The following is a 56,365-nucleotide window of genomic DNA, read 5'->3' as shown; positions in this document are numbered from 1 at the left end:
CACGATGGTCGCGCTGGGCACCGACGCCGGGGTGCGCACGGTCGCGCTGCTGACGGACATGTCCGTGCCGCTGGGCCGCACGGCGGGCAACGCCCTGGAGGTCCGCGAGTCCGTCGAGGTGCTCGCCGGCGGCGGCCCGGCCGACGTCGTCGACCTCACCGTGGCGCTGGCCGTGGAGATGCTGGACGCCGCGGGTCGGCCCACCGGCGAGGACGAGGTCCGCGCAGCGCTCGGCGACGGCCGGGCGATGGACGCCTGGCGGCGGATGATCAGCGCCCAGGGCGGCGACCCGGACGCGGAGCTGCCGGTGGCCGAGCACACCGAGACGGTGCGCGCCGACCGCGACGGCGTGCTGGCCGAGCTCGACGCCTACGCCGTGGGCGTGGCGGCGTGGCGTCTCGGCGCGGGGCGCTCGCGCAAGGAGGACCCCGTGCAGGCGGGCGCCGGCGTGGAGATCCACGTCCGTCCCGGCGAGCAGGTCGCCGCCGGCCAGGCCGTCATGACGCTGCACACCGACACACCGGAACGGTTCGACCGGGCCCGGGCGGCGCTCGAGGACGGTTGGCGGGTCGCGCCGTCGGGCACGTCGGTGCCGCGCCGACCGGTCGTCCTCGACCGGATCCACTGACACGGCGCACACCGTGCGGGCGCGGCACGACGCGCAGCGGCTGACCGACCTGCTGGAGGCCGTGGGGCTGTTCTGCGGCCCCGTGCCGCGGCTGCCCGCGGGCGCGCGCACCGCGCCGCACGTCCCGTACCCCGTGGAGTCCGCGCTGCGGGGCATCGACCCGGTGGTCCGCGCGCGCGTGCTCGACCCGCTGGGACGGGCCCAGGAGGCCCCGCGCCCCGGCCGGCCGGTGCCGGTGCTCCTGCCCGAGCTGGTCGGTGCCACCCGGCCGGGCGCGCGGCCCACGCTGCTCGCCCCCGAGGCGCGCCAGGTCGACGAGACCACGTGCGGGGCGGCGGTGCTCGCGATGCTCCGCCTGGCGGGCGACCCGGCGGCGGCGCTCGCCCTCGCCCGGGACCCCCGTGGTGCACGGCACGCGTTCGCCGCGCTGCAGCGTGCCACCCAGGCCCGCACCCGGCGCGTCTGGCCACGGAGGCTGGGTACCCCGCCGTGGGGGGCGGCCCGCGCCGCGCGGTACGGACCGGTGCGCCACACGCACCGGGTGGTCGGGAGCGGCGAACCGTCCGTGGGGCCGCGGGCCGTGCTGGCCGCGGCCGTCGCCGCGGCGTCGGCGGGGATCCCGGTGCCGTTGTACACGGGCGGGGACCTCGGGCACGGCGCGACGACGGCGGTCCCCCGGCACGTGGTCCTCCTCACGGCGGTGCGGACCGGCCCGACCGGCTCGACGGCGACGCTGTACGAGCCGTCGTCGGGCGCGCTGCACGCCGTGCCGGTCGACGCGCTGCGGAGCGTCGACGGGGCCCCGAGGCAGCCGAGCCGCCGACGGGCGCTCGGTGGCTGGCCGCACGTCGTGTGGGCGGTCCTGCCTCGCGAGGAGCGGTGATCGGCGTCAGCATGGACGCATGAGCACGACACCGTCCGACGCCTGGCGTGACGCCGGCCTGGAAGCGCCCGACGAGACCACCAGCCTCGTGGAGGAGCCGAGGGCGGCCGACCCCGTCCCCGAGCACGAGGCCGAGACCGACGAGTACCGGCCCGACACGCCGCGCCCCGACCTGGACGGGGAGGCCGCGGAGGCCGACGTCGCCGAGCAGGCGAGCGTCGTCCCCACCCCCGAGGAGGACCCGGACACGGCCTGAACCGGTAGGTTGGGGCCCATGACGCAAGCGCTCCTCGACGCGATCCCCGACCTTCCCAAGGTCCTCCTCCACGACCACCTCGACGGCGGGCTGCGCCCGCAGACGGTGCTCGAGCTGGCCGCCGAGGTGGGCCACGAGCTGCCGGCCGACGACGCGGAGTCGCTGGGCACCTGGTTCCGCGACGCCGCGGACTCCGGGTCGCTGCCGCGCTACCTCGAGACCTTCGACCACACCCTCGCCGTGATGCAGACCCCCGAGGCCCTGGCCCGGGTCGCGAAGGAGGCCGTGCTGGACCTGGCCGCCGACGGCGTCGTGTACGCCGAGCAGCGGTGGGCGCCCGAGCAGCACCTAGGGCGGGGGATGAGCCTGCCGGAGACGGTCGAGGCCGTGCAGGCGGGGATCGACGAGGGGGTGCGCGAGGCGGCAGCCGCGGGCCGGACCATCCGCGTCGGCCAGCTCGTCACCGCCATGCGGCACACGGACCGGTGGATCGAGATCGCCGAGCTGGCGGTGGCCTACCGTGGTGCCGGGGCCGTCGGCTTCGACATCGCCGGGCCGGAGGACGGGTTCCCGCCGGACCGCCACGCCGAGGTCTGGCGCTTCCTGGCCGACCACCATTTCCCGACGACGATCCATGCGGGCGAGGCCGCCGGGCTGGAGTCGATCGCCCAGGCCGTGCACCTGGGGCAGGCCGACCGCATCGGTCACGGTGTGCGCATCGCCGACGACATCACGGTGGACCACGAGTCCGGCACCGCCGAGCTCGGTGAGCTGGCCCACTGGGTCCGCGACCACCAGATCGCCCTCGAGGTCTGCCCGGTGTCGAACCTGCAGACGGGCGCCGCGACGTCGATCGCCGAGCACCCCATCACCCGGCTCAAGGAGCTGGAGTTCGCGGTGACCCTCAACACCGACAACCGGTTGATGTCCCGCACCTCGATGTCGCACGAGATGCGGCGGCTCGTCTCGGAGGCGGGCTGGACCATCGACGACCTCGCGGACGTGACCCTCACGGCGGCGTGGAGCGCGTTCATGCACCACGACGAGCGCCGTGACCTCGTCGACGAGCTGATCCTGCCGGGCTACCAGAAGATCGAGGGGGCCGTCCGATGAACGCCGGGACGTACACCGGGTCGAACACCGGAAACCCGACGCCGACGACGAAGGCCGACCTGGCCCGCTACGTCGACCACACCCTGCTCAAGCCCGAGGCCACGTCGGCCGACGTGACGGCGCTCGTCGAGGAAGGTGCCGAGCTCGGCGTCTTCTCCGTCTGCGTCTCGCCGACGTTCGTGGCGCACGCCGCCGAGGCGGCGGCCGGGCGCCTCGCCGTCGCGACCGTGTGCGGGTTCCCGTCGGGCAAGCACGCGAGCGACGTCAAGGCGGCCGAGGCCGCCCGCGCCGTGCTCGACGGCGCCGACGAGGTCGACATGGTCATCGACGTCGGGGTCGCGAAGGCCGGCGGGTTCGACCTGGTGCAGGCCGACGTCGCGGCCGTGCGGGCCGCGGTGCCCGCCGACAAGGTCCTCAAGGTGATCATCGAGTCCGCCGCGCTGGACGACGAGGAGATCGTCGCGGTGTGCCGGGCCGCGGAGGCCGCGGGCGCGGACTTCGTCAAGACCTCCACGGGGTTCCACCCGGCCGGGGGCGCCACCGTGCACGCCGTGGAGCTGATGGCACGGACGGTGGGCGGCCGGCTCGGGATCAAGGCGTCCGGCGGTGTGCGCACGCTCGACAGCGCCCTGGAGATGATCGCGGCGGGTGCCACGCGGCTCGGGCTGTCCGGCACGGCGGCCGTCCTGGCGGGCTTCGACGACGACGGTGGCGCGGTGCGCGACGCGGCGCCCCGGGGCGACGGCGGGTACTGACCGGCTGCTAGCGTCGGCGCCATGACCAGCGCCGACCCGGAGGACCTGCTCGTCGACGTGCACGAGGCCACGCGCACGCACGGCAGCGTGCAGGTCCTCGACCCGACGTCCCTGACCCTCCACGCGGGCGAGGCCGCCGCCGTCGTGGGTGCGAACGGCAGCGGCAAGTCCACGCTCCTGCGGCTCGTGGCGGGCACCGACGAGCCGACGTCGGGCCGGGTGCGCACGCTGGGCCTGCCGGCCGCGCGTGCCCGGCTGCGCCGCCGCGAGGACATCACGCTCCTGCTCGGCGGGCTGCCGACCTACCGCGACCTGACCGTGGCGGAGCACCTGCGCCTCGTCGGCTCGGCCTGGGCCGGCCGGCACACGCTGCCCGACGTGGACGACGTCCTCGCCGAGGCGGAGCTGGACCGCGTGCGCGACCAGTTCCCCTCCGAGCTGTCCTCGGGGGAGGGGCAGCTGTTCGCACTGGCGACCACGCTGTACCGGCCTGCCCGGCTCGTCCTGCTCGACGAGCCCGAGCAACGCCTCGACGCCCGGTGGCGCGCCGTCGCCCGCCGCCTGGTGGGGCGGGCCCTCGACGAGGGACGCACCCTGCTCGTCGCCACCCACGACGGCGACCTGCGCGACGACGTCGCGGCCCGCGGCGCGGTGGTCGAGCTGTCGCCACCGGGTCGGCGATGAGCGGCGTCTCCGGCGCCGAGGCCGACGGCGCGCAGGCCGGCGACGGCGAGGCGGCGGGAGGGCTGCGGGTGGCCTACCCGCCGTGGCGGCGGTGGATGACCCGGGTGCGCCGGAATTCCGCGCTCGCCCGCGCGACGGCCGATGGCGGCGACGCCGGGGAGCGGGTCTACCTCGTCTACGGCGTCGTCCTGCTCGCTCTGGTCTACGGGCCGATCCTGTGGTCGGCGCTGGCCCGGACGGGACTGCCCCTGGGGCAGCGCGAGACCGTGGCGGCGGTCGGACGGTGGAGCTCGGGCGCCTTCGACGCCCTCGTGGTGGTGGGGCTGTGCCTCGGCGGCCTGGTGTGCCTGCTGGCGGTCGCGGCGGCCCGGGCCGGCGGGCCGCTGTGGACGAGCCCGCCCGAGGCGGCGTTCGTGCTCGCCGGCCAGTTCCCGCCGGTCGTGGTGCTCCGGCGGCGGGCCGTGCTGCTCGCCGCGGGCACGGCGGTGGTCGCCGGCTTCGTGGCCTCGGCCGTCGCGGCCGGTGCGCTCGGTGTCGTCCGGGACGCCGAGCCGGTGCACGGGGCGACCACGCTCGACGTCGCCGGCTGGGTGCTGGTCGCGGCGCTCGCGGTCCAGGTGCCGTTGTTGCTCGGCGTGGCGGCACAGTGTCCGCGGTGGCGCCCGCAGGCCTGGCAGGCCGTTGGCGTGCTCGTGGGGCTCGGCGTGCTGGCGCCCGTGCTCGAGGGGGTCTCGCCCCGGCTGCGCGCCGTCGTCGGGAGCACGTGCCTCGACGCGGTCGGCGGGGGGACGGCGTGCTCGTTGGCGACCGGACCCGGGGCGGGCCTCCTGGGGATCGCCGGCGTGGCGGCGGTGGTCAGCGCGTGGGTCGTGCTGCGCGTGCTGCCGGCCGAGATCGACCTCGACGCGACCGCGTCGGCCCAACGCAGCACGGTGGCGACCTCCCAGGCGTTGGCCGGCGGGGAGGCCGCCGGGATGGCGGAGCTGCTCGGTCCGCCCCGCCTGGGGGCCCGCCGGCGGACCCTCTGGACGCCGCTGCTGCGCCGGGCGCCGCTCGTGGCGCGGGACCTGCTGGGGGTGCGGCGCCGGCTCGGGCCCGTGCTGGGCTCTGTGCTCGCCGGCGCCGGGGGCACGGTGCTCGTGCTCGTGGGGGTCCCCACCGGGGGACCGGGCTCCTCGTTCGCCGTCGTGCTGGGGACCGCGGTGCTGTACTCCGCGTCGGCGGCCTGGGCGGGCGGGCTGCGCGACATGGCGTCCCAGCCGCGGCCCGGCGGCCTCCTGCCGGGTGGCGTCGGCCGTGTCGTGGGCGGGCACCTCGTGGTGCCCGCGCTGCTCGGGGCCGTGGCCGTCGCAGCGGGCCTGGGGCTCGCCGCTCTCGGCGGTCTCGCGGGGCTGCCCGGCGACGGGACGACCGCTCTGGTGACGGCAGGGTCCGCGGGGGTGATCGCCCTCGCGGTGCGCTGCTGGGTCGCCGGGGCGACGACCGTCCCGGCCGAGCTCTTCACGCCGGTGAGCGCACCGGGCGGCGGGGACGCCTCCACCCTGCTCGTCGTGGCCTGGTTCGTGCGCGGGTGGCTGACGGCGGCCGCGTTCGCGTGGACGCTGCACGCCGCAGCGGGTGCGGGCACGGTCGTGCTGCTGGGCGCCGGGGTGCTGGTGCTGCTGTCGGCCGGGTGGTTCGTGCGCTCCACCGCCCGGCGGCTCGGCCGGGCCTGACGACGAGCGTGGCCACCGACCAGCGGGGAGGTTAGGCTTACCTACAATGACTGTCCCTACCGAGCGCCGCGACGGGCCGCCCCGCCGCCAGCGCACCCCGCACCACGCCACCGTCTCCGCCGTCCGGTGGCTGACGCCGCACATGGTCCGGCTGACCCTCGCCGGCGAGGACCTGGACGCGATCGAGCGTCCCGCCGCGACGGACCTGTACCTCAAGCTGGTGGTCGGCCCACCGCCGGCCCCGGACGCCCGCCCGGTCGTGCGCTCCTACACGGTCCGTGCGGTGCGCGGCGGCGAGTGGGACGTCGACTTCGTCGTCCACGGCGACGAGGGCCTCGCCGGACCGTGGGCCGCGCAGGTCCGTCCGGGCGAGGACGTGACGTTCCTCGGCCCCGGCGGCAGCTACGCCCCGGACCCGGCCGCGCCGTGGCACCTGTTCGTCGGGGACGACGCGGCGCTGCCCGCCATCGCCGCGTCCATCGAGTCGTTGCCCGCCGGGACGACGGCGCACGCCGTCGTCGAGGTGCCCGGCCCGGCCGACGAGCAGCCGATCCGCACGGCGGCGGACCTGCGCCTGACGTGGGTCCACCGCGGGGCCGCCGACCTGGTCGAGACCGTGCGGGCCGCGCACGCCGCCGGGGACCTGCCGGCCGGCGCTCCCCACGCGTTCCTGCACGGCGAGGCGTCGTGCGTCCGCGAGCTGCGCCGGTGGGTCCGTGCCGAGCTGGGCGTGGGCACGGACCGGCTGTCGGCGTCCGGCTACTGGCGCCGCGGGCACGACGACGAGGCGTGGCGCGCCGTCAAGGCCGAGTGGAACGCCGCCGTCGCGCAGGACGACGCCGCCCTCTGACGCCGGCCGGACTCACGAGAGCCCGAGGACGCCCGCCAGCTCGGTCTTGAGCGCGTCGAGCCGCTCGTGCGCGGCGACCCGGGCCTTGCCGACCTGGAGCGGCGGCGCGTCGGACGGGACGGGCGAGACCACCTCGAGGTAGCACTTGACCTTGGGCTCCGTGCCGGACGGCCGCACGATGACGCGCGTGTCGTCGTCGGCCAGCAGGAGCATCCCGTCCGTGGGCGGCAGGCCGTGGTAGCCGTCCGACAGGTCGGCGACCGTGGCCACCGGCGACCCGCCCAACGACGCCGGTGGCGCCGAGCGCAGGCGGGCCATCGTGGCCGGGATCTGCGCGAGGTCCTCGAACCGGGCCGACAGCTGGTCGGTGACGCACAGGCCGTGCGCGCGCGCGACGTCGTCGAGCGCGTCGACCAGGGTCCGGCCCTCCGCCTTGAGCCGGGCCGCGAGCGACGCCACCACGACGGCGGCACTGATGCCGTCCTTGTCGCGCACGTGCCCCGGGTCGACGCAGTATCCGAGAGCCTCCTCGTAGCCGAACACGAGGCCCGGTGTGCGCGAGATCCACTTGAAGCCCGTGAGCGTCGTCGCGTGGGCGACGCCGGCCGCTGCCGCAAGGCGTCCCAGCAGCCGGGAGGAGACCACCGAGGAGGCGACCGTGGCGCCGTCGGGAGCCACGCCGCCGGCGCCCTCGGCGACCGCGCGCCGCACGGCCTCCGCCCCGAGGAGCGCTCCGACCTCGTCGCCGTGCAGCATGCGCCACCCGCTCGACCGCGCGGTCTCGACCCCCAGGTGCGTGCCCTGGGTGACGTCCAGCACCGCGACGGCGCACCGGTCGGCGTCGGGGTCGTTGGCGATCACCAAATCCGCACCGGTGTCCACGGCGAGGCCGAGCGCCATGTCGAGCGCGCCGGGCTCCTCCGGGTTGGGGAACGACACCGACGGGAAGTCCGGGTCGGGGTATCCCTGCTCCTCCACGGGGACCACCTGCGAGAACCCGGCGCCCGCGAGGGCGCGAGCGAGCGTGCGGCCGCCGACGCCGTGCAACGACGTCGTGACCACCCGGAGCCGGTCGGCGGCCTCCGGGGCCGTGGCCGTGCTCGCGCCGACGCCGCGCACGGAGGCGAGGTACGCGTCCACGACGTCGTGCCCGAGCACCGTCCAGCCGTCCTGCGCGCGCGGGACCCCGTCGGCGGGACCGGCCGCGGCGATCCGCTCGGCGATCAGCGCGTCGTGGGGAGGGACGATCTGGGCGCCCTGACCGGCGTCCGTGACGACCCGTCCGCCGAGGTAGACCTTGTAGCCGTTGTCGGCGGCCGGGTTGTGGCTCGCGGTCACCATGACGCCGGCGTCGGCCGCCAGGTGCCGCACCGCGAACGCGAGGACCGGCGTCGGCAGGGGGCCGGGCAGCAGCATCACCTCGGCGCCGCCGGCCACCAGCACGGCCGCGGTGTCCCGGGCGAAGGTGGCCGACCGGTGGCGCGCGTCGTACCCGACGACCACGCGCGGCGACGTGCCGTCCGTCGCGCCGCCGAGCGCGTCGCTCAGATACGCCCCCAGACCCGCGGCCGCCGCGATCACGACCGCGCGGTTCATCCGGTTCGGTCCCGAGGCCATCGCCCCGCGCAGGCCGGCCGTGCCGAACTGCAGGGTTCCCGCGAAGCGGTCGCGCAGCTCGGCCAGCGCCGTGGGGTGCCGGGCGCCGTCGTCGGCGGTCGCGTGGCCGACGAGCCGCGTGAGCTCGTCGACGTCGTCGTCGTCGACGTCGTGCCGCATCCATGCCTCGACGCGGTCCAGCAGCGCGTCCAGAGGCTCCACCGCCGACGCGGCGTTCGGCTGTCCGCTCATCACGCCCTCCTCAGAGCGACTTGACGATGTTGGCGAGCAGGGCGCTGATCCGTGGGCCGGCCGCCTGACCTGCCTCGAGGACCTCCTCGTGCGACAGCGGCTGCGGTGAGATCCCGGCCGCCAGGTTCGTCACGAGGGAGACGCCGAGCACCTCCATGCCGGCGTGCCGCGCAGCGATCGCCTCGAGGGTGGTCGACATGCCGACCAGGTCGGCGCCGAGGACCCCGGCCATCCGCACCTCGGCGGGCGTCTCGTAGTGCGGCCCGGGGAACTGGGCGTACACGCCCTCCGGCAGCTCGGGGTCGACGGAGCGCGCGAGCTCGCGCAGCCGGGGCGAGTACAGGTCGGTGAGGTCGACGAACGTCGCGCCCTCGAGCGGAGAGGTCGCCGTGAGGTTGAGGTGGTCGCGGATCAGCACGGGCTGGCCGGGCCGCCACGCCATGTGCAGGCCGCCGCAGCCGTTGGTGAGCACCACCGACTCGCAGCCGGTCGCGGCCGCGGTGCGCACCCCGTGCACGACCCGCCGCACGCCACGCCCCTCGTAGAGGTGCGTCCGGCCCCCGATGACCAGGGCATGGCGCGTCGAACCGTCGGGACGCTCGACCCGGACGGACCGCGTCGTCGAGGCGTGACCGACGACGGCCGCCTTCGCGAACCCGGGGATCTCGTGGGTGGGCAGCTCGGCGACCACCTCGCCCACCAGCTCGGCCGCACCGCCCCAGCCGGAGCCCAGGACGAGCGCGACGTCGTGCCCGGCCACCCCCGTCACCTCGGCGATGTGGTCGGCGGCTGCGCGCGCGACGTCGAACGGGTCGGTCCTCGGGTCGTCGAGGTCCGGCGTCGTAGCAGGTGTGGTGCTCATGGACCCGAGACTATCCCTGCCCGCGAGGACCTGCCGGTGCTGCCACAATGGCACCGTGCCTGCCGAGAACAGCATCCCCGCCGGACCCAACCACTCCGTCGTCGTCGTCGGCGGCGGCCCCGGAGGCTACGAGGCCGCCCTCGTGGCGCGTCGCACCGGTGCCGACGTCACCGTCGTCGAGCGCTCCGGGCTGGGCGGCGCCGCCGTCCTGACCGACGTCGTCCCCTCCAAGACGCTCATCGCCACGGCCGAGTGGCTGACCATCGCCGAGTCGGCGCCCGAGCTGGGCATCCGCACCGGGGGCACCGTCACCCCGGGCGACGACCCGGACGCCCGACGCTCCCTGGTCGACCTCCAGGCCGTCAACAAGCGTGTGCTGGCGCTCGCCGCCGCCCAGTCCGACGACATCCGCGCCCGCATGGACCGCGAAGGGGTGCGCGTCGTCGACGGCAGCGGCCGCCTGGACGGCCCGAGCCGGGTCGTCGTGTCCCCGTCCGACGGCGGCGCGGAGGTCACGCTCGAGGCGGACATCGTCCTGCTGGCCACCGGGGCGACGCCGCGCACCCTGCCCACGGCGGAGCCGGACGGCGAGCGGATCCTCACCTGGACCCAGCTCTACAACCTGGCCGAGCTGCCGGAGAGGCTCATCGTGGTCGGTTCCGGCGTCACGGGTGCGGAGTTCGCCGGCGCCTACCTGGCGCTGGGCTCCGAGGTCGTGCTGGTCTCCTCGCGCGACCGGGTGCTCCCCGGGGAGGACGAGGACGCCGCCGAGCTGCTCGAGGGTGTCTTCCGCAGCCGCGGGATGACCGTCATGTCGCGCTCACGGGCCGCGTCGGCCGCCCGCACGGACACCGGGGTGACGGTGACGCTCGAGGACGGGCGCGTCGTCGAGGGGTCGCACGTGCTCGTCGCCGTCGGCGGGGTGCCGAACACCGAGGGCCTCGGGCTCGCCGAGGCGGGAATCGACGTCACGCGCTCGGGCCACATCGAGGTGGACAAGGTCTCGCGCACGTCGGTGCGCGGCGTCTACGCCGCCGGCGACTGCACGGGGGTGCTGCCCCTCGCGTCGGTCGCGGCCATGCAGGGCCGGGTCGCCATGGCCCACGCCCTCGGCGACGCGGTCGCGCCGCTGCACCTGGGCAACGTGGCGGCGAACATCTTCACGGCTCCGGAGATCGCCACGGTCGGCTACTCGGAGGAGGCGCTGCGCTCCCAGGGGTCGCGCTACGTGACGACCACGCTGCCCCTGGCCCGAAACCCGCGGGCGAAGATGCACGGCGTGCACGACGGGTTCGTCAAGCTGTTCGCGCACCCGGAGGCGGGGATCGTTCTCGGTGGCGTCGTCGTCGGGCCCCGGGCCAGCGAGCTGATCTTCCCCGTGACGCTGGCGGTCTCGCACCGCCTGACCGTGGACGACGTCGCCGAGACCTTCACGATCTACCCGTCGTTGTCCGGGACGATCGGGGAGGCGGCGCGGGTGCTGCACGGCCAGCTCACCCCGCGCTGAACCTCACCCGTCGTCCTCCAGCAGGCGCACGAGGTGCGGCAGCGCGGCAGCGAAGGCGGGGTGCAGGTCCAGGCCCGCGACGTCGGCGAGGGGCACCCAGCGCACCTCGATGCTCTCCGGGTCGGTCGCGGCCACCTCGGTGCGGGCACCGTCGACCGCCTCGGCGAGCACCGTGGTGTACGACCACACGTCGTGGTCGAGGACGTGCTCCGCGACCACCCGGACCGCCGCAGGGTCGATGCCGGCCTCCTCGCCGGCCTCGCGCAGGGCGCCCTGCGTGGGCGTCTCGCCGGGGGAGACGGCGCCGCCCGGGATGCCCCACGTGCCGCCGTGGTGCGACCACGTCGCCCGGTGCTGCAGGACGACGTCGGTCACAGGCTCCGGCGTGCCGTCCGGCGCGGCCGGGGCGCGACGGACCAGGAACAACCCGGCCGCGCCGTGCAGCCCCCAGTGCCGGTGGTCACCGCACACGACCCAGCCGTCACCGGGGTGGCGGTGGTGCACGGTGCCCGACACGTCGATCAGGCGATCTCGCAGATGGCGGTGCCGGCGGACACCCCGGCGCCCGCGGCGAGGTCGAGGCCCTTGATCGTCCCGGCCCGGTGCGCCGTGATCGGCTGCTCCATCTTCATCGCCTCGAGCACCACCACCAGGTCTCCCTCGGCCACCTCGTCGCCCTCGGCCACCGCGACCTTGACGATGGTGCCCTGCATGGGCGAGGCCAGGGTGGTCCCCGCCGCTCCGGTACCGGTGCCGCGGGTCGCGCGGCGGACCGGGCGCCGCGTCGGCCGGGCGCCGCCCGCCGCACGGCCCATCCCGAGCCCGGCGGGCAGGACCACCTCGAGGCGACGGCCGCCGACCTCGACGACGACGCGCTCCGGCGGCTCCTCCGGGCCTTCGGCGGCGTCGGGGACGGGCGGGGTGCTCGGGCCGAGCGCCGCGACCGTCTCGGCGAAGTCGGTCTCGATCCAGCGGGTGTGCACGCCGAACTCGTCGGCGGTGGCGTCCTCGCCCGACGTCGGGACGAAGTCCGGCGAGTCGAGCACGGCCCGGTGGAACGGGACGACGGTGGGGATGCCGGCGACCTCGAGCTCGCGCAGCGCGCGACGGGCGCGCTCCACCGCCTGGGTGCGGGTGGCCCCGGTGACGACCAGCTTGGCGATCATCGAGTCGAACAGGCCCGAGACGGTGTCGCCCTCGACCACGCCCGTGTCGACGCGGACGCCCGGACCGGACGGCCACCGCAGCGAGGACACGGTGCCCGGCGCGGGCAGGAACCCGGCGGCGGGGTCCTCGCCGTTGATGCGGAACTCGAGCGAGTGCCCCCGCACGGTCGTGGCGTCGTACCCGAGCGGCTCGCCCGCGGCGATGCGCAGCTGCTCGCGCACGAGGTCGATCCCGGTGACCTCCTCGGTCACGGGGTGCTCGACCTGCAGCCGGGTGTTGACCTCCAGGAAGGACAGGGTGCCGTCCGTCCCGACGAGGAACTCGCACGTGCCGGCGCCGACGTACCCGGCCTCCGCGAGGATGGCCTTCGAGGCGCGGTCCAGCTCGGCCTCCTGCGCGGCGCTGAGGAACGGTGCCGGCGCCTCCTCGACCAGCTTCTGGTGGCGGCGCTGCAGCGAGCAGTCACGGGTCGAGACCACCACGACGTTGCCGTGTGAGTCGGCCAGGCACTGGGTCTCGACGTGTCGCGGCCTGTCGAGGTAGCGCTCCACGAAGCACTCGCCTCGACCGAACGCCGCGACGGCCTCCCGCACCGCGGAGTCGTACAGCTCGTCGATCTCGTCGTGGGTGCGGGCCACCTTCAGACCCCGACCCCCACCGCCGTAGGCCGCCTTGATGGCGATCGGCAGCCCGTGCTCCGCGGCGAACGTGCGCACCTGCGAGGAGTCCGCGACGGGGTCCTTGGTGCCCGGGACGAGCGGGGCGCCGGCGCGCTGGGCGATGTGCCGCGCGCTCACCTTGTCGCCGAGCGCCTCGATGGCGGCCGGCGGCGGGCCGATCCACACCAGCCCCGCGTCGAGCACCGCCTGGGCGAAGCCGGCGTTCTCCGAGAGGAACCCGTAGCCCGGGTGGACGGCGTCGGCGCCGGACCGGCGGGCGACGTCGAGCAGCTTGTCCACGTCGAGGTAGGTTTCCGCGGCGCGGGCGCCGTCGAGGGCGAACGCCTCGTCCGCGAGCTGGACGTGCAGGGCCTGCCGGTCGGTGTCGGCGTACACCGCGACGGAGGCGATGCCTGCGTCGGCGCAGGCGCGGGCGATGCGGACGGCGATCTCACCGCGGTTGGCGACGAGGACCTTCGTGATGGTGGGCACGGCTCACGGTAACGTGCCGCCGACCCCCCTCCGCCACTTCGTGCGTCCCCGTCCGGGAAGTCTGTGCCGGGTGCCAACGCGCATCGGGGCCGTTTGTGCGGATCCCACATGGACCGGGGGTCCTCGCCCGCCGTGGCGGGTGGTGGGTTGGCGGTTTCGTCAGGCGACCCCGTCAGGCAGACCCGCCGGGGGGGTCGCCCCGCGGTGCGCGCAGGTCCCGGAACGGGACGTCGATCTGGGCCAGCAGCGCCCGCACCAGCGGCAGGCTGACGCCCACCACGCCGTGGGGGTCACCCTCGATGCCGTCGACGTACGGCCCGCCGAGCCCGTCGATCGTGAAGGCCCCGGCGACCTCCAGCGGCTCGCCGGTGGCGACGTAGTCGTCGACCTCGGCGTCGTCGAGGTCGGCGAAGTGCACGGTGGTCGAGGACGTCGCGCCGAGCGTGGCCGTGGTGCCGCCGTCCTCGCCGGTGCGGCAGTCCACCACCCAGTGCCCGCTGTGCAGCACGCCCGAACGGCCGCGCATCCGGTGCCAGCGCTCGCGGGCGACGTCGGGGGTGCCGGGCTTGCCGACGACCTCGCCGTCGATCTCGAGCATCGAGTCGCAGCCGAGCACGAGCGCGCTCCGGCCGGTCGTCGCGTCGGTGCCCTGTTCGACCCGGTGGGCGACCTCCTCGGCCTTCGCCTGGGCCAGCACCAGCACGGAGTCCGACGGCGGCAGGTCGGGGTAGCGCTCGCGGGCGGCGGCCAGCACGGCCTCCTCGTCCACGTCGCTGACCACGACGACAGGTTCCACGCCGGCGGACCGCAGGGTGGTCAGCCGGGCCGGGGACCGGCTGGCCAGGACGAGGCGGACGGGGGCGGGGGTGTTCGGCTGCGGCACGCTCAGGACCCTATCGGGCTGCCCCGGTGGCCGCCTCAGTAGCCCAGGTACCGGCCGGGCCGGTGGTTCAGCGCCAGCACGAGGTTGAGGAGCGCGGCACCGCCGGCGGACACCAGCACGGTGACGGGCTCGACGACGGTGAGGGCCAGGAGGACGACGGCGGTGTCGAGCGCCATCTGCACGTACCCCGCCCGCCAGCCGAGGCGCTCCTGGGCGAGCAGCGCGACCACGTTGAACCCGCCGATGCTCGCGCGGTGCCGGAACACGATGAGCAGTCCGACGCCCGCGAGGACGTTGCCCGCGAGCACGCCGTACACGGTCGGCACGGTGACGCCGCCCAGCATCGCCGCCTGCAGGGTGCTGAACAGCGAGACCAGCGCGATCGCCAGACCGGTGCGCAGCGTGAAGTCCCACCCCTTCTTCCACAGGGCCAGGACGAAGAACGGTGCGTTGACGAGCGCGAAGAGCCAGCCGAAGGGCAGGTCCACGGCATAGCTCACCAGCAGCGCCAGACCGGCGGTGCCACCCGTGACCGCGCCGACCGACTGCAGCAGGAAGAGTCCCAACGAGACCACGAACGTGCCGGTGAGCAGGCCGAGCGCGTCCTCCACGGCGCTGTGCTTGACTCCCTCGGGCTTGAGGTCGGACTGTCGTGGTGCGGTGCTCATCGGTTCCCTCCGGGGTCGGGGCGGGTGACGCCGTCGGCCGGGGGTGGAGGCGCGACGGCGAGCCCATGGTCACACGCCCGGGCGCTACGAGAGCAGCGCGGCGGCGGCGAGCAGGACGACCGGCGAGGCGAGCGTCGTCACGAGGATCGTGTCGCGGGCCAGGACCTCGCCGCGGCGGAACCGGGCCGCGTAGTTGTAGATGTTCTGGGCCGTGGGGAGCGCGGCGAGGGTCACCGCGGAGACGACCGCGGCGTCGTCGAGCGCGAACCCGTAGCGGGCGACGACGAACGCGACAGCCGGCATGAGGACCGCCTTGAGCTGGGCCGCCACGACGACGGGGCCGCGGCCCTCCTCGCCCCGCAGCGGCCGCGAGCCGCGCAGCGACATGCCGAAGGCGAGCAGGATCATCGGGATGGCAGCGCCGCCGAGGATCTCCAGCGGCGCGAGGACGACGTCCGGGACCGTCGCCCCGGTCAGTGACACCGCGGCGCCGGCCAGCGCTCCCAGGATGATCGGGTTGCGCACCGGCTGGCTGAGGACGAACCCGAGGGAGACGCGGCGCTCGGAGGTGGTCGAGTCGAGCAGGAGCAGCACCAGCGGGGAGACGATCAGCAGCTGCATCCCGATCACCGGGACCACGGCCGTGGCGTCGTCGAGCACGTAGACCGCCACGGGCAGACCGATGTTGCCGGCGTTGACGTAGCCGGCGCCGAGGGCACCGATCGTGGCCTCCGGCGCGCGCAGCCGGAACCACAACAGGTTCACGACGACGAAGCACGCGGCGGCGCTCGCCGCGGCGACCGCCTGCACCAGCAGCGGGGCGCCGAGCAGCTCGCCGAGGTCGGCGTCCGCCACGACGGTGAACAGCAGCGCCGGGCTGGCGACGAAGAAGCCGACGCGGTTGAGCGCCTCCCGGGCGTCCGGGCCGCCGACGCGCAGCCGCGCCGCGAGATAGCCGGCGGCGATGACCACGCCGATGATGGCGAAGCCGGTGAGGATCCCCTGCACGTCAGGCCAGCGCCAGGTCAGCTCAGGGCTTCGCGCAGCACGTCGAGACCGACCGAGCCCAGGGCGAGCGCACGGGCGTGGAACGCCCGCAGGTCGAAGTCCTCGCCACGGGCGGTGGCGGCGTCGCGGGCGTCGTCGCGCGCCTGCTCCCACAGGCGTTGGCCGACCTTGTACGACGGCGCCTGGCCGGGCCAGCCGAGGTAGCGGTCCAGCTCGAACCGCAGGAAGGACTCCTCCACGTTGGCGTTGGCCCGCAGGAAGTCCCAGGCCTTGTCGGCGTCCCAGGTGCCGCCGCCCCACTTCTCGGGGCACTCCTTGCGCAGGTGCACGCCGAGGTCGAGGACCACGCGAGCAGCGCGCAGGCGCTGCGCGTCGAGCATGCCGAACCGGTCGCCGGGGTCGTCGAGGTGGCCGAGGTCCGCCATCAGCCGCTCCGCGTACAGCGCCCAGCCCTCGCCGTGCCCGGAGACCCAGCAGGCCAGCCGACGCCACGAGTTGAGGGTGTCGCGGGCGGCGACGGCGGCCGCGCACTGCAGGTGGTGCCCCGGGACCCCCTCGTGGTAGACGGTGGTGGTCTCGCGCCAGGTCGTGAACTCCGTGACGCCCGCCGGGACGGACCACCACATCCGGCCGGGTCGCGAGAAGTCGTCGCTCGGCGGCGTGTAGTAGATCCCGCCGGTCTGCGACGGGGCGATGAGGCACTCGATGGTGCGCACGGGCCCGTCGATGTCGAAGTGCGTGCCGGCGAGGTCCTCGACGGCGCGGTCGGCCGTGGCCTGCATCCACGAGCGCAGCGAGTCGGTGCCGTGGAGCGTGCGGGCCGGGTCGGCGTCGAGCGCCGCGACGGCGTCCGCGACGGTCGCGTCCGGACCGGCGATCTCCCGGGCGACCTCCTCCTGCTCGGCGACGATCCGCGCGAGCTCGCCCAGGCCCCACGCGTAGGTCTCGTCGAGGTCGACGGTCGCGCCCAGGAACTCGCGCGAGTAGCGGGCGTAGGCCGCCCGGCCGCAGGCGTCGTCCTGCGGCGCGAGGGGCGCGAGCTCGCGCTCGAGGAAGTCGGCGAGCTCGGCGTAGGCCCGACGGGCCGCCGCGGCTCCGCGTTCCAGCTCGGCGCGGACCAGGGAGCACGCGGAGGAGTCGTCGAGCACGCGGTCGGCCTGCTCGCCCGTGACGAGGGCGGTGACCGCCGAGCCGTCGCCGGCCAGGTCCCGGGACTGCTCGACGACGGCGCGCACCTGGCGGATCGCGGCGACGCGGCCGCGCTCGGCGCTCCACGTCAGGGACTCGCGGTAGCCGGCGAGGGTCTGCGGGACACCGTTCAGCCGGGCGGCGACGTTCTCCCAGGCCTCGACGGTGCCCGTGGGCATGACGTCGAACAGGTCGCGCAGCTGCTGCACGGGGGACTCGATGTTGTTGAGCGCGCACTGCGGGTCGCCGGCGTCGTGCTGCTCGACGGCGAGGCCGACGCGTTCGCGCATCGCGGCCAGGGTGACCCGGTCGACGTCGTCCGCGGGCGCCTCGCCGGCGGCCTCCAGCTCGTCGAGGCGACGCAGCAGCGCGCGGTCGAGCTCGGCGCGCGCCTCGTGCCCGGCGGGGGAGAGGTCCGGCAGCTCGTGGTCGTGGCCGGGCAGGCCCATCATGGTCGCGTCGATCGGCTGGAGGGCCGCGGCGTCGCGCACGTACGCGTCGGCGACGTCGTCGAGCGGGGTCCTGGTCCGGGTCGCGCGGCCCCTGCCGGCGATGGTGTGGGTCACGCGCCCGAGGTTAACGCGTCATCACGCACGAGCGTCTCTGTTCGTCAGGAATCGAGCCTCGATTCCTGACGAACAGAGACGCTCGCGGTGGAGGTGTGGGTCAGGCCGGCGGGGGTGTGCGGTGCCGCTTCCGATACCCATCAGCGTGCCTCCCGTCCCGGGCGCGCGTGCGCCCGTCTCCTCGATCATCACCAGAAGGGCCTGATCACGCACGTGCGGAGGGAGAGAGACGCCGTCGGGTCGCGTCGCGGTGACTCACGCATGAGCCCCTGATGCCTGATCTTCCGCTACTTCCGTCGCTGCGAGCGGCGGACGTCGTCCGCCCAGCCGCGGTGGTAGCGGACCATCACGGTGTCCGAGCCGGGCGCCCACCACACGGCGACCGGGTCGCCGGGCCGCGGGCCGGGCGCGTCGCCGTCCGCGACCAGCAGCGACCAGGTGTCCTCCGCGGTCTCGGCGTCCCGCGGGTACGTGAGCAGCCCGCGCAGCATCGTGCCGCCCTTGAGCTCGCGCTCGGAGACGGTGACGGACCCGGTCACGGACCGCGCGTCGGTGCGCAGCGCCGCGGCGGCCTTCGTCTCGGCGGCGAGGCGCTGGTCGTCGCGGTACCGGACCAGCGCCGCGACCGCCGTCACGGCCAGCCCGGCCATGAGCGCCAGCATCAACCACATCTCCAGCTCGCCGGACGGGTCCTCCACGAGCCGCTGGGCGGCGTACACCCCGGCCGTCACCAGCACCGCCGGCAGCCACAGCCACCGGCGCAACCAGCCGGGGCGGTCCGGCGCCGGCACGTCACCGAGCGGAGCCTCGACGTCGGCCGCGGTGGGGACCTGCCGCCAGGCGACGCTCACGAGCGCAGGCTCCAGCGCCAGGCGTCGGCGTTGTGCCGTCCGGCGCGGCCGCCGAAGCTCCGCGCGGTGGCCGCACCGTTGCCGCGCAGCGACCGGGCACGGTTCGTCCACTCGTCGACCGGGGCGACGTCGTCCGGCTCGTCGCCGGAGGCCGAGACTGCCGCGAGGCCGGCCATCAACGCGGCCACCTCCACGTCGTCGGGCTCGCCGCGCACCACGCGGAACCGTGCGCTCACAGGTCGTCCTCCTCGTCGTCGGGGTCGTCCCCGAAGCTTGGTGCCATCCCCCGGGACGCGGCCCACTCCAGGACCTGGTAGCCGCCGTCCACGAGCCGCGCCGCGGCTTGCTCACCCGCCTCGTCGAGCTCCTCGATGACGCCGTCGAGCGTCATCGACGCCCCGGCCGGGGGGTCCGCCACGACGAAGCCGAGGTAGAAGACCTCGGCAGGGACGGTGCCCTCGGGCAGGTCGGCGTCGACGTCGGTGTGCTCCGCCTGCGGTCCCGGGCCCCACACGGACGTGGTGAGGTCCGGGTGCATCCCCAGCGCGTCGTGCAGCCGGTCGAACACGGTCGCGTTGAGCGTGCCGACGCGGTTCTCCAGCGCGAGGATGCGCGGGTCGTCGTCCGCCTCCGAGGCGCCGAACTCCGCCCGCACCCCGACCGCCACGTCGACGTACTCGTGCAGGGCAGCCGTCAGCGCGTCGACGGCGCGGTGCATCGGCTCCGGGTCCACGTCACCCAGCGGTGCCGGGCCGTGGGTGGCGTCCTCGTGGCTCATCGGTCGATCTTCTCAGACGTTCACAGCGGGATGTTGCCGTGCTTCTTCGGGGGCAGGCTCGCGCGCTTGGTGCGCAGCGCCCGCAGCGCCCGCACCACCTGGACGCGGGTCTCCGAGGGGCGGATCACCGCGTCGACGTACCCGCGCTGGGCGGCGTCCCACGGGTTCACGATCGCCTCGGTGTACTCGTCGGTCAGCCGGGCGCGCTCCGCCTCGACGTCCTGCCCGCCGTCGGCCGCCGCCTTCAGCGCCCGCCGGTGCAGGATGTTCACCGCGCCGGACGCGCCCATGACCGCCACCTGCGCCGTCGGCCACGCGAGGTTGACGTCCGCCCCCAGCTGCTTGGACCCCATGACGATGTACGCCCCGCCGTAGGCCTTGCGGGTGATGACGGTGACCAGGGGGACGGTCGCCTCGGCGTAGGCGTAGATGAGCTTGGCTCCGCGGCGGATGATGCCGTCGTGCTCCTGGCCGACGCCGGGAAGGAACCCGGGCACGTCCACGAAGGTCAGCACGGGGATGTTGAACGCGTCGCAGGTCCGGACGAACCGGGCCGCCTTCTCCGAGGCGTTGATGTCCAGGGTGCCGGCCATCGACTGGGGCTGGTTGGCGATGATGCCGACGCTCTGCCCCTCCACGTGCCCGAACCCGACGAGCACGTTCGGTGCGAACAGCGGCTGCACCTCGAGGAACGAGTCCGGGTCGAGGACCGTCTCGACGACGGCGCGCATGTCGTAGGGCTGGTTGTCGCCGTCGGGGACGATCTCGTCGAGCGCCTCGTCGTCGGCCGTGACCTCGAGCTCCGGCTGGTCCTCGGGCGGGAAGGCGGGTGCGTCCGACAGGTTGTTCTGCGGCAGGTAGCCGACCAGGTGGCGCACGTAGTCGATCGCGTCGTCCTCGTCCTCGCCGAGGTAGTGCGCGACGCCCGAGGTCGCGTTGTGGGTACGGCCGCCGCCGAGGGTCTCGAAGTCGACGTCCTCGCCGGTGACGGTCTTGATGACGTCCGGGCCGGTGATGAACATGTTGGACGTCTTGTCGGCCATGACGATGAAGTCGGTCAGCGCGGGGGAGTACACGGCGCCGCCGGCGCTGGGGCCGAGAATGAGGGAGATCTGGGGGATGACGCCCGACGCGGCCACGTTGCGCCGGAACATCTCGGCGAACTGGGTGAGCGCGGCGACGCCCTCCTGGATGCGTGCGCCCCCGCCGTCGGAGATGCCGATGATCGGGACGCCGGTGCGCAGCGCGAGGTCCTGGACCTTGGCGATCTTCTCGCCGTGCACCTCCCCGAGCGACCCGCCGAACACGGTGAAGTCCTGGGAGAACACGCACACCTGACGACCGTCGATCGTGCCGTGCCCGACGACGACGCCGTCGCCCGGCAGGAGCTTGGCGTCCATGCCGAAGTTGCGGCTGCGGTGGGTCGCCAGCGCGTCGAGCTCGGTGAAGCTGCCCTCGTCGAGGAGGGCGTCGATGCGCTCGCGGGCGGTCTTCTTGCCGCGCGCGTGCTGCTTGGTCCGGGCGGTCTCCTCGGGCTCCGCGACGGCGGCGGCGCGACGGCGTTCGAGCTCGGCGAGCTTGGCGGCAGTGGTGTTCACCCCAGCGACCCTAGATGGTGGGAAGCGACGAATCGATGCGCGACAGGCCGTGAGCACCCGCGGTTCTTTGTGGGGACCGCACAACGCGAGGCTCGGCGCTCCCGTCGGGCCGTCGTCGGGGCCCCGTCGGTGGTTCCATGGTCCGATGGACCGTCAACCGCTCGACGTCGAGGCGCTGCGTCGCTCCCTGTGCCACACCGACGGGCCGCTCGCCCGCCTGGACGTGGTCGCCACCACCGAGTCGACCAGCTCGGAGCTGGCCGCCCGGGTGCGCGCCGGCGACGTCCGGGGGCCGGCGGCGCTCGTGGCCGAGCACCAGACCGCGGGCCGGGGTCGCGCGGGTCGCTCCTGGCAGACGCCACCGCGGGCCGCGCTGACCGTCTCCTTCGCGCTGCGCCCTGAGGTGCCGTCCTCCGCGCTCGGCTGGATTCCCCTCGTGACCGGCCTGGCGGTGGTGCGCACGCTCGCCGTCCTGGGCTGCGACGCCCGGCTCAAGTGGCCGAACGACGCGCTCCTCCCGGCGGCGACGCCGGTCGAGGGGCTGGGCAGCCATCGCAAGGTCGGCGGCGTCCTCGCCGAGGTGGTGCCCGACGCCGGCGCACCGGCGGCCCGGACGCCCGCCATCGTCGTGGGCGCGGGGATCAACGTCTCGCAGACGGCGGACGAGCTGCCCGTGCCGACGGCGACGTCCCTCGCCCTGGCGGGCGCCGCCGCCGACCGGGAGGCGCTGCTGGTCGGCCTCGCACGAGAGCTGGCGGACGTCGTCGGCCGGCTCGAGGCGGCGGCCGGGGACGCCGTCGCCTCCGGGCTCGCCGCCGAGTACGCCGCGGTCTCCGCGACGCTGGGTGCCCGGGTGCGGGCCGAGCTCGCGGGCGGCGACGACGTCGTCGTGGGGCGGGCGGACCGGGTCGCCGACGACGGTGCGCTCGTCCTGGCCACCACCGGCGGCGAGCGGGTGGTCACCGCGGGCGACGTGCACCACCTGCGGGCGCTCCCGTAGCGCGGACACCCAGGTGCCGCCCAGGTGCCGCTGGCTACAGTGGCCCCGTGACCAGCGACACCCCCCACGACCACGACGTCCCGGCGTCCGACGACACGGCCGGGCGGGTCGACGAGGCGATCCTCGGCGGCCCCCGTACCTACACCCTCGACGACCTCGTCGCGGGGACCGGGTTGTCGCGGGGCTTCGTGGAGTCCTACTGGCGCTGGCTGGGCCTGCCCATCACCCGCGACGACGAGGCGCGCTTCACCGCCGCGGACCTGGAGTCGTTGCGGGAGATCGGGGCGCTGATCGACGAGGGCCAGCTGGACGAGCAGGCCCAGATGACGCTCGTCCGCTCCCTCGGGCACACGGCCGACCGGCTCGCGCTGTGGCAGGTGGAGGCGTTCGTCGAGCACCTCGGGCGCCGGTTCGAGCTGGACGACGTCAGCGCCCGCCTCGCGGCGCTCGAGCGCATCCCGGGGTTCGCCGACATCCTCGCGCGCCAGCTCGAGCACGCGTGGCGCCGCCAGCTCGCGGCCCTGATGGGGCGGTTCGCCACGGAGTTCGGCGGGGTGCAGGGGGCGCGCCCGGTACCGGACGAGCTCCCGCTGCGGCGCGCGGTCGGGTTCGCCGACATCGTGTCGTTCACGAAGCGGACCGCCGGGCTCGGGTCGCAGGAGCTGTCCGAGTTCGTCCAGCAGTTCGAGGCACGCGCTCGTGACGTCATCACCGAGGCGGGCGGCCGGGTCGTCAAGACGATCGGTGACGCGGTGCTCTTCGTCGCCGACGACGTCACGACGGGTGCGGAGTGCGCCCTCGGTCTCGCCGCGCCGCACGCCACCGCGCAGGAGATCCCGGTGCGGGTGGGCTTCGTCTGGGGTCGGGTGCTGTCCCGGTTCGGCGACGTGTTCGGGCCCGACGTGAACCTCGCCTCGCGGATCACCGAGCTGGCCGAGCCGGCCAGCGTCCTGGTGGACCCGCCCACGGCGGCGCTGCTGGCGCCCTCGTCGCGGTACGCGCTGACGGCGCAGGCGCCGCAGGAGGTGCAGGGGCTGGGCGAGATCACGCCGGTGCGCCTGCACCGGGCTTACACGGCGTCCTGACGCCGCGGCGGGACGTCCGCCCCTCCCGCCCGCGGGCCTCTCCCACCCCGCGGGCCCTTCATCGATCCCAGAACCCCCGGCAGCAGCCGGAGCTGCGCGCGCCGCTCGGCGGCGAAGGTGCGCCGGTCACCCGCCGACCACCGACGGTCGAACAGCCGCTTCGCCGCCGCGAGCGCCTCGGGACGCCGCTCGACGAGCCGGGCCGCAAGGTGGTGCGCCTCGTCGTACGGGGTGTCCGACGCCGTGCCGGCCAGTCCCAGCGCGACCGCGTCGGTGCCGCTGACCTCGTCGGCGGTGAAGGTGAGCCGCTTGGCGGTCTCGATCCCGACGAGCTGGGCGAGGGACCGCACCCCGGTCATGTCCGGGACGAGTCCGCGGGCGGTCTCCACGACGCACCAGCGCGCGTCGGTCGCGGTGACGCGCAGGTCCGCGGCGAGCGCGAGCTGCAGTCCCGCCCCGAGCACGGCACCGTGCGTCGCCGCGACGACGGGCACGGGCAGGCGACGCCAGGCCCAGCAGGCCTCCTGCAGCGGGTTGGTGCCGCGCCACGTCGGCACGAACGCGCGGGCGGTCCCGCGCGGGTCCCGGGCGGCGGAGCCGAGGTCCATCCCGGCGCAGAACGCCCGTCCGGTGCCGGAGAGGACGACGGCGCGCACCGTCGGGTCGCGACGCAGCCGGCGGGCGGTGGCCCCCAGGTCGTGCACCATGGCCAACGACAGGGCGTTGAGCTTGTCCGGGCGGTCGAGGCGGACGTCGGCGACGCCGTCGGACACGGTGCAGGTCACGTGGCTCATGGCGGTCACCCTAGGGCGCCCGGCGGCCCCGGCACCTGAGCAGGGCTCAGCCGCCGCCGACGACGTCGGGGTCGAGCGGTTCGGGGTCCGGCTCGATGAGCCCGGGGTCGTCGTGGCGGACGTTGCCGACGCGCGAGCGGACCGGTCGGACCGCCATCGGTGTGCCGGTCGTGTCCAGGAGGCCGTACGCCTCCTCGGCGCCGACGGCCGGGTCGAGCCAGGCGTCCCAGGCGGAGCGGGGCAGGACCGCGGGGGTGCGGTCGTGGATGCGTCCGAGGTCCCCGGCGGCGGCCCGCGTGACGATCGTGGCCGAGACCAGCCACCGGTCCGGGTCGTCGTCGGCGCGGCTGCGGTCCCTCCAGAACTCGTAGAGACCCGCGAAGGCCGCGACGCCGTCGTCGGCCGGGTGGATCCAGTACGCCTGTTTCGGGACCTTCTTGGTGGTGGTCGGCAGGTCGAGCCTGCGCCACTCGTAGTAGCCGTCGGCGGGCACCAGGCAGCGCCGCACGGCCAGCGGGCGGGCGAACGCGGGCTTGTCCAGGAGGGTCTCGCTGCGCGCGTTGATCATCCGCGGCCCGACGCCGGGGTCCTTGGCCCAGGACGGGACGAGGCCCCACCGGGCGGCCTGCATCGAGCGGGTGATCTCCCCGGCCGTGGTCCGGCCGTCGGCGAGGCGCTCGCGGCGCGGCTTCTCGACGACGATGCGGACGTCGTCGGTCGGGGCGACGTTCCAGCGTGGACCGAGCACGCGCGCGTCCTCGGCGATCTCGGCGATCGCGAGATCGTCGGCCAGTGACTGGGCGTCCGTGAACGACGCGTACCTGCCGCACATGGAACCATGGTCGCCCATGCCACCGACAGGGCGGGTGAGAGGCGTCACGGGCGAACCCGTCGCGACCGTCGTATCGTTTCGATAACATGGCGGCCATGCCCGAGAACACCGCCCCGCCGCAGCGTGCCCGCTCGTCCTTCCGGTGGGTCGTCATGCTCGGGTCCCTCGCGGCGATCCCGGCGTTCACGGTCGACATGTACCTGCCGTCGTTGCCGGAGGTCGCCGCCGACCTCGGCTCCGGGCCCTCGTTCGCGGCGCTGTCGGTCTCGATCATGCTCGTCGGCGGCGCGGCCGGACAGCTCGTCATCGGGCCGTTGTCCGACAGGTACGGCCGTCGTGCGCCGCTCATGGTCGGGCTGGCCATGCACGTGGTCACCTCGCTGCTGTGCGCCGTCGCCCCGAACATGCTCGCGCTGGTCGGGCTGCGGCTGCTCCAGGGGTTCTTCAACGCCGCCTGCGGTGTCGCGGCGATGGCGATCGTGCGGGACCGGTTCGTCGGCTCCGAGGCGGCGCGCATCCTGTCGCGCCTCATGCTGATCATCGGGATCGCGCCGCTGCTGGCACCGACCTTCGGTTCGGCGGTCGCCGAGCTCGCCTCGTGGCGCTGGGTCTTCGGCTTCCTGGCGATCCTCGGCGTGACCATGGGCGTGATCGTGTGGCGGTTCCTGCCGGAGACCCACCCCGTCGAGCGCCGGTCCGCCGGCGGGGCGCGCTCCGTCGTCGGCGGGTACCGGCACCTCCTGCGCGACCGGCACTTCATGGCGCTCGCGCTGCTGCCGGGACTCGGCATGGCCGTGCTCATGAGCTACGTCGTCACCTCGCCCTTCGTGTTCCAGGAGGTCTACGGGCTCAGCCACGGCCAGTTCTCGCTGCTCTTCGCGCTCAACGGCGTCGGACTCGTCGCCTCGGCCCAGATCAACGCGTCGCTGGTGCGCCGGGTCGCCCCGATCCGCATCCTGCGCACCGCGCTCGTCCTGCAGGGCGGGTGCGCCCTGATCCTGCTCGTGGTGGCCATCACCGGCGCCGGCGGGCTCATCGGGCTCCTCGCCGCGCTGTGGGTGGTGCTCGCGTTCACCGGCCTGATCCCCGCCAACGCCTCCGCCATCGCCCTGTCCCGCCACGGCGAGCGCGCCGGGACCGCGGCCGCCGTGATCGGCGCGGTCCAGTCCGGGGTCGCCGGCCTGGTCTCCCCGCTCGCCGGAGCGCTCGGCGGCGGCACCGTCGCGATGACGTCGGTCATGCTGGGTGCCTGGATCTGCGCCATGGCCGTGCTCGCGTTCGCCACGCCGGCGTTCCGGCGCGGCGGCTGGGTGCAGCTCGCCTGAGCCGACCGCGCCGCCACGGCACCTCGTCAGGGCGCCTCCGTGGTGAAGGTGCCGTGAAAGGGACGTTGTCCGGACTCGCCGGGTAGGCCTGAAACGGACGCCCGACCTAAGGTGTCGGTATGGAGAGTGTCAGTCCCCGGCACGCGGGACCTCATGCCGGGCACAGGGTCCTGCGGTGGACCGCCCTCGGGCTCACCGGGATCCTGGCACTCGGCACCGCTGGTGGGGTGGCGGCCTACATCGACCTGCGCAACCAGATCGAGGTGTCCGACGTCGACGCCCTCCTCGGGCGCGACGGCGACCCGGAGCCCGTGGCCGAGCCCGAGGAGCCGGAGGATCCCAGCGACCCGTTCGCCGGGGACTCGCTGAACCTCCTGGTCATGGGGACCGACTTCCGCGACGCGGCGAACGAGGAGCTCGCCGGCGAGGGCGACGAGTTCAACTCCGACACCACGCTGGTGGTGCACGTCAGCGGTGACCGCAGCCGGATCGAGGCGGTGTCGATCCCGCGCGACTCGCTCGTCGACATCCCCGCCTGTCCCCGGCCGGACGGCAGCACCACCTCGCCCCAGTACGGGGCCATGTTCAACACGGCCTTCGCGCTCGGCGGCGGCCCCGAGAAGGACATCACCGGCGCCGCGGCGTGCACGATCCTCACGGTCGAGGCGCTGACGGGGCTGACGATCGACGACCACGTGGTGGTCAAGATGAACGGTGTGGTGGACATCGTCGACGCCATCGGCGGCGTCCCCATGTGCCTGCCCGAGCCGGTGGTGGGCGACAAGCGCTACAGCGACCTCGAGCTCGGTGCGGGACGCCAGGTGCTCGACGGGGAGACGGCGATCCAGTTCCTGCGGGTGCGCAAGGGCGAGGGCATGGGGCTCGAGCTCGGCAGCGACCTCATGCGCATCGAGCGGCAGCAGGCCTTCATCGACTCCATGCTGCGCGAGGTCCTCGACCAGAACGTCATCACCGACACCCCGGCCCTGTACCGGATGGTCCAGGCGTCGCTGCGCGCCATGTCGACCAGCCCGGACCTGGCCAGCCCCCGGGCGCTCGCGGGCCTCGCGTGGAGCGTGCGGGACGTCGACCCGTCGGACATCGTGTTCCGGTCGGTGCCCGTCGTCGAGGCCGCCCACGACGCCAACCGGGTCGTGTGGACCGCCGAGGCGGACGAGATCTGGGAGCGGCTCGCCGCCGACGACCCCCTGGTCGACGAGCCCGAGCCGAGCGCGTCGCCGACCGCCTCCGACGACGCTGACGGGGACGACGAGAAGGACGGCGACGACGAGAAGGGTGAGGAGGGCGACGACCCCTCGCCGTCGCCGAGCCCGTCGCTGCGGCCGGGGGTCTGCGCCTGATCAGGTCGGCTGCGGCAGGGTGCGTCGCGCCTGCTCGCGCAGCGCGTCGGTGACCCGGTCGAGCACCGTGGAGCGCAGCCGCCACTGCTGGAGGTAGAGCGGGACGTCGACGGTGTCCTCGCTGAGCCAGACGACGTCGTCGGCCGGTTCCAGGACGTCGAACCGCGTGCCGGCCCGGGGCAGCGGACCCCACATGCCCCACCCCATCCCGGCGCGGACGGCCGCGAGGAACTCCCTGGTCGACGGCACGTGGTGCCGGGGCGGCGAGGGGACGGCGGTGCCGGCGTCGTGGGCCACGGCGCGCAGCCAGCGGTCCTGCAGGTCGTCGGTGCGCGCGAAGACCACCATGGGTGCGGCGCCGAGCGCCGCGGGGGTGGCGCCGCCGGCGAACCAGCGGTCGACGAAGGAGCGCGTGGCCGCGGGTCGGTAGCGCGTGAGTCCGAGCGGGACGGACGTGCACCCCTGCACGGGCTCCCGGTGGGAGGTGACGGCGGCCATGACGGCGCCGGCCGGCAGCAGGTCGACCGTGCGGTCCTGGTCGGCGACGTGCACGTCGAAGCAGACGCCGTCCACCGCGGCCAGGGCCGGCATCAGCCAGGTGGCCAGCGAGTCGGCGTTGACCGCGACCGGGACCGTCACGGGGTGTCCGGTGGTCCCGGCGGCGTCGGGCGTGCCGGCAGGTCCGAGCTCGGCGGCGGCCTCGGCGCCGAGCAGCTCGACCTGGCGGGCGAGGCGCAGCAGCGTGCGCCCCGGCGCGGTCGGGGCCGCGGGACGGGTGCGCTGCACCAGCACGGTGCCCGCGGTGTTCTCGAGGGCCCGGATCCGCTGGCTGACCGCCGACGGCGTGACGTGCAGCGCGCGGGCGGCGCCCTCGAAGGACCCCTCGGCGACGACGGCGGCGAGGGCGGCGAGCTGTCCGGAGTGCCAGGTCATAGATGAAGTATGCCTTCATCGGACGCAGCAACATTCGCTGTACTTCACCGCGAGGCCTGTCTAGCGTCGAGGGGTGCTCATCTTCCTCGCCGGCCTCGGGTTCGGGCTGTCCCTCATCGTCGCCATCGGCGCCCAGAACGCCTTCGTGCTGCGCCAGGGCGTGCGCCGCGAGCACGTCGGCGTCGTCGTCGCCGTGTGCGCCGCCTCCGACGCGATCTTGTACGCCGCCGGGGGAGCAGGCCTCGGAGCGCTCCTCGAGCGCGCACCCGCCGTCGTTGACGTCGCGCGCTGGGCGGGCGCCGCCGTCGTCCTCGGGTACGGCATCGTCTCGGCACGGCGCGCCTGGCGCGGCGGGGAAGAGCTCGAGGCCGCCGACGACGGCGCCGTGCCCGACGCGGGCCGCCGGCTGCGGCCCGTGCTGCTCACGGCCCTGGCGCTCACGTGGCTCAACCCGCACGTCTACCTCGACACCGTGATCCTCGGCGGGTCGGTGGCCGCGACGTACGGGGCCGACCGCGCCTGGTTCACCGCCGGGGCGATGGTGTCCAGCGTGCTGTGGTTCGTCGGGCTCGGCTACGGCGCGCGGTACCTCGCCCCGATGCTGCGGCGTCCCGGCGCGTGGCGGGTCGTCGACGGCGTGATCGCCCTCATCATGGTGGCCGTCGCCGTGTCCCTGGTCGCCGCGAGGTAGCGCAGCGCAGCGCGAGGTAGCGCTCGACGCCGCGAGGTAGCGTCAGCGGCGCAACGTGGCCAGGCGGCCGACGGCGTCGCGCAGCACCTCCGGGCGCTTGACGAACGTGAACCGCACGCGCGAGCGCCACGCCTCGGCCGCCGTCGACCCCTGCCGGCAGAACGCCGAGACCGGCACGCCCACCACACCGGCGAGCTCCGGCAGGCGCAGGCACAGGTCGTGGCCGTCGTCGAGGCCGAGCCGTTCGACGTGCGCCGCGCCGTCGGCCACCACGAAGTACGTGCCGCGGGGGACGACGACGTCGAAGCCCGCCGCCTCCAGCCCCTCGCACAGCAGGTCCCGCCGGGCGGCGAGCGACGTCGCCAGCGCCCGCGGCGTGTCGTCGTCGGCGAGCGCCAGCGCGATCGCCGGCTGGAACGCCGAGCCCGAGGTGTACGTCATGAACTGCTTCACCGTGCGCACCGCCGTGACGAGCTCCGCGGGGCCGTGCAACCAGCCGACCTTCCACCCGGTCAGGCTGAACGTCTTGCCCGAGCTGGACACGGTCAGCGTGCGCTCGGCCATGCCGGGCAGGGTCGCCACGGGGACGTGCTCGGCGTCGTCGTAGACGAGGTGCTCGTAGACCTCGTCGGTGAGCACGACCGCGTCGCGCTCGCGGGCCACGGCGGCGAGCTGCTCGAGCTCGGCGCGCGTCAGCACGGTGCCGGTGGGGTTGTGCGGCGTGTTGACCAGGATCAGGCGCGTGCGGTCGCCGGCGGCGGCGCGCAGGGCCGCCGCGTCCAGGCGCAGGTCGGTGGTCAGCGGGACGGGCACGTGCGTCGCGCCGGCCAGGGCGATGGCCGCGGCGTGCGAGTCGTAGAACGGCTCGAGGGTGATCACCTCGTCGCCGGGCCCCGTCAGCGCGAGGATGGCGGCCGTGAGCGCCTCGGTGGCCCCGGTGGTGGCGAGCACCTCGGTGTCCGGGTCGACGACGAGCCCGTAGTGGCGGTGCTGGTGCGCGGCGATCGCCCGGCGCAGCTCGGGGACTCCGTCACCCGGGGCGTACTGGTTGCGACCGGCGTCGATGGCCGCCTTCGCGGCCTCCTTGATGTAGTCCGGCCCGTCGACGTCCGGGAACCCCTGGCCCAGGTTGATCGCCCCGGTGCGGTTCGCCAGCACCGTCATCTCCGCGAAGATCGTCTGCCCGACGCCGCCGTCGGGCGCGAGCAGACCGGTCGCGGCGGCGACCTGGCGCCAGCGTGGGGTGGACGTCATGCGCCCGACCCTACCGACCGCCCTCCCGTCGCCGCCGTCGGTGGCGGCGGGCATGCTGGGGTCATGCCGAGCGTGGACCTCAAGACGACGTACCGCGAGCTGTACCGGGCGCCGCGCGACCCCGAGCTCGTGACGGTGCCGCCGCGCCCCCACCTCATGGTCGACGGGGCGGGCGACCCGAACACCGCCCCCGCGTACGGCGAGGCCGTCACGTCGCTGTACCCCCTGGCGTACGCCTTGCGGGCCGCGGTGAGGGACGCCACGGGGACCGCCTACACGGTGATGCCCCTCGAAGGGCTGTGGTGGGCCGACGACATCGAGCGGTTCCGCGACCTGCCCCGCTCGGCGTGGCGCTGGACGCTGATGATCAGCCTGCCCGACGACGTCGCGCAGGTCGACGCGGTCGAGGTCGTCGCGCGCACGACGGCGGAACGCGGCCTGCGAGCGGCCGTGCGGCTCGAGGAGTTCGGCGACGGCGAGGCGGCGCAGGTGCTGCACGTCGGCCCGTACACCGAGGAAGCGCCCACGGTGGACGCCCTGCACGCGTTCGTCACCGCCTCGGGGCGCGAGCTGGCCGGGCGGCACCACGAGACCTACCTGTCGGACCCTCGCAAGACGGCGCCCGAGCGGCTGCGCACGATCATCCGGCAGCCGGTGACTCCGGTGGACGTCCTCGGCCCGTGACCGGTGGCACTCCCGCGCGGTGGGCGCGTCGGGGAGGGTGGTGACATGTCGATGTGGGTCCCCGCCGTGTGCTGCTGGTCGTTCGTGGTCGTGTTCCTCGTCGACGGGTGGACCCGCCCGGGCTACTGGTGGGTGCGCCAGCCGGTGAGCGCGCTCGCCCTCGGACGGCGCGGCTGGCTGCAGACCGTGAACTTCCTGGTGTGCGGCGGGGCGGTCACGGCCGGGGCGCTCGTCGCGCGCGAGGACCTCGGCAACGGGCTGCTCGCCGTCGTCGTCGGGGTGTTCGGCCTGGCGCTCGTGGCGTCGGGGCTGTTCCGGATGGACCCGATGCGCGCTTACCCGCCTGGGACCCCGGACACCACCCCGGAGGAGACGTCGTGGCACCACCGGCTCCACGACCACGCCGGGGCCGTCGTGTTCGTGGCCGTGCCGGTGGCCGCCGTCGTCGCGGCCGTCGCCCTGCCGGAGGCCGGCTGGAAGGTCTACTCGGGGACGACGGCCGTCCTGGCGGGCGCCGGGCTCCACGTCTTCGGGCAGGCGTGGGAGGACGACGCCCCGCGGGCCGGCCTCCTCCAGAAGGCGACCATCGCCGTCGGATGGCTGTGGGTCGGGCTGCTGTTCGTCCGGGCCGCGTGAGCCGCGGCCCGGACGAACAGCTGTCGCTGCTCAGCCGGCCAGCAGCGCGTCGAGCTCGGCGTAGAACGCGGCGGGGTCGCCGGCGAGGGACGCCTTGACCATCGCGGTCCAGTCGTCGACGATCACCTCGATCGAGCCGGTGGCCAGGCCGTCGAGGGACGTACGGGGCACCTCGCGCGGATCGATCTTCGGCCCGTAGTAGCCCGCGGCGATGGCCGTGTCGGCGGCGCCGAGGAGCACCCCCTGGACGAGCGTGCCCTGCGAGGCGAGCTCGAGGCGCACGCCGTTGGTCAAGCTCCACTCGGCCGCCTTGGCGACGGCGTACGAGCCGGTGCCCGGCGCGACGAACCATGACAGGGCCGAGAGGACGTTCACGATCGCGCCCCCGCCGTTCGCCGCCAGGGCGGGGCGGAGCTCGCGGATCACGTCGAGCGTGCCCCAGAAGTGCGTGTCCATCTCGCGGCGCACGTCCGCCAGGTCGCCCGTGGTGAGCGAGGCGCCGGTCGCGATGCCGGCGTTGTTGACGAGCAGGGTCACGTCGCGTGCCGCGTCGGCGGCCGCGACGACGGACTCATGGTCGAGCAGGTCGAGCCGTAGCGGCACCACGCGGGGGTCGTCGATGTCGAGGCTCTCGGGGCGGCGAGCCGTCGCGTAGACCTTGCTGGCTCCACGGTCGAGCAGCTCGAGCACGAACTCGCGGCCGATGCCGCGGTTGGCTCCGGTGACGAGGGCGATCTGACCGGTGACGTCCATGGGTTTCTCGGCTTTCTGGAGAAGAGGTGGCGGGTCCGACCGGGCTTGGTCGGCCGGCGTCGGTTACGCTAAGAGTTCACGTTGACGTCAAGGGCAAGCGCTGAGGCCAGGATCACAGGAGGGCACGGATGCGAATCGGCGAGGTGGCACGCCGGGCAGGCGTCAGCACCAGAGCGCTCCGCTACTACGAGGAGCAGGGGCTGCTCGCCGCGGAGCGCACCGACAGCGGCCAGCGGACGTACCCGGAGTCGGCCGTCGAGCGTGTCCGGCTGATCCAGCAGTTCTTCGCCGCCGGACTGCCCAGCCGGATCGTCCTGCAGGTGCTGCCCTGCGTCGAGACGGGGGAGGGGCCGCCCGAGCTCTTCGAGCTGCTGGCCTCCGAGCGGGACCGCATCACCGCCGCCATGGCCGACCTCGCCGCCGCGCGCGACGCCCTGGACCACATGATCGACGTCGCGAACCATCCGACCCCGGAGCACTGCCCTGCCCTGCGCGAGCCCGCCTGGGCACCGTACGACCCGTCGGGCGCGGTCATGGCTGCCGGCAGCACGGTCGCGGCCGCGCCCTCCGACGCTGCGACGCCCGACGAGCACCGCAGCGAGAGGCAGCCGTCGTCGGCGACGTGATCCTGTCCGCGATGCGGACCAACGTCCGGAGCTCGCCCGTGCGACGGGACGGGGCCTGCCGACCGTTGTCCTAAGCGGACCACGGCGCTGACCAGGTGTTTCGCCGCCCCGAGGGCGCGGTAGCGGCCGACAGGCGCCACGGACGCGAGCTCTGTCCACAGAGTGGCAGCGGCGCCATGGCGATGTTCGCTACGCGTCGGCGACGCCTGAAGGCCCGGAATGTCCCCGACCGAGAGGTTCGCCCGGTGACCATCGACGTGCCGCTGCGCGACGACGCGACCGGCATCCTGCAGCACGAGGTGCGCGAGCTGATCCGTCGTCGTGGCCTCGACCCGTCAGCGACCGTGGCGGCCTCTACCGACCGGTGGTCGAGGCGGCGGCCGACTATGCCGACCGAGTGTCGCTCGGCGTCGCGAGTCCACGCTCGACCTCGTTGACACGCCTGATCGAGCGTTGGCGACCTTACCTTCTGCACTCTGCCAGAAGCTCGGCAACGCTCGATGGGTGAACCACGTCGCAGGCGGATCGCCAGGTGAGCGACCGGCCAGTCCGCTGGTCCTACGTTCTGAACTGGTTCAATGGCCGTGCCTATCGGTCGCTCACCCTCGATGGGTTCCTGAACTGGATCATGAACGACGGGACGGTGATCAACTGGCAGCCCTTCGACGTGGCCTGATCCACCCCACCAGGACGCCCGCCTCTCGATCTCGGAGTGGCGCGCTTCGCCGTGGACTGGGTGAACTTCCGATACACACCTTCTGAGAGCTTCAATCCTGCGAGGATGGGCAGATGCCCACTGAAGCATCTGTCGCGCGCGATCTCCTCTACTACTCAGGCGCTCGGGACTCTGGATTCGACAGGATCACCGAAGCGGACGACGCCGCGGAGGTACATCTTCGCGAGGTCCAGAACGCCATCCGTGCGGCCAACGAGTCTTCGGATAACGCCCTGTTCCTCGCGGGCGTGATGAACCGACTCCTCCGCAAGGCTGACGGTAAGTCGACGGCGGGCAGGTGGACTGCGTCTGCCGTGGACTCGGTGCGGTCGGCCCTGCTGTACGCGTCCGCTGGCCTCGACGTCTCGCTGAAACGCCTAGTTCGGCATGCCCTGCCCATGCTCCCCGACATCGACAGCCGGGTGGAGGTCCGCTTTCAGAAGTGGGCTGAGGTGAAGATGCAGGGCACCAACGGAAGCATCGATGCCCAAGCCCTCATCCGCGTACTGATGACGAAGGGCGAGAGCCCACGGGACTCGCTCATGACCGCGTGGGTCGCGGACCTCACGGCGGGTAGCGCCCAGTCGGCACAGCGCGTCGCGGAAATCGCTCAGGCACTCGGCGTAACCGATCCGTCGATCATGAAGCGCGTCCAGCCGGGCAAGTCCTCTCGTACCGTTCTGGAGGGGGCCTTCGAGGCTCGAAATCTGATCGCCCACGAACTCGACGTCATCGACCCGGACGCTGAGGTGAGGAAGCGGTTGGAGAACATCCGACAGTATCGGGGTCATGACGAAATTGCCGCCTGGTGTGTCGAGCTCCTCGACCTCACCCAACTGATCGCGAACAACGTCGCCAAGCGGCTGGACGCAGCCGTATAGGCCGACTCTGGAGATCTCGCTGTAGCGGCGTCGGGCTGGCCGGTAGGGCGTCGGTCGGGCGGGCGATAGGGGGCGATGCTGAAAGCTCAGGGCATCGCAGGACATCAACGCGGCGTGGAAAATTGGGGACGGAGGATCGGTCCGCTCCTTGACATCCAGCGGACGTGCGCAGATCGACATGCGCGCTCTGGGCGCCGGTACCACTGACACGGGCGCGACGATCAAAACTCCTGCGGTCGTACAAGGTGCTTCCGCCACTCGGCGCTGAGTACCAGCCCGCGGTGTCAGAGCCTTCATCTAGGCTCCGACACATGCCGCCTATCGACGTTGTGCTACAGCAGGAGACCGGAATCGACTGGTCGACGGTGGCCGTCGCCATCGCTTCCTTCCTGGGTGTCTTGTTGGGCTCTACCTTGACGGCATGGGTGACGCATCAAGCCTCCAGGCGCAACGCAAGCTTGGTGCTCGATGTGGAGTATGGGCGGATCGAAACCGAGCATCGCAGGCATCTCCGTAGGCTCGTCGCCGACGTCGCAGCCGTCTCACAGGAACGGTCTAACCTCGCGTTCGAGCACGCCGCGAGGGCCAAGCAGAACGCTCTCGACGGGTGGACTGACACGCAACAGACCCGGTTTCGGGAGACCCATCATGAGTTGCTCCGGACAACCGCCCTGGTGAAGCTCACGACAGCTGACCAACGGATCCTGGAGCCGATCAAGGATGTGCTGAAGACCGAGAACGAGTTCCGCGAGTACAACGACCAGTTCAGCGGTCCTGCAGTCGGCAACCAGCAGCGACTCGAAGCCCAAGCGCTCATCTGCGAGAGGCTTGACGCTGCCGCCGCCGTACTCGTACAGGCGTGCACGGAAGTCCTGGCAGATCCGCCCTCGCTACGTCGCTAGAAGTGACGGAACCGCCCTGGATCTGATGGAGGCTCTGGAGTGCCCCGGCTTCCGTGGAGTCAGATTGCTGGCACCTAGGTGCTCGTGGGGTGTTGGGTACCAGCCGGTGAGAGCCACGACCACCGGCACGCGGGCCGTAAACGTGTCACTGCACTCCGCCATCGACGGGTTCTACCGCCTGGCCTACACCGAGCAGCCGGACGATCTGCGGACTGCACAAGCATGACAAAGCCGTGAGTAGCGGCGATGCTCCGGCGTGCGTTGATCCAGATCTCCATGGTGTAACGTTCGTCGCCACACGTCGGGATAGCGGCGCGCGTCGTAGTCGTGGATCCCGCAGCTACGACCCTTGAGGAGTTCGCCATGCCTGCCACGGAGACCGGAGCCGACCGTCTTGTCGACCTCTACCTTCGTCTCTCGAACGCCGTCGACGGCGCCGACTCACTGGTTCGTCAGGAACGCGATCTCCGCGAGTGGGCGGACCGCGAGGGGCTCTTCGTCCGTAAGGTCTGGAGCGACTACGGCCGTTCCGGCTTCGATAGGAACGTCCGTCGCGACGGATTTGATTCTGCCGTGCGCGCAGTCGTTTCCAAAGAGGCCGGGACCCTCGCGGTCTGGAAACTCGACCGCTTATCCCGCCGGGGGGCGGCGCATATAGCCCCGATCGCCGAGGAGGTGGCAGCGGCGGGAGGTCGCATAGTCTTCCTCATGGACGGCCTTGACTCGCAACAGACGACTACGCGCATGGTCATCAACCTCCTCTCAGACTTCGCGAGGTCCGAATCCGAAAACACGTCGACCCGCGTGAGGAGCCGCAAGGCGGCTGACCGCGCGGCCGGTCGCTTCCTTGGCGGCGCAGCGCCGATCGGCTACAGACTCGACGACGACCGCCGCCTCCGACCGCACGCGACGGAGTTCGCCCTCATGCGCGAACTCGTCCAGCGCGTCACCGACGGCGAGTCGCTTCTCGCAGTAGCGCGCGACTGGAATGCCCGGGAGATCCCCACCCGGCGCGGCGGCCTCTGGCGACCGAGCACGCTCTCAAACGCGCTCCGCTCGCCGACGCTCGCCGGGCTCATGACGCAGATGGACGAGAACGGCGCGATCCGCGCTTACCGCGACCCCGAGACGGGGGAGCACGTGTGTTTGATCGCAGAGGGCTTCGAGGCCGTCGCGACGGGGGCCGAGCAGGCGCGTCTACTCGCGGTCATGGACGGCCGTCTCCGGCAATGGGGTCGCGGGCGCCGCGTCGTGCGTCAGCCGAAGAGCCTCCTCGGCCTTGTTGTGAAGTGTGCGTCGTGCCGCCGTTCCCTGACTACGTTCGGCGAGTCATACCGCTGCAAGCGGTCCTTCACCGACGGGACCGACTGCACCGGCCCGGTGACCGTCCGCGTCGCAACACTCGACGACGCCGTCCGTCGCGCATGGTCCCGACGTTTGGCCGCGCTCGAGCCTGGCTCGGCCGTCCTCGACCGTGTCGGCGAGAGGTGGCTTCGTAGGTTCAACCCGGTGCTGCTGAAGGAGCGCGCGGACCTCCTATCGGAGATCGAGGAGTCGAACGCTCGACTCGTGAAGGCCGACGCGGACCACTACCAACGAGGCACCCTTGATGGCGAACGGCACGACCGCGTCACGGCTGCTCTCTTGTCGCGGCTGACGGACCTCCGTGCCCGCCTCGCCGCCCTGCCCACGCCGAAGGCGGACCTCAGAGCACTCCTTGACCCCGACCTCTCCCTTCCGGCGATCGAGGAAGCTCCGGTCGCCGAAGCGCGCGATCTCCTCCGCCTAGCGATCGAGGCCGTCTATGTCTCGCCCGCGCCGAGGGCGGGCGCGCGCTTCGTTCCGGCTGACCGGCTGACGTTCGATTGGGTCGAGTAGGGCCGACTTCTCAACGCCTCCGCCTAGGTGCTCTCGGAGTACTTCGCGAGGTCCTCCCACTCGGTCAGAAGGCGCCGACACTCGGCGCGCAGCGAGCGACCGGCCAGCAGTTCGGACGTGGCGCGGCGGATGACGTCGCCTCGGACTCGCGGACGGTCGCGCCGCCGGCCTCGTAGCCGTGCGGGTGCTTCCCTCCCCGGTACTGGCCCGAGGCGGCTGCCGCCTCCTTATGGGAGCGGATGCGCTTGCGGGTCCTCTCGATCTCGTACTGTGCCACCAAGCCGAGTTAGCGCAGCGATGGCGCGGCACTCGGTCTCCTGCCGCTCGACGCCGAGCGCGGAGCCTGCACGGTCCTTCGAGATCCGGCAGTAGATCGCCGCCTTCACTGCGCCCCGATTTCCTTGTTTCGGTAACTGCGTTCTATGCCTTCCCCTTCGTTGTGCTCGTGCCCGCCAGACTGTGTTCCCGGCCGGATCGCGGCGTGACCGCGCCAGGTGCACAGCACTTGGTCACGCTGGACGTCGAGGGTGCGCCTGCCACCTTCGGCGCGGCGACAACGCAGTCGTGGAAGCAGGCCTAAGCTGCGGCGTTCGAAGCATGGGCGGCTGAGCACCCGAAGCGCGACCCGGAGTTGACTGTCGTCGCGCCGTGTCTACAGGTTCAGGCATACTCGGTGCCATGAATGAGTGGCGGCCGATGGGGCAGACCGACGAAGATGCAGCGGTGCTGGTCGAGCATGTACCTCTTTGGGCTGCTGCAAGCGTTGCATCGTGGCTGCGTGAAGTTTTACGACCGCAGATTGTCGGTGTCAGCAACTTCGGCGGCGCTAGTTGGGTGGGTCAGTTCGACCGGAGAATGCGTCTTTATGACCCAATCGCACCGCTGTTTGAGCAGATGGATTTCCGACCTTTCCTGGACAGGTTGATCCAGCGCGATCTTGATATTTCGTTTCTTGACTTTCTGGTGTATAAGCTACATGAACTTGGAGGCTGGGCGGGAGGTAAATCGTACAGCGGGTCTTCCCTAGAGAGGATGCCCGAAGTTCTCGAGCATCTATTTTGGGAGTCCGGCGTCGCGTGGAAAGTCGGTACACGAGGCGAGTTTGCTGGCCTAGAACGTCGAGTTCCGGAGGGTGTGCAGGTCGCGGCCGAGTCGGTAATGAACGGATCGAACCACGCGGGCGACATATTGTCTGAAGCGTGGCACGCAGCGTTCGGTGTTGCCCCTGACGCCTCCAAGGCTTACGGCCTGGCAATTAAAGCCGTCGAGACGGCGGCGAAGCCTGAGGTGTCGCCCAAGGACGATGTAGCGACACTCGGGAAGATGTGTGGTGTGTTGCGAGACCAGAAATGGGGTCTTTCGCTCGCTCGACAGGATGACGACGGACTCATTCTGCGCGAGATGGTCAGTGCGCTTTGGACGGGACAGAGCGGCCGACACGGCTCTGACGGGCCGCTTGCGACGCCGACTCAGGAGCAAGCGGAGACGGCCGTCATGCTCGCGGTTCCGTTGGTCCACTGGTTCAGTTCCGGGGCTGCAGCCCGGCGCTGACGGCTAGCGGTTACGCCAAACTTCTTGGTTTCCTGGACGTGGAGCCCGGGGCTGGGCGCTTGTCAGCCGATTCGTCGCGGGCCACCCGACGTCGAGTCGGTGCTGGTCGTCTGCTGTGGGTTCCTTGTCGAAGTTCAGCTCGACGAGGGCGGTGACCTCAACGGAGGTGGGCGTGCGCGGCTACCAACGAACTTTGACCGTGTGAGGTGGTCACGGGTCTTCCCAAGGTCGTCGAGGCCGTCAGCCCGGACGGGCGTGGTGCCCGGGTCAGCCTCGTCGCGACGTCCCACCCGCCGTTGGTGCGGTCGTTCGGCGGCGGGATCACCGTGACCGCGACCGCGGCAACACCACGACCCGCGCGGTCTCCGGTCAGCCCGCTCAGGGACTGACCTGGGACCCCGAGGGCGAGCTCGCGGAGGTCAGCGAACTCGGTGAGACCACCTCCGAGTTCGTCTACACCGCCGATGGTGACCGACTGGTCCGCAAGCAGGACGACACCACAACGGTCTACCTGCCCGGCGGGCAAGAACTCACCCTCACCGCCAGCGGCACCAAGAAGGCCACCCGCTACTACTCCTTCGCCGGCCAGACCATCGCCGTGCGAGACGGCACCAGCTTCGACGACGTGTCCACCCTGGTCGGGGACCACCACGGCACCGCCGGACTGTCCATCACCAACGTCAGCGCCACCACCACCCACCGATACAGCACACCCTTCGGCGGACCCCGCGGCACCACCCCCGCCACGTGGACCGGCGACCACGGATTCCTCGACAAGCCCGAAGACACCACCGGCCTGACAGTCATCGGCGCCCGCTACTACGACCCAGGCCTCGGCCGATTCATCTCCGTCGACCCCGTCATGGACCTCGCCGACCCCCAACAATGGGCCGCCTACAACTACGCCAACAACAACCCCACCACCTGGTCCGACCCCACCGGGCTCCTGCCCACCTTCAACACGATCCCCGGTGCCGGCGGCAAACCACACTTCAATACGCCGTCCGGGCGCAAGGGTCCCAGCACAAGCGGCGGTGGCAGCGGCGGATCCGACTCCGGTGGGGGGAGTCCGGAACCGATAACCGTCGAACCGCCAGTGGAACTTCCCGAACCGCCAACCGTCAGGTCAGACCCTGGACCAGGCACGTTCACCGGAGACATCAATGACATCCCCGCGGATGGGCTCCGACCTGGCACCAAGGTGGATCAAAGCCTGCTAGCAGCCTTGCTGTCGACGCCACGACCCGACTCCTGGGTATACGAGCTTGAGCCGATTGTCGGTGAATGTACAGGACAATCAATGCACCTTAACGAAGCATGTGTTGACCCTATATCGCCTCGGCAGTACCTTGAGCGACATGAGGCCCTTACGGAGGGTGCAGCTAACGCTGCAGGTGCCGTCAGCCTTGCCGCGTCGCTGGCGGCAGTGCCAACGGGCGGAGCCACCGTGCCGGTGGCCTCTGCGACGGGCTATACTTCAGCAGGATTCTCGGCGGTTAATGGGCTTCAGAATCTTGCGCTAGGAAATAGCGGCGACGCGACAAACTCGTTCATTTCCGCGGGTGGCGGTGTCGCTACAGCCGGCTTCGGCTCTGCTGTCGACAGGGGGTTTGCGGCAATGGGTGGATCAGATGTGTACTTTACTAGTTTCGTTCTGGACCTAGGTGGATGGGGAATCACAAATGGGGTGATCGCAAACCAATGAGTAAAACAGTACCGCGCAACAGCATTTTTGCCTTGTTTTGGCCGGCGGTCTGGGCCATACCTATCTTTGGCTCGTTAGTTGCAGTTATTGATATGACTGAGCAACTCAAGCTTGACGGCCTGGTTGCTTTCCTGTGCGTTGCGAGTTCTTGGTGTTTTCCGTTAGGGCTCGTATACTTTTTGGATCGACGAGTGGGCGTTGGCATCGCGGCAACACGCACCGCCCTCGGCGTGCGGCTCTTGATCGCTACACTGGCACTCACCGCACTTGCCGGAGGCCTGCTTATTTGGACGATCGCTTCTTGGCTTTGGTTTGCATTCTTTCCGGCGCTCCTCGGGTTGTCACTTGAAGTGTCTCGCCGCATACTTGCACAAAAGTACTTGAAAGACGGCAGCGCATGGCGAATGGGGATTGTTCGCTAACTCGGGCCTTAGAGGCGTCTCACGGGCCTGATCGTCGGGTTCCTCGTTGAAGGTGTAGCAGGACGGGTACTGCGGCGGTGATCTCAGTGGGGAGGTAAGGGTCGAGCGTGACCTTCTGCATCGATGACCAGGTCTTCTTGAGCAGGGCTTTGCCGCATTCGGCCACGGACCGCAGTCCGGCCAGGAGCTTTGCGGGCTCATCCGATCTGAGGGTGTAGTCGGGGTCTGAAGCCTCCGGCCTCGAGCAGGGATCGGGCGATGTAGTGGGTGAGGTTGCGGAAGCCGAGTGCGGAGCCGCGCAGGTGCTCGAGGCGGCCGTTGATGGCCTCGGTGGGGCCGTTGCTCGTTCCGGGCAGGTCGAAGAATGCCAGCACGTCGGCGGCGCGTTTCTTCAGGGTCCGGCCGAGGGTGACGAGCTCGCTGAGCGCGGCGGGGACGCCGCGTGTCAGGGAGTCGATCACCGCGTTCATCAGCGCGCGGCCCTGGGTGCGGTCGGGGTGGCGGTAGGCGGTGATCATGCGCTGGTAGATGCCCCAGGTCGCCTCGACCTCGACATGCTCCTCGCGGGCGAACAGGGCCTCGATCCTGGTCTTCTGCTTGTCGGTGAGCAGTTCTGCGCCGGTGTGCAGGGTCCGCCGCGCCTTGTAGAGCGGGTCGCTGGCTCGGCCGCGGTGGCCGTGCAGATCGAGTTGGACCCGGCGGCGGCACCGGTCCAGGACGTCACCGGCGAGGCGCACGACGTGGAACGGGTCCATCACGGCGGTCGCGTCGGGCAGTTCCTCGGCTGCAGCGGTCTTGAAGCCGGTGAACCCGTCCATCGCGACCACCTCGACGCCGTCGCGCCAAGTCTTCGGGCGGGCGGCGAGCCAGGTCTTGAACGCGCTCTTGGAGCGCCCTTCGACCATGTCGAGCAGGCGGGCCGGGCCGGTGCCGTCACGGATCGGGGTCAGGTCGATGACCACGGTGACGTATTTGTCCCCACGGCGTGTGTGCCGCCAGACGTGCTCGTCGACGCCGATCACGGCCACGCCGTCGAACCGAGCCGGATCGTCGATCAGCGTCCGGCGTCCCTCGGCGAGGACGGCGGCGTTCGCGGTGTCCCATGACATGTCCAGAGCTTCGGCGATCCTGGCGACCGTCAGATGTTGCCAGACCAGCGCGACCAAGGCCCAGCGCACTGCCGCCCGCGAGAGCTTCGCCCGTGGCTCGGCTGCGCCCGTGGTGTCCTGGCGCCACACCCGTCTGCAGGTCGCGCAGCGGTAGCGGCGCACCCTGATCAGCAGCGTTGTCGGCCGCCATCCGAAGGGCTCGTGGGCCAGCAGCCGCGAGACGGTGTCACGCACGACGCCCTCGGCACCGCACCCGCGGCAGAACGCATCGTTCTCGCGCGTCACGACGCGGCACTCCAGCACCGCACGGTCGGGCTCCAGGCGTTGCCCGGCCACGACGAAGCCGAGCTCGTCCAGACGGCAGAACGTGGTCAGGTCAGGGCGGTGGAAGGTAGCGTCGCTCACGTCGAGGTCTTCTGGATGGGTTGGTGTAGGAACCCCCATCAACAGGGGACCTCGACCCATCTCCCGACCAGGTCACGCCACCGCTGTCACACCCTCAGATCGGATGAGCCATAGTGGCTCAACGCAGATGAGGGTGTAGCCGTGGTCTGAAGCCGCCGGCCTCCAGGGGGCAAGCGGGCGATGTAGTGGGTCGGGTTCCGGCAGCCGAGGGCGGAGCCGCGCAGGTGCTCGAGCCGGCCGTTGATCGCCTCTGTCGGGCCGTTGCTCGAGCCCGGCAGGTCGAAGAACGCCAGCACGTCTGCGGCACGCTTGCGCAGGGTGCGGCCGAGGGTGGCGAGCTCGGTGAGGTGGCCGGGACGGCGCGGGCCAGGGAGTCGATGACGGCGGTCATCAGGGTGCGGCCCTGGGCGCGGTCCTCGTGGCGGTAGGCGGTGATCATGCGCTGATAGATGCCCCAGGTCGCTTCGACCTCCACGTGCTCCTCGATCGCGAACAGTGCCTCGATCCTGGCCGTAGGGCAGGTCACCTTGACACCTATCCGTGCAGCAGTCCCCAGCAGGGTCGGCGCCGGTGTGCTCGACGTCGAGGCCATAGCGGGTGCGCAGTTCATCACGCATACGCTCCTCGGCCCGGGCGGCGTCGGAGTCCTCCTGGGCCCACGCGCGGGCCACCTGGTAGGTGTGCCCGATCTGCTCGGCGCCTGCCCCGTCCCACCAGTCCCCGCGGTGCACGCCGGCGAATTCGGTCCGCGCGGCGCGCTGCTCGACGTCCATGCGCTAGCGCAGCTCGCGCGCTTCCTGCTCACTGGCCGCCTTGGCCCGTCGTAGGGCATCCTCGCGGGCGCGGGCGAAGCGCTCGCCCACCTGCCCCGCGGTGGAGACGAGGACTCGGAGCTGGCCCTCGAACGCTTCCTCGATGCCGTCTGATACATCGACCATCGCAGGTACTCTCTTCCGATCGTTCGGTGCCCCGGTCCGGGCCTCGTGCGGTGGTCTGTCCGCGCCTCGGGGTCGAGGGCCGTCGTCGCGGTCTGGGTCGGCGCCATGTCGCGCCGCCCGCTGAATGAATCGCCTGCAAGTCGTAGTGGCTGGTCTGGGGCTGGCTGGCAGGTTGGGGGCGAGAGGTTCTTTCCGCTCGAGTCGGGGTCGAACACGCAGGGATTGGTAGAACTGACCCCTGCCGGAATGCGACCTGCCCGAGGACGTGCTGAAGGCCCACTGCCATTGCTTCGGCACCTTCAGGGTCGATTGACGGTAACCCGGAGGCGCGACGACTGCGGTGGGTGGGTTGTCTCGGGATGGCTTCGCGAGACGGACTTCGGCGACCGAGCTGCGCGATACTGGCCCGCATGAACGACAAGCTTCCCGTCGACCTGGACCAGATGTTCGACCTCGCCCGCGCGGGCGAGACCCTGCTCCTGGAGTTCGTCGACGCCGGTGTCCCGGCCGACCACGCGGACGCCCAGGGCAACACGCTGCTCATGCTGGCCGCGTACCACGGTCACGCCACGCTCGTCCGCGGTCTGGCGGACCGTGGCGCGGACGTGAACCGCCTGAACGCCCGCGGCCAGTCACCGCTCGCGGGTGCCGTCTTCAAGGGGGAGCCGGCGGTGATCGACGTGCTGGTCGAGGCGGGTGCCGACGTCGACGCGGGGGAGCCGAGCGCCCGCGCGACGGCCGCGATGTTCGGCAGGGCGCTGCCGGGGGCCTCCTGAGCGGCAGGTAGGCTTGAACATCGTGGCCACCATCGATTTTCCCGCCGAGATCAAGGCGCTCCGCTCGACCCTCCAGAACATCGAGTCGGTGAGCGACCCTGCTGAGCTGCAGGAGCGGATCGAGATGCTGTCCGACCAGGCGGCTTCTCCGGACCTGTGGGACGACCAGGACAACGCGCAGAAGGTCACCTCCGCGTTGTCCCACGCGCAGAGCGAGCTCGAGCGTGTGAAGCGCCTCGCGAGCCGGATCAACGACGCCGAGACGCTCGTCGAGCTGGGCCGCGAGATGGAGGACGCCGACTCCCTCGAGGAGGCGCAGGCCGAGATCGAGGCCATCCGCAAGGACCTGCGGTCGCTCGAGGTCCGGACCCTGCTCAACGGCGAGTACGACGTCCGCGCCGCCGTCGTGACGATCCGTGCCGGTGCCGGTGGCGTCGACGCCGCGGACTTCGCCGAGATGCTGATGCGCATGTACCTGCGCTGGGCCGAGCGCCACGGCTACCCGACCAAGGTCATGGACACCTCCTACGCCGAGGAGGCGGGCCTGAAGTCCGCGACGTTCGAGGTGGACGCCCCGTACGCGTTCGGCCACCTCTCGGTCGAGGCGGGTACGCACCGCCTGGTGCGCATCTCGCCGTTCGACAACCAGGGACGCCGGCAGACGTCGTTCGCCGCGGTCGAGGTGATCCCGCTCATCGAGCAGACGGACTCCATCGAGATCCCGGAGAACGAGCTGAAGATCGACGTCTTCCGCTCCTCGGGCCCGGGCGGCCAGTCCGTGAACACCACGGACTCCGCGGTGCGCATGACGCACATCCCCACGGGGACCGTGGTGTCGATGCAGAACGAGAAGTCGCAGATCCAGAACCGCGCTGCCGCGCTGCGTGTCATGCAGTCGCGCCTCCTGCTGATCCGTCAGGCGGAGGAGGCCGCGAAGAAGAAGGAGATGGCCGGGGACATCAAGGCGTCGTGGGGCGACCAGATGCGCTCCTACGTGCTGCACCCGTACCAGATGGTCAAGGACCTGCGCACCGAGCACGAGTCCGGCAACACCCAGAACGTGTTCGACGGCGCGATCGACGAGTTCATCGAGGCCGGCATCCGCTGGCGTCGTTCGGGCGGCCAGAGCTGATCCGAGCGCGACGACCTCGCGCTACCTCGCGCCGTCGTGCGCTACCTCGCGCCGGGCTGCGCTACCTCGGCGGAATGGGCGCTACCTCGGCGTTTGGCGGATTTCCGCCGTTTGTCCGTAGTTGCGCCGAGCAACAGGTTGACCCGCGACACACCGGCGTGTCGTCCGACGGCACACCCGAGGCGTCGTGCGACTCTCGACCAGGCGAGCGCGGCAGACAGCGGCGTCCGCGCGGGGGAGGGGCACGCAGTGATCCGGTTCGAGAACGTCTCGAAGGTCTACGCCCGGGGGGCGCGACCTGCGCTCGACGACGTCTCCGTCGACGTCGAGCGCGGTGAGTTCGTCTTCCTCGTGGGCGCCTCCGGTTCGGGCAAGTCCACGTTCCTGCGGCTCGTGCTGCGCGAGGAGCGGCCCACCGGCGGGCGGGTGTACGTCGCCGGCCGCGACCTGACCCGGCTCTCGGCGTGGAAGGTGCCCTCGCTGCGGCGCGGCATCGGCATGGTCTTCCAGGACTTCCGGCTGCTGCCCAACAAGAACGTCTACGAGAATGTCGCCTTCGCGCTGCAGGTCATCGGCCGACCGCGGCATACCATCCGCACCACCGTGCCGGAGGTGCTCGAGTGGGTCGGCCTCGACGGCAAGGAGAAGCGCCGCCCCCACGAGCTCTCCGGCGGTGAGCAGCAGCGCGTCGCGATCGCCCGCGCGTTCGTCAACCGGCCGCAGATCCTCCTCGCCGACGAGCCCACCGGCAACCTCGACCCGACGACGTCCCTCGGCATCATGCGACTGCTCGACCGCATCAACAGCACCGGCACCACCGTGGTGATGGCGACGCACGACGACGAGATCGTCAACGAGATGCGCCGTCGCGTCGTCGAGCTCTCCACCGGGCACGTCGTGCGCGACGAGGCCGACGCGGTCTACGGGCGCCGGGAGGACATCCTGCCGCTGGTCGGGCCGGCACCGATGCTCGACGCTCCCGGCCGCGGTGTCCCCCGGCGCGGGACGGCGACGCCACGCATCGTCGTCCAGCCGGAGCCCGGCGACGTCGCCGCGGAGCAGGCCGCCGAGGCCGCCGTCGGGCACGGGGCGTTCGAGGAGGACGCGCACGACGCCGTCGCTCCCCTGGCCGAGGACCCCGTCGGCACCGCGCCGGCCGAGGCGCCCACCGAACCCGAGCCGCTCGAGGACCGGCCGACCCGGTCGCGTCGCGCGATGTCCCGCGCCGGCGCCGAGGAGGTCTGAGCGGTGCGTCTGCAGTTCATCCTCGTCGAGGTCCTCCAGGGCCTGCGGCGCAACGCCACCATGGTGGTCTCCGTGGTGCTGGTGACGTTCGTGTCCCTGACCTTCGTCGGCGCGGCCGCACTGCTGCAGACGCAGGTGACCAAGCTCAAGGGGGACTGGTACGACCTCGTCGAGGTGTCCGTCTTCCTGTGCCCCGACGGCTCCACGGTCCCCACCTGTGCCGAGGGAGAGGCCACCGAGGACCAGATCGCCGCGGTCGAGGAGGCGATCGCCACCGAGCTGGACGACGTCGTGTCGACCACCTACTTCGAGTCCCAGGCCGAGGCGTTCGAGGCCTTCTCCGCCCGCTACCCGGACGGGTACCAGGGCACGCAGCTCACCGAGGACGACATGCAGGCGTCCTACCGGCTCCAGCTCGCCGACCCCGAGCAGTACCAGGTCGTCGACGACGTCCTCGGCGGTCGCGACGGCGTCGAGGTGGTCGAGGACCAGCGCGCGGCCTTCGAGCCGCTCTTCCTCGCGCTCAACCGCGCGTCCCTGGTCGCGGTGGGCCTGGCCGCGGTCATGCTGCTGGCTGCGGCACTGCTGATCACCACCACGATCAGGCTCTCCGCCGTGTCGAGACGGCGAGAAACAGGCATCATGCGTCTCGTGGGTGCGTCGAACCTCTTCGTGCAGCTGCCCTTCATGCTGGAGGGGGCCATCGCCGCGCTCGTGGGCGCCGTGCTGGCCGTGGGCGGGCTGTGGCTCGCCGTGCAGTACCTGGTGGTCGACTGGCTCGCCGAGTCGGTCGACTGGGTCAACTACGTCACGACCGCCGACGTCCTGGCCATCGCCCCGCTGCTGCTCGGCGTCGCCGTCGCGCTCGCCGTCGCGTCCTCCGTCGTCACCCTGCACCGCTACACGAGGGTGTGATCCCATGACCTCGCGTCCCGCCTCCCGCCTGCGCCGGATCATCGGTGCCGCCGTCGTCGGCCTGCTCGTCCTGGGACCGTCGGCACCGGCGCTCGCCGACGAGATCGACGACCAGCGCGCCGCCGCCGAGCAGGAGAAGCGCGAGAAGGACGCCGAGCGCGAAGACCTCGAGCTCGCCCTGGAGGACACCAACGCCGAGTTCGCCCAGGCCGTGCTCGACCTCAACACGGTCGAGGCGCGGCTGCCCGTGGCCCAGGCCGAGCTGGCGGAGGCGCAGGCCGCACTCGCCGAGGCGCGGCGCAAGGCCGAGGTCCTCGCGCAGCGCCTCGCCGACGCCGAGGACGAGGAGACGCGGATCTCGGAGGAGATCGCGGCGGGCGAGGGGCAGTCCGAGGAGGCCCGGTCCGACGTCGTCGCGATGGCCCGCGAGGCGTATCGACGAGGCGACGACGTCAGTGCGCTGGGCCTCGTCACCGGCGCGCAGTCGACGCGCGAGTTCCTCGAGGACATGTCCGTCAACTCCTCCGCAGCGCGCAGCCAGTCACGAGCCGTCGCCGAGCTGCAGGAGGCGCAGACGGTGGCGCGCAACCAGGAGGCCCGGCTCGTCGCGATCCGCGAGACCATCGCCGACCTCAAGGCGGAGGCCGACGCCAACGTCGTGGTCGCCGAGCAGGCGGAGCAGGACGCCGCGGACCGCAAGGCCGAGGTCGAACAGCTCATCGAGGAGCAGAAGCGGCTCAAGGCATCGATCGAGGAGCAGCGCGACGAGACCGTCGCGGAGCTCGAGGAGAACGAGGCGCAGCGGGCGACCGTCGAGGACGAGATCCAGGCGATCATCGTCAAGCAGGAGGAGCGCGACCGCCGCCTCGAGGAGGAGCGCAAGCGCCTCGAGGCCGAGGAGCGCCGCCAGCGGGAGGCCGAGGCGAAGCGGCAGGCCGAGCGAGAGGCCGAACGCCGTGCCGAGCAGGAGGAGTCCGACAAGGGCGGCTCGAGCGGAGGTGGCTCCGGCGGTGGCGGAGGCGGGTCCGGCGGCGGAGGCGGTGGTTCCGGTTCCGGCGGCAGTGGCGGAGGCTCCGGTGGCGGAGGCTCCTCCGGCCCGTTCCTCGGCTGGCCCACGAACTACCACGTGGTCACCAGCTCGTACGGCCAGCGATTCCACCCGCTCTACAACGCGTGGCGGCTGCACGCGGGCACCGACATCCGGTCGTACTGCGGCACGCCCATCTACGCGGCCCAGAGCGGGTACGTGGAGCAGGCCTACTACGGCAGCGGCCCGGGCAACAACGTGCTCGTCAACCATGGCCGGCACCAGGGCGACAGCGTCATGTCCCGCTACCTGCACCTGTCCCGCGACGTGGTGAGCGTGGGGGAGAAGGTCGACAAGGGCGAGATCATCGGGTACTCCGGGACCACCGGCAGCTCGACGGCGTGCCACCTGCACTTCGAGGTGTACGTCAACGGCAGCACCGTCGACCCGATGGGCGGCTGGCTCAACTGACGCGCTGATCGCCGAGCGCGGAAAAGGTCTGGACCGCCGTCGTCGGCCGCGTATCCTGGGACGCTGCGGTACCGCGACCAGGGGAGGGGGAGCCGTGTCCAACAAGGCCAAGGGCGCCAAGAAGAAGGCGGACGACCCGCGCCAGGTCGTGGCGAACAACAAGAGGGCGCGCCACGACTTCGTGATCGAGGACGTCTTCGAGGCCGGGATCGTCCTGTCCGGCACGGAGGTCAAGGCGCTGCGCATGGGCCGCGCCTCGCTCGTGGACGGCTACGTCGCGATCGACCACGACGAGGCCTGGCTGGAGAACGTCCACATCCCCGAGTACTTCCAGGGCACGTGGAACAACCACACGCCCAAGCGCAAGCGCAAGCTCCTCCTGCACCGCGACGAGATCGACCGCCTCGGCGTGAAGTCGCGGGAGAAGGGGCACACCATCGTGCCGCTGCGGCTGTACTTCCTGGACGGCCGGGCCAAGGTGGAGATCGCGCTGGCCCGCGGCAAGAAGGAGTACGACAAGCGTCAGACGCTGCGCGAGAAGCAGGACATGCGCGAGGCGCAGCGGGCGATCCGCCAGAAGGAGCTCCTCAGCTGACAGGACCGGTGCGCGGCGCCGGCCCGGCGGGCCGGAATATCCGTGCGCACGGTGTCGTTGGTGCACTACAGTGAGACCGTCGGCCTGCGGGCCGGCGCTTGACAACACCACAGGGGCTGATCGGTTTCGACGGTGGTCGTGATTCCAGGAGAAGCGGGCCGAGGAGGCAGGCTCATCTCGTGAACGATGCCTGCAAACCTATAGGTGCCGATAACAAGCGCACCGACTTCGCCCTCGCCGCCTGAGCGAGCCTCGAAGTCCGTGAGCCCGGGATTGCTCTCGACCCGGTAGCTCACGTCATCTAGAGAGCCACTGCTCGTAGCCCTCGTCGTCGGGGCTGCGGGGACTCTTAGACGACTGAGCCCGTCCACACCTCGTCTGCGTGAGTGTGGGGGCTGAGAAAAGCGCAGCAGACTGCGCCCGGAGAAGTCCTGGAACAGCGTCACCGGACCCGGGTTCGATTCCCGGCAGCTCCACCCCGTGCCCGAGGCCCGGGCTCCTGCCAGCAGACTCGCCGGCAGGGGCCCGGGCCTTGGCTGCGTCCTGGCCGGGCACGGCACACTGGAGCCCATGTCCCTGGCCGTGCTCGCTGATCTCCTCGCCGCCCCGCCGGCGCTGCCGGTCGCCGGCGGCCTCGCCGAGCTGTCCGCCGCGGTCCGCACCTCGGGAGTCGCGGTGCTGCAGTCCCCGCCCGGGAGCGGCAAGACGACTCTGGTTCCTCCCACGCTCGCGGTCGCTCAGGGCGGCCGCGTCGTCGTCACCCAACCGCGCCGGATCGCCGCCCGCGCCGGTGCTCGCCGGCTCGCCGGGCTCCTCGGCGAGCCGGTGGGGCGCACTGCTGGTTTCTCGGTGCGTGGGGACCGGCAGACCGGTCCGGAGACCCTCGTGGAGTTCGTCACCGCCGGCACGCTGCTGCGCCGCCTGCAGCACGACCCGGAGCTCCCCGGCGTCCGGGCCGTCGTGCTCGACGAGGTCCACGAGCGTCAGGTCGACGGCGATCTGCTGCTCGCCATGCTGGTCGAGGCGCGTGCGGCGCTGCGCGAGGACCTCGCCGTCGTGGCCATGTCCGCCACGGTCGAGGCGGGCCGGGTCGCCGCGCTGCTCGGGGAGGACGCCTCGGTCGTCACCGTGCCCGGTGCCCTGCACCCGGTCTCGACGGTGTGGTGCCCCGCGCCGCGCTCCGCACCGCGCCTGACGCCCGGGGGCACGAGCCGCGAGTTCCTCGGTCATGTCACCGACGTCCTGGGACGGGCGCTGCAGGAGCAGGCCGGCGACGTCCTGGTCTTCCTCCCCGGCGCCCGGGAGGTCGACGACGTGGTGCGCCTCGCTCGCGCAGCCTTCCCCCGGGTCGACGTGCTGCCCCTTCATGGTCGCCTCCCGGGGGCCGAGCAGGACCGCGCCCTGCAGGCGACGTCGGGCCGGCGGGTCATCGTCTCCACGGCGGTGGCGGAGTCATCGCTCACCGTCCCGGGAGTGCGGGTCGTGGTGGACGCCGGCCTGGTGCGTGAGCCCCGCACCGACCACCACCGGGGACTGGCGGGGCTCGTCACCCGCAGCGTGAGCCAGGCCGCGGCCGAGCAGCGCGCGGGACGTGCCGGGCGTCAGGGCCCCGGCACCGTGTACCGGTGCTGGTCCGAGGCCGAGCACGCCCGGCTGGAACCCCACCCGCGTCCCGAGATCCAGACCGCCGACCTGACCGGTCCGATGCTCGAGCTCGCGGTGTGGGGCGCGCCGGGTGGGAAGGGGCTCGCGCTGCTGGACGCGCCGCCGCCTGCCGCGGCGGCCGCCGCGGACGCCGTCCTCGCTGAGCTCGGCGCCGTGACGGCCGACGGCGTCGTCACCGCGCGGGGCCGGGCCATCGCCGCGGTCGGGACCGACCCGCGGCTGGCGCGCGCGCTGCTCGACGGCGCCGAGGCGGTCGGTCCGCGGGTCGCCGCGGAGACGGTCGCGCTGCTCGCGGCCGACGGCGGCCCGAGCGACGTCGACCTGTCGGCCGCGTTGCGCCGCCAGCGCTCCGCGCCGGGGCGGAGCAACCCGTGGCGGCGCGAGGCGGATCGCTGGGAGCGGGTCGTCGCGCGACGGGAACGCAGCCCGCGCGACGACCGGGCCGGGACGTCGATCGGTACGCACGGGGTCAGCCTGGACCTCGCCGTCGGGATCGTGACGGCGTTGGCCCATCCCGACCGCATCGCCCGCAAGCGGCCGGGATCCGACCGGTACCTCATGGCGGGGGGAGCGGGGGCGCGCCTGCCCGGGGGTGCGTTGGCGGGCAGCGAGTGGCTCGCCGTCGCGGAGGCGACCCGGTCTCCCGGGCAGCCCGACGCGCTCGTCCGGTCGGCGGTCCCGATCGACGAGGCCACCGCCCGCGAGGCGGGCGCGAGCCTGCTGAGGACCGTCGACGACGTCGCCTGGCGGGACGGCCGGCTGGTGTCACGCCGCGTGGAGCGGCTGGGTGCGATCGAGCTGTCGGCGAAGCCCTTGACCCGGCCGCCGTCCGAGCTGGTGGCGGCGGCCGTTCAGCGCGGCCTGCGTTCGGAGGGGATCGACCTGGTGCCCTGGCCCCCGGCAGCGGTCTCGTTGCGGCGCCGGCTCGCCTTCCTCCACGCAGCGCTCGGCGAGCCGTGGCCGGACGTGTCCGACGCGGCGCTGGAGGACCACGTGCCCGCTTGGCTCGGGCCGGACCTCGACCGGGTGCGGACCGGCCGGGACCTGCGCCGCGTGGACACGACGACGGCGCTGCGCAGGCTGCTCCCGTGGCCCGAGGCCGCCCGGCTCGACGTCCTCGCCCCCGAACGCGTCACCGTCCCCACCGGCTCGGCGCTGCGCGTGGACTACTCCGACCCGGACCGGCCCACGCTGGCCGCGCGGATCCAGGAGGTCTTCGGCTGGCAGGGTGCGCCCGCCTTGGCCGACGGGCGGGTGCCGCTGGTCCTGGAGCTGCTCTCCCCGGCGCAGCGGCCCGCCGCGGTGACCGCGGACCTCGCCGGGTTCTGGCGCACCGGATACCCGCAGGTGCGGTCCGAGCTGCGCGGGCGCTACCCCAAGCACCCGTGGCCCGAGGATCCCGCGGCCGCCAGCGCGACGACGCGGACCAAGAGAGCCTCGCGCGGCTGAGCCCGCAGCACGTCGGGACGCCGCTCCTTCCGCCTCCCGACGCGCGGGGAACGGCCAGGTGCTGGACTATCGACTTCTGCACCCTCAGGGTGGACGTGATGACCGTCACAGGGGAGTGGTAGCCATGGCCGAGGGAAAGCTCGACGTCGTCGCGAGGCGGCTGGGTCTCCGGACCGACCCGATCATCTTCTTCGTCTCCGCGGCACTCATGGTGCTGTTCCTCGTGGTCCTGATGATCTTCCCGACGCCGATCGGCAACGCCTTCGGCAACGGCCGCGAGTGGATCGTCACCAATCTCGGCTGGTTCTTCATCCTGGGCGTGACGGTCTGGCTCGTCTTCCTCGCGTGGGTGGCGCTGAGCCGCTACGGCCACCTGCGGCTCGGACCCGACGACGCGAGGCCGGAGTACGGCAACCTCTCGTGGTTCGCGATGCTGTTCGCCGGCGGGATCGGCACGGTGCTGATGTTCTGGGGCGTGGCCGAGCCCATCTCCCACTTCGGGACGCCACCGTTCGCCGGGGTGGAGCCGTACTCGGCGGAGGCGGCCGAGGACGCCATGTCGGTCTCGCTGTACGACCTGGGCCTGCACACCTGGACGATCTTCACGCTGCCCGGCCTCGCCTTCGGGTACTTCGTCTACCGGCACGACCTCCCGCTGCGCGTCAGCTCGGTGTTCTACCCGTTCCTCAAGGAGTGGATCCACGGGCCGATCGGCCGCACGATCGACATCTTCGCGGTCCTCGGCACGCTCTTCGGCCTGGCGGTGTCGCTCGGCCTGGGGACGTCCCAGATCGGGGCCGGCATCAACCACCTGCTGCCGGAGGTCGACAACAGCACGTGGTTGCAGGTCGGCATCATCACGGTGCTGACGGCCGTCGCGGTCACGTCGATCGTCGCGGGCCTCGACAAGGGCGTGAAGCGGCTGTCGAACATCAACATCCTCATGGCCGTCGGACTGATGATCTTCATCCTCATCAGCGGCGACACCGTGTTCCTGCTGCGACAGATCCCGCAGAGCATCGGCGTCTACCTGCAGGACCTGACGGGGCTGGCGTTCTGGAACGACGCGATGTCGCCCTTCACCAAGGACGGTGGCTGGGGCTGGCAGGGTGACTGGACGGTCTTCTACTGGGCCTGGACGGTCACCTGGGCACCGTTCATGGGCGTGTTCCTCGCGCGCATCTCCAAGGGCCGCACCATCCGCCAGTTCGTCGCGGGCGTGCTCCTCGCGCCGACGCTGTTCACCATCGTGTGGTTCGTCGTGTTCGGCTGGTCGGCGATGCAGCTCGACGGGATCGGCGGGGACGGCGGGATCATCTCCGAGGCGGTCGAGGTGGACGTGGCGCTGGCCATGTTCACGTTCTTCGAGCAGTTCCCGGCCGCGACGCTGATCTCCGGCATCGCCGTGGTGGTGGTCGCCCTGTTCTTCGCCACGTCCTCGGACTCGGCGTCGCTGGTGGTGGACATGCTCTGCGCCGGCACACCGGACGCCGGGCCGACCCGTCAGCGGGTGTTCTGGGGTGTGAGTGAGGGGGCGCTCGCCGCGTCGCTGATCATCCTCGGCGGCGTGACCAACGCCGACGGTCTTGCCGCTCTGCAGCAGGTCATCACGGTGATCGGGCTGCCGATCTTCATCCTGGTGTTCCTCATGATGTTCTCGATGATCAAGGCCTTGTCCACCGAGCGGCGGGCGGCGATCGAGGCGCAGTTCGCGGGCGTTCTCGCCAAGCGCGACCGTGCGGAGCGTCGAGGCCGGCCGAAGGTGGCGGGCCGGGGCCGGAACCGCGATCCGGACGAGGAGCCTCTTGTGCCGGTCGAGGAGGGCGAGAACGAGGAGGACGCCATCGACCGGGCCTGATTGTCAGGGGGCCTACCCAATTCGCTAGGGTGCGTGGTGTGCCCCACGCCACACCGCCGACGACGCCGGTCCCCACCGTCCCCGCACCGCTGACGGCGGCGCTCGACCCGGGCGAGCACGCCCTGGCCGACGGCGCCCTCGTCGCGACGCACCCGCTGCTCGCCCCCGCGGCCCGGTGGTGGCGCCGGGTCACCGAGGAGAGCACCGGGATCGAGCTGGTCCCGACGCCGAGCAGGACGGCCGCCGCTGGTGAACCCGCCGCCGAGCCCACCGCCGAGCCCGTCGACTCTCACCGTGCGAGCGTGCGCTTCGACCTCGACGACACCCTGACCTGCGGGGCGTACGCGCTCGACGTGAGCCCCGCCGTCGTGCAGGTGCGCGCCGCCGACCTGCCGGGGGCGTTCGCCGCCGCCCAGACGCTCCGGCAGCTCGGTGGTGCTGCCGCGTTCCGCCGGGCCGGCACCGCCCCGCTCGTGCTGCCCGCCCTGCGCGTCAGCGACTCCCCGCGCCACCACTGGCGCGGGGTCCTGCTCGACGTCGCACGCCACTTCCTGCCGACGGCGGACGTGCTGCGGTTCGTCGACCTGGCCGCGGCGCACCACCTGAACGTGCTCCAGCTCCACCTCACCGACGACCAGGGCTGGCGGATCGAGATCGAGCGGTACCCCCGGCTCACGCAGGTCGGTGCCTGGCGGCGCGAGTCCACCGTCGGCACGTGGCGCACCGGGACGCTCGACGGTCGGCCCCACGGCGGGTACTACACCGCCGACGACCTGCGCGAGATCGTCGCCTACGCCCGCGAGCGCGGGGTGATGGTCGTCCCCGAGGTCGACGTCCCCGGCCACGTCGCGGCGGCGGTCGCCGCCTACCCGGAGCTCGCCGCCCGCTCCGGGCCCCACGAGGTCTCGACCACGTGGGGCATCAGCGAGGACGTGCTGGACCCGTCCGAGCAGACCCTGGCGTTCTTCCGCGGGGTGCTGGACGAGGTCTGCCGGATCTTCGACGCCCCGTTCGTGGCGCTCGGCGGTGACGAGGTGCCGACCACCGCGTGGAGCGAGCGCCCGGACCTCGCGGAGCGGGCCGCCAGCCTCGGTCTGACCCGCGGGGACGGGAGCCCCGACGTGGCCCGGCTGCACGGCTGGTTCCTCGCCCGGCTGGCCGACCACCTGCGCACCAGGGGGCGTCGCGCCGTGGTGTGGGACGAGGCGTTCGGCCCCGACCTGCCCCGCGACGCCGTCGTCGTCTGCTGGCGCGGCCACACCGTCGCGCTGGACGCGATGGCGGCGGGCCACGACGTCGTCATGGCGCCCGAGCAGGAGGTGTACCTCGACCATCGCGCCGCCGACGACCCGGACGAGCCCGTCCCGGTCGGCTTCGTGCGCACCACGGCCGACGTGTACGGGTTCGAGCCGCTGCCGGCGGCTGCGCTCGCGGCCCGCCCCGGGGTGCCGGACGACGAGCGGCCCGGCCGTCTGCTGGGTGCCCAGGCGCAGGTGTGGACCGAGCACCTCGACTCCGCGCGCCGCGTCGACTACGCGGCGTTCCCGCGGCTGACGGCGTTCGCCGAGGCCGTCTGGACCACCGATCCCGCACCTCGCGCACCCGGCGGCCCGGCGTCCGCCGCGTTCCTCGACCGGCTGCACGGTGCGCACCTGCCGCGCCTCGCGGCCGCCGGGGTCGAGTTCCGACCGCCCGAGGGTCCGCGCCCGTGGCAACGGCGTCCGGGCGTCGCCGGGCACCCGCGGGACCTCGCGGCCGAGCGCGCCGCTGCCGGCTGGGACGGGATGGGCGGT

General features: G+C 72.5%; 51 protein-coding genes, 1 other RNA gene and 2 pseudogenes (2 of these 54 only partly in view). 34 read left to right on the top strand and 20 right to left on the bottom strand.

Translation table 11 applies throughout. The features are described from left to right. The 8 genes in view from UQW22_RS18160 to UQW22_RS18125 are tightly spaced (at most 46 nt apart) and all read left to right on the top strand, a layout consistent with a single transcriptional unit that may run on beyond the window. Positions 1 to 628 carry the end of a thymidine phosphorylase gene (locus UQW22_RS18160; protein WP_407318587.1) on the top strand. The gene continues 668 nt to the left of window position 1, outside the view, so 628 of the gene's 1,296 nt are visible here — the last part of the coding sequence; its start codon lies beyond the left edge, outside the window; the stop codon is at positions 626 to 628. Between the two features lie 13 nt (positions 629 to 641). Continuing rightward, positions 642 to 1,511 carry a hypothetical protein gene (locus UQW22_RS18155; RefSeq protein ID WP_407318586.1) on the top strand — a complete coding sequence of 290 codons (870 nt, stop codon included), beginning with the start codon at positions 642 to 644 and terminating at the stop codon, positions 1,509 to 1,511. A gap of 19 nt (positions 1,512 to 1,530) precedes the next feature. Beyond that, positions 1,531 to 1,767, top strand: coding sequence for a hypothetical protein (locus UQW22_RS18150; protein ID WP_407318585.1), 237 nt, complete (start codon positions 1,531 to 1,533; stop codon positions 1,765 to 1,767). A gap of 18 nt (positions 1,768 to 1,785) precedes the next feature. After that, entirely contained in the window at positions 1,786 to 2,880 is a 1,095-nt protein-coding gene (locus UQW22_RS18145) for an adenosine deaminase (RefSeq protein WP_407318583.1), read from the top strand. Next, positions 2,877 to 3,635, top strand: a complete 759-nt coding sequence (gene deoC / locus UQW22_RS18140) for a deoxyribose-phosphate aldolase (protein WP_407318582.1) — start codon at positions 2,877 to 2,879, stop codon at positions 3,633 to 3,635. Before UQW22_RS18145 ends, deoC begins: the two co-directional genes overlap by 4 nt. 21 nt (positions 3,636 to 3,656) lie before the next feature. Beyond that, on the top strand, positions 3,657 to 4,319 hold the full coding sequence (locus tag UQW22_RS18135) for an ATP-binding cassette domain-containing protein (RefSeq protein WP_407318580.1): 663 nt from the start codon (positions 3,657 to 3,659) through the stop codon (positions 4,317 to 4,319). Next, positions 4,316 to 6,034 (top strand): hypothetical protein, encoded by a 1,719-nt coding sequence (locus UQW22_RS18130; RefSeq protein ID WP_407318579.1) that lies wholly within the window; start codon positions 4,316 to 4,318, stop codon positions 6,032 to 6,034. Before UQW22_RS18135 ends, UQW22_RS18130 begins: the two co-directional genes overlap by 4 nt. 46 nt (positions 6,035 to 6,080) lie before the next feature. Next, positions 6,081 to 6,884 carry a siderophore-interacting protein gene (locus UQW22_RS18125; RefSeq protein WP_407318577.1) on the top strand — a complete coding sequence of 268 codons (804 nt, stop codon included), beginning with the start codon at positions 6,081 to 6,083 and terminating at the stop codon, positions 6,882 to 6,884. Positions 6,885 to 6,896: 12 nt separating this feature from the next. Here UQW22_RS18125 and UQW22_RS18120 read toward each other — a convergent pair whose 3' ends face one another. Together UQW22_RS18120 and UQW22_RS18115 are read right to left on the bottom strand one after the other, a co-directional pair. Next, positions 6,897 to 8,732, bottom strand: a complete 1,836-nt coding sequence (locus UQW22_RS18120) for a phospho-sugar mutase (protein ID WP_407318576.1) — start codon at positions 8,730 to 8,732, stop codon at positions 6,897 to 6,899. Positions 8,733 to 8,742: 10 nt separating this feature from the next. Continuing rightward, positions 8,743 to 9,594 carry a purine-nucleoside phosphorylase gene (locus UQW22_RS18115; RefSeq protein ID WP_407318574.1) on the bottom strand — a complete coding sequence of 284 codons (852 nt, stop codon included), beginning with the start codon at positions 9,592 to 9,594 and terminating at the stop codon, positions 8,743 to 8,745. On the opposite strand from UQW22_RS18115, the gene UQW22_RS18110 reads away from it, so the two are divergent. Beyond that, complete coding sequence (locus tag UQW22_RS18110) at positions 9,593 to 11,101, top strand: NAD(P)H-quinone dehydrogenase (protein ID WP_407318573.1); 1,509 nt, start codon at positions 9,593 to 9,595, stop codon at positions 11,099 to 11,101. The genes UQW22_RS18115 and UQW22_RS18110 overlap by 2 nt on opposite strands. A gap of 3 nt (positions 11,102 to 11,104) precedes the next feature. Here UQW22_RS18110 and UQW22_RS18105 read toward each other — a convergent pair whose 3' ends face one another. The 10 genes from UQW22_RS18105 to UQW22_RS18060 form a co-directional block, all read right to left on the bottom strand. Then, on the bottom strand, positions 11,105 to 11,617 hold the full coding sequence (locus tag UQW22_RS18105; protein ID WP_407318572.1) for an NUDIX domain-containing protein: 513 nt from the start codon (positions 11,615 to 11,617) through the stop codon (positions 11,105 to 11,107). Between the two features lie 5 nt (positions 11,618 to 11,622). Beyond that, positions 11,623 to 13,419, bottom strand: coding sequence for an acetyl/propionyl/methylcrotonyl-CoA carboxylase subunit alpha (locus tag UQW22_RS18100; RefSeq protein ID WP_407318571.1), 1,797 nt, complete (start codon positions 13,417 to 13,419; stop codon positions 11,623 to 11,625). A gap of 172 nt (positions 13,420 to 13,591) precedes the next feature. After that, positions 13,592 to 14,302, bottom strand: coding sequence for a Maf family protein (locus tag UQW22_RS18095; protein ID WP_407318570.1), 711 nt, complete (start codon positions 14,300 to 14,302; stop codon positions 13,592 to 13,594). A gap of 35 nt (positions 14,303 to 14,337) precedes the next feature. Further along, entirely contained in the window at positions 14,338 to 14,970 is a 633-nt protein-coding gene (locus tag UQW22_RS18090; RefSeq protein ID WP_407318569.1) for a YitT family protein, read from the bottom strand. Between the two features lie 84 nt (positions 14,971 to 15,054). Further along, the gene (locus UQW22_RS18085; protein WP_407318568.1) at positions 15,055 to 15,978 is read right to left on the bottom strand and encodes an AEC family transporter; all 924 of its coding nucleotides are present in this window, start codon (positions 15,976 to 15,978) and stop codon (positions 15,055 to 15,057) included. Positions 15,979 to 15,995: 17 nt separating this feature from the next. Continuing rightward, a complete protein-coding gene (locus UQW22_RS18080; RefSeq protein ID WP_407318567.1) occupies positions 15,996 to 17,732 on the bottom strand; it encodes a DUF885 domain-containing protein in 1,737 nt (578 codons plus the stop codon). 287 nt (positions 17,733 to 18,019) lie between these two features. Continuing rightward, positions 18,020 to 18,583, bottom strand: a complete 564-nt coding sequence (locus tag UQW22_RS18075) for a hypothetical protein (protein WP_407318565.1) — start codon at positions 18,581 to 18,583, stop codon at positions 18,020 to 18,022. Continuing rightward, the gene (locus UQW22_RS18070; protein ID WP_407318564.1) at positions 18,580 to 18,819 is read right to left on the bottom strand and encodes an acyl-CoA carboxylase subunit epsilon; all 240 of its coding nucleotides are present in this window, start codon (positions 18,817 to 18,819) and stop codon (positions 18,580 to 18,582) included. Before UQW22_RS18070 ends, UQW22_RS18075 begins: the two co-directional genes overlap by 4 nt. Next, on the bottom strand, positions 18,816 to 19,361 hold the full coding sequence (locus UQW22_RS18065; RefSeq protein ID WP_407318563.1) for a hypothetical protein: 546 nt from the start codon (positions 19,359 to 19,361) through the stop codon (positions 18,816 to 18,818). The genes UQW22_RS18070 and UQW22_RS18065 overlap by 4 nt, the downstream gene beginning before the upstream one ends. Positions 19,362 to 19,381: 20 nt before the next feature. Beyond that, positions 19,382 to 20,959, bottom strand: coding sequence for an acyl-CoA carboxylase subunit beta (locus UQW22_RS18060; RefSeq protein WP_407318562.1), 1,578 nt, complete (start codon positions 20,957 to 20,959; stop codon positions 19,382 to 19,384). A 145-nt stretch (positions 20,960 to 21,104) separates the two neighbouring features. On the opposite strand from UQW22_RS18060, the gene UQW22_RS18055 reads away from it, so the two are divergent. Together UQW22_RS18055 and UQW22_RS18050 are read left to right on the top strand one after the other, a co-directional pair. Then, positions 21,105 to 21,959, top strand: coding sequence for a biotin--[acetyl-CoA-carboxylase] ligase (locus UQW22_RS18055; protein WP_407318561.1), 855 nt, complete (start codon positions 21,105 to 21,107; stop codon positions 21,957 to 21,959). 47 nt (positions 21,960 to 22,006) lie between these two features. Next, entirely contained in the window at positions 22,007 to 23,044 is a 1,038-nt protein-coding gene (locus UQW22_RS18050) for an adenylate/guanylate cyclase domain-containing protein (protein WP_407318560.1), read from the top strand. Here UQW22_RS18050 and UQW22_RS18045 read toward each other — a convergent pair. Both UQW22_RS18045 and UQW22_RS18040 read right to left on the bottom strand, forming a co-directional pair. Continuing rightward, positions 23,029 to 23,838 (bottom strand): crotonase/enoyl-CoA hydratase family protein, encoded by an 810-nt coding sequence (locus UQW22_RS18045; protein WP_407318559.1) that lies wholly within the window; start codon positions 23,836 to 23,838, stop codon positions 23,029 to 23,031. The genes UQW22_RS18050 and UQW22_RS18045 overlap by 16 nt on opposite strands. Before the next feature lie 46 nt (positions 23,839 to 23,884). Beyond that, positions 23,885 to 24,670: an SOS response-associated peptidase gene (locus UQW22_RS18040; RefSeq protein WP_407318558.1), complete on the bottom strand. Its 786-nt coding sequence runs from the start codon at positions 24,668 to 24,670 to the stop codon at positions 23,885 to 23,887. Between the two features lie 95 nt (positions 24,671 to 24,765). Here UQW22_RS18040 and UQW22_RS18035 point away from each other — a divergent pair, with 95 nt between their 5' ends. Continuing rightward, positions 24,766 to 25,995 carry a multidrug effflux MFS transporter gene (locus UQW22_RS18035; RefSeq protein ID WP_407318556.1) on the top strand — a complete coding sequence of 410 codons (1,230 nt, stop codon included), beginning with the start codon at positions 24,766 to 24,768 and terminating at the stop codon, positions 25,993 to 25,995. 119 nt (positions 25,996 to 26,114) lie between these two features. Beyond that, entirely contained in the window at positions 26,115 to 27,356 is a 1,242-nt protein-coding gene (locus UQW22_RS18030) for an LCP family protein (RefSeq protein WP_407318555.1), read from the top strand. Here the strand turns inward: UQW22_RS18030 and UQW22_RS18025 are convergent, their stop codons facing one another. Beyond that, the gene (locus UQW22_RS18025; protein ID WP_407318554.1) at positions 27,357 to 28,289 is read right to left on the bottom strand and encodes a LysR family transcriptional regulator ArgP; all 933 of its coding nucleotides are present in this window, start codon (positions 28,287 to 28,289) and stop codon (positions 27,357 to 27,359) included. It lies immediately after the preceding gene. A gap of 73 nt (positions 28,290 to 28,362) precedes the next feature. Here UQW22_RS18025 and UQW22_RS18020 point away from each other — a divergent pair, with 73 nt between their 5' ends. After that, positions 28,363 to 28,980 carry a LysE/ArgO family amino acid transporter gene (locus UQW22_RS18020; RefSeq protein ID WP_407318553.1) on the top strand — a complete coding sequence of 206 codons (618 nt, stop codon included), beginning with the start codon at positions 28,363 to 28,365 and terminating at the stop codon, positions 28,978 to 28,980. Between the two features lie 42 nt (positions 28,981 to 29,022). Here the strand turns inward: UQW22_RS18020 and UQW22_RS18015 are convergent, their stop codons facing one another. Further along, a complete protein-coding gene (locus UQW22_RS18015; protein WP_407318552.1) occupies positions 29,023 to 30,234 on the bottom strand; it encodes an aminotransferase class I/II-fold pyridoxal phosphate-dependent enzyme in 1,212 nt (403 codons plus the stop codon). 63 nt (positions 30,235 to 30,297) lie between these two features. Between UQW22_RS18015 and UQW22_RS18010 the strand changes: the two genes are divergently transcribed. Further along, complete coding sequence (locus UQW22_RS18010; RefSeq protein ID WP_407318551.1) at positions 30,298 to 30,918, top strand: GyrI-like domain-containing protein; 621 nt, start codon at positions 30,298 to 30,300, stop codon at positions 30,916 to 30,918. A 45-nt stretch (positions 30,919 to 30,963) separates the two neighbouring features. Next, the gene (locus UQW22_RS18005) at positions 30,964 to 31,554 is read left to right on the top strand and encodes a DUF998 domain-containing protein (protein WP_407318550.1); all 591 of its coding nucleotides are present in this window, start codon (positions 30,964 to 30,966) and stop codon (positions 31,552 to 31,554) included. 30 nt (positions 31,555 to 31,584) lie between these two features. On the opposite strand, the gene UQW22_RS18000 is transcribed toward UQW22_RS18005, so the two are convergent. Then, positions 31,585 to 32,307, bottom strand: coding sequence for an SDR family oxidoreductase (locus UQW22_RS18000; RefSeq protein ID WP_407318548.1), 723 nt, complete (start codon positions 32,305 to 32,307; stop codon positions 31,585 to 31,587). A 128-nt stretch (positions 32,308 to 32,435) separates the two neighbouring features. On the opposite strand from UQW22_RS18000, the gene UQW22_RS17995 reads away from it, so the two are divergent. The 8 genes from UQW22_RS17995 to UQW22_RS17960 all read left to right on the top strand — a co-directional run bounded on the left by UQW22_RS17995 (position 32,436) and on the right by UQW22_RS17960 (position 40,987). Next, the gene (locus tag UQW22_RS17995) at positions 32,436 to 32,933 is read left to right on the top strand and encodes a MerR family transcriptional regulator (RefSeq protein WP_407318546.1); all 498 of its coding nucleotides are present in this window, start codon (positions 32,436 to 32,438) and stop codon (positions 32,931 to 32,933) included. A 532-nt stretch (positions 32,934 to 33,465) separates the two neighbouring features. Further along, positions 33,466 to 33,609: a hypothetical protein gene (locus tag UQW22_RS17990; RefSeq protein ID WP_407318545.1), complete on the top strand. Its 144-nt coding sequence runs from the start codon at positions 33,466 to 33,468 to the stop codon at positions 33,607 to 33,609. Positions 33,610 to 33,722: 113 nt separating this feature from the next. Then, entirely contained in the window at positions 33,723 to 34,529 is an 807-nt protein-coding gene (locus UQW22_RS17985) for a hypothetical protein (protein WP_407318544.1), read from the top strand. Positions 34,530 to 34,840: 311 nt separating this feature from the next. Continuing rightward, complete coding sequence (locus UQW22_RS17980) at positions 34,841 to 35,431, top strand: hypothetical protein (protein ID WP_407318543.1); 591 nt, start codon at positions 34,841 to 34,843, stop codon at positions 35,429 to 35,431. Positions 35,432 to 35,794: 363 nt separating this feature from the next. Then, positions 35,795 to 37,309 (top strand): recombinase family protein, encoded by a 1,515-nt coding sequence (locus tag UQW22_RS17975; RefSeq protein ID WP_407318542.1) that lies wholly within the window; start codon positions 35,795 to 35,797, stop codon positions 37,307 to 37,309. Between the two features lie 678 nt (positions 37,310 to 37,987). Next, the gene (locus tag UQW22_RS17970) at positions 37,988 to 38,860 is read left to right on the top strand and encodes a hypothetical protein (RefSeq protein WP_407318540.1); all 873 of its coding nucleotides are present in this window, start codon (positions 37,988 to 37,990) and stop codon (positions 38,858 to 38,860) included. Positions 38,861 to 39,458: 598 nt separating this feature from the next. After that, a complete protein-coding gene (locus tag UQW22_RS17965) occupies positions 39,459 to 40,565 on the top strand; it encodes an RHS repeat-associated core domain-containing protein (protein ID WP_407318539.1) in 1,107 nt (368 codons plus the stop codon). Then, positions 40,562 to 40,987 carry a hypothetical protein gene (locus UQW22_RS17960; RefSeq protein ID WP_407318538.1) on the top strand — a complete coding sequence of 142 codons (426 nt, stop codon included), beginning with the start codon at positions 40,562 to 40,564 and terminating at the stop codon, positions 40,985 to 40,987. Before UQW22_RS17965 ends, UQW22_RS17960 begins: the two co-directional genes overlap by 4 nt. A 197-nt stretch (positions 40,988 to 41,184) precedes the next feature. Here the strand turns inward: UQW22_RS17960 and UQW22_RS17955 are convergent, their stop codons facing one another. The 3 genes and pseudogenes from UQW22_RS17955 to UQW22_RS17945 all read right to left on the bottom strand — a co-directional run bounded on the left by UQW22_RS17955 (position 41,185) and on the right by UQW22_RS17945 (position 43,439). After that, positions 41,185 to 42,501: an ISL3 family transposase gene (locus tag UQW22_RS17955; RefSeq protein ID WP_407318536.1), complete on the bottom strand. Its 1,317-nt coding sequence runs from the start codon at positions 42,499 to 42,501 to the stop codon at positions 41,185 to 41,187. A gap of 118 nt (positions 42,502 to 42,619) precedes the next feature. After that, positions 42,620 to 43,009: pseudogene (locus UQW22_RS17950) on the bottom strand (transposase); the annotation flags it as partial. 268 nt (positions 43,010 to 43,277) lie between these two features. Continuing rightward, entirely contained in the window at positions 43,278 to 43,439 is a 162-nt protein-coding gene (locus UQW22_RS17945) for a hypothetical protein (RefSeq protein WP_407318535.1), read from the bottom strand. Positions 43,440 to 43,849: 410 nt separating this feature from the next. Here UQW22_RS17945 and UQW22_RS17940 point away from each other — a divergent pair, with 410 nt between their 5' ends. The 10 genes and pseudogenes from UQW22_RS17940 to UQW22_RS17895 all read left to right on the top strand — a co-directional run. Further along, positions 43,850 to 44,215, top strand: a complete 366-nt coding sequence (locus tag UQW22_RS17940; protein ID WP_407318534.1) for an ankyrin repeat domain-containing protein — start codon at positions 43,850 to 43,852, stop codon at positions 44,213 to 44,215. A gap of 22 nt (positions 44,216 to 44,237) precedes the next feature. After that, positions 44,238 to 45,347: a peptide chain release factor 2 gene (gene prfB / locus UQW22_RS17935; protein ID WP_407318533.1), complete on the top strand. Its 1,110-nt coding sequence runs from the start codon at positions 44,238 to 44,240 to the stop codon at positions 45,345 to 45,347. Between the two features lie 249 nt (positions 45,348 to 45,596). Then, positions 45,597 to 46,274, top strand: a pseudogene (gene ftsE, locus UQW22_RS17930) (cell division ATP-binding protein FtsE); the annotation flags it as partial. 321 nt (positions 46,275 to 46,595) lie between these two features. After that, positions 46,596 to 47,507, top strand: coding sequence for a permease-like cell division protein FtsX (ftsX, locus tag UQW22_RS17925; protein ID WP_407318532.1), 912 nt, complete (start codon positions 46,596 to 46,598; stop codon positions 47,505 to 47,507). Positions 47,508 to 47,511: 4 nt separating this feature from the next. After that, entirely contained in the window at positions 47,512 to 49,005 is a 1,494-nt protein-coding gene (locus tag UQW22_RS17920; protein WP_407318531.1) for a peptidoglycan DD-metalloendopeptidase family protein, read from the top strand. Positions 49,006 to 49,099: 94 nt separating this feature from the next. Continuing rightward, positions 49,100 to 49,600, top strand: a complete 501-nt coding sequence (smpB, locus tag UQW22_RS17915) for an SsrA-binding protein SmpB (protein WP_407318530.1) — start codon at positions 49,100 to 49,102, stop codon at positions 49,598 to 49,600. 112 nt (positions 49,601 to 49,712) lie between these two features. Next, positions 49,713 to 50,079: a transfer-messenger RNA gene (gene ssrA / locus UQW22_RS17910) on the top strand. A 91-nt stretch (positions 50,080 to 50,170) separates the two neighbouring features. Beyond that, on the top strand, positions 50,171 to 52,714 hold the full coding sequence (hrpB, locus tag UQW22_RS17905) for an ATP-dependent helicase HrpB (RefSeq protein ID WP_407318529.1): 2,544 nt from the start codon (positions 50,171 to 50,173) through the stop codon (positions 52,712 to 52,714). A gap of 124 nt (positions 52,715 to 52,838) precedes the next feature. Continuing rightward, positions 52,839 to 54,572, top strand: coding sequence for a BCCT family transporter (locus UQW22_RS17900; RefSeq protein WP_407318528.1), 1,734 nt, complete (start codon positions 52,839 to 52,841; stop codon positions 54,570 to 54,572). Positions 54,573 to 54,610: 38 nt separating this feature from the next. Continuing rightward, positions 54,611 to 56,365, top strand: the 5' portion of a protein-coding gene (locus UQW22_RS17895) for a beta-N-acetylhexosaminidase (protein WP_407318527.1). 45 nt of this gene lie beyond the right edge of the window; 1,755 of the gene's 1,800 nt are visible here — the first part of the coding sequence; the start codon lies at positions 54,611 to 54,613; its stop codon lies off the right edge, out of view.

The organism is Isoptericola halotolerans (genome assembly GCF_045689585.1).
In the GTDB taxonomy this organism is placed as follows: domain Bacteria; phylum Actinomycetota; class Actinomycetes; order Actinomycetales; family Cellulomonadaceae; genus Isoptericola; species Isoptericola halotolerans_B.
The sequence above is the reverse complement of the archived record's forward strand: the minus strand, read 5'-3'. Positions and strand labels throughout refer to the sequence as shown.

Bases quoted from the DNA above. Each gene is read 5' to 3' on its own strand.
- UQW22_RS18125 (WP_407318577.1), top strand. From the start codon at position 6,081: ATGACTGTCCCTACCGAGCGCCGCGACGGGCCGCCCCGCCGCCAGCGC.
- UQW22_RS18130 (WP_407318579.1), top strand. From the start codon at position 4,316: ATGAGCGGCGTCTCCGGCGCCGAGGCCGACGGCGCGCAGGCCGGCGAC.
- UQW22_RS17995 (WP_407318546.1), top strand. From the start codon at position 32,436: ATGCGAATCGGCGAGGTGGCACGCCGGGCAGGCGTCAGCACCAGAGCG.
- UQW22_RS18090 (WP_407318569.1), bottom strand. From the start codon at position 14,970: ATGAGCACCGCACCACGACAGTCCGACCTCAAGCCCGAGGGAGTCAAG.
- UQW22_RS18005 (WP_407318550.1), top strand. From the start codon at position 30,964: ATGTCGATGTGGGTCCCCGCCGTGTGCTGCTGGTCGTTCGTGGTCGTG.
- UQW22_RS18055 (WP_407318561.1), top strand. From the start codon at position 21,105: ATGGACCGTCAACCGCTCGACGTCGAGGCGCTGCGTCGCTCCCTGTGC.
- deoC (WP_407318582.1), top strand. From the start codon at position 2,877: ATGAACGCCGGGACGTACACCGGGTCGAACACCGGAAACCCGACGCCG.
- UQW22_RS18010 (WP_407318551.1), top strand. From the start codon at position 30,298: ATGCCGAGCGTGGACCTCAAGACGACGTACCGCGAGCTGTACCGGGCG.
- UQW22_RS18115 (WP_407318574.1), bottom strand. From the start codon at position 9,594: ATGAGCACCACACCTGCTACGACGCCGGACCTCGACGACCCGAGGACC.
- UQW22_RS18065 (WP_407318563.1), bottom strand. From the start codon at position 19,361: ATGAGCCACGAGGACGCCACCCACGGCCCGGCACCGCTGGGTGACGTG.
- UQW22_RS18040 (WP_407318558.1), bottom strand. From the start codon at position 24,670: ATGTGCGGCAGGTACGCGTCGTTCACGGACGCCCAGTCACTGGCCGAC.
- UQW22_RS18045 (WP_407318559.1), bottom strand. From the start codon at position 23,838: ATGAGCCACGTGACCTGCACCGTGTCCGACGGCGTCGCCGACGTCCGC.
- UQW22_RS17945 (WP_407318535.1), bottom strand. From the start codon at position 43,439: ATGGTCGATGTATCAGACGGCATCGAGGAAGCGTTCGAGGGCCAGCTC.
- UQW22_RS18035 (WP_407318556.1), top strand. From the start codon at position 24,766: ATGCCCGAGAACACCGCCCCGCCGCAGCGTGCCCGCTCGTCCTTCCGG.
- UQW22_RS18145 (WP_407318583.1), top strand. From the start codon at position 1,786: ATGACGCAAGCGCTCCTCGACGCGATCCCCGACCTTCCCAAGGTCCTC.
- UQW22_RS17960 (WP_407318538.1), top strand. From the start codon at position 40,562: ATGAGTAAAACAGTACCGCGCAACAGCATTTTTGCCTTGTTTTGGCCG.
- UQW22_RS17980 (WP_407318543.1), top strand. From the start codon at position 34,841: ATGCCGCCTATCGACGTTGTGCTACAGCAGGAGACCGGAATCGACTGG.
- UQW22_RS18030 (WP_407318555.1), top strand. From the start codon at position 26,115: ATGGAGAGTGTCAGTCCCCGGCACGCGGGACCTCATGCCGGGCACAGG.
- UQW22_RS18015 (WP_407318552.1), bottom strand. From the start codon at position 30,234: ATGACGTCCACCCCACGCTGGCGCCAGGTCGCCGCCGCGACCGGTCTG.
- UQW22_RS17970 (WP_407318540.1), top strand. From the start codon at position 37,988: ATGAATGAGTGGCGGCCGATGGGGCAGACCGACGAAGATGCAGCGGTG.
- UQW22_RS18110 (WP_407318573.1), top strand. From the start codon at position 9,593: ATGGACCCGAGACTATCCCTGCCCGCGAGGACCTGCCGGTGCTGCCAC.
- UQW22_RS18120 (WP_407318576.1), bottom strand. From the start codon at position 8,732: ATGAGCGGACAGCCGAACGCCGCGTCGGCGGTGGAGCCTCTGGACGCG.
- hrpB (WP_407318529.1), top strand. From the start codon at position 50,171: ATGTCCCTGGCCGTGCTCGCTGATCTCCTCGCCGCCCCGCCGGCGCTG.
- UQW22_RS18135 (WP_407318580.1), top strand. From the start codon at position 3,657: ATGACCAGCGCCGACCCGGAGGACCTGCTCGTCGACGTGCACGAGGCC.
- UQW22_RS17975 (WP_407318542.1), top strand. From the start codon at position 35,795: ATGCCTGCCACGGAGACCGGAGCCGACCGTCTTGTCGACCTCTACCTT.
- UQW22_RS17920 (WP_407318531.1), top strand. From the start codon at position 47,512: ATGACCTCGCGTCCCGCCTCCCGCCTGCGCCGGATCATCGGTGCCGCC.
- UQW22_RS18150 (WP_407318585.1), top strand. From the start codon at position 1,531: ATGAGCACGACACCGTCCGACGCCTGGCGTGACGCCGGCCTGGAAGCG.
- UQW22_RS17985 (WP_407318544.1), top strand. From the start codon at position 33,723: ATGCCCACTGAAGCATCTGTCGCGCGCGATCTCCTCTACTACTCAGGC.
- UQW22_RS17940 (WP_407318534.1), top strand. From the start codon at position 43,850: ATGAACGACAAGCTTCCCGTCGACCTGGACCAGATGTTCGACCTCGCC.
- UQW22_RS18000 (WP_407318548.1), bottom strand. From the start codon at position 32,307: ATGGACGTCACCGGTCAGATCGCCCTCGTCACCGGAGCCAACCGCGGC.
- UQW22_RS17900 (WP_407318528.1), top strand. From the start codon at position 52,839: ATGGCCGAGGGAAAGCTCGACGTCGTCGCGAGGCGGCTGGGTCTCCGG.
- UQW22_RS18025 (WP_407318554.1), bottom strand. From the start codon at position 28,289: ATGACCTGGCACTCCGGACAGCTCGCCGCCCTCGCCGCCGTCGTCGCC.